At 69.8% G+C, this 56,429-nt stretch carries 51 protein-coding genes, 1 tRNA gene and 2 riboswitches (1 of these 54 running past the window's edge); of the genes, 18 read left to right on the forward strand and 34 right to left on the reverse strand.

The annotated features are described in order from the left end of the window. On the reverse strand, window positions 1-269 hold a 269-nt coding region (locus tag PIQ37_RS19260), incomplete at its 3' end, for a hypothetical protein (RefSeq protein WP_342074702.1). Between PIQ37_RS19260 and PIQ37_RS19265 the strand changes: the two genes are divergently transcribed. The 4 genes from PIQ37_RS19265 (at window position 268) to PIQ37_RS19280 (ending at window position 4,796) form a co-directional block, all read left to right on the forward strand. Then, window positions 268-957, forward strand: coding sequence for an ABC transporter ATP-binding protein (locus PIQ37_RS19265; RefSeq protein ID WP_017908954.1), 690 nt, complete (start codon window positions 268-270; stop codon window positions 955-957). The genes PIQ37_RS19260 and PIQ37_RS19265 overlap by 2 nt on opposite strands. Window positions 958-970: 13 nt before the next feature. After that, window positions 971-2,128: an ABC transporter permease gene (locus PIQ37_RS19270; RefSeq protein WP_342074703.1), complete on the forward strand. Its 1,158-nt coding sequence runs from the start codon at window positions 971-973 to the stop codon at window positions 2,126-2,128. 64 nt (window positions 2,129-2,192) lie between these two features. Then, window positions 2,193-3,503 (forward strand): ABC transporter permease, encoded by a 1,311-nt coding sequence (locus tag PIQ37_RS19275; RefSeq protein ID WP_342074704.1) that lies wholly within the window; start codon window positions 2,193-2,195, stop codon window positions 3,501-3,503. A gap of 150 nt (window positions 3,504-3,653) precedes the next feature. Then, complete coding sequence (locus PIQ37_RS19280) at window positions 3,654-4,796, forward strand: alpha/beta fold hydrolase (protein ID WP_043093604.1); 1,143 nt, start codon at window positions 3,654-3,656, stop codon at window positions 4,794-4,796. Between the two features lie 72 nt (window positions 4,797-4,868). On the opposite strand, the gene rarD is transcribed toward PIQ37_RS19280, so the two are convergent. Continuing rightward, the gene (gene rarD / locus PIQ37_RS19285; protein WP_342074705.1) at window positions 4,869-5,786 is read right to left on the reverse strand and encodes an EamA family transporter RarD; all 918 of its coding nucleotides are present in this window, start codon (window positions 5,784-5,786) and stop codon (window positions 4,869-4,871) included. Then, window positions 5,783-6,679, reverse strand: a complete 897-nt coding sequence (yedA, locus tag PIQ37_RS19290) for a drug/metabolite exporter YedA (RefSeq protein ID WP_267082224.1) — start codon at window positions 6,677-6,679, stop codon at window positions 5,783-5,785. The genes rarD and yedA overlap by 4 nt, the downstream gene beginning before the upstream one ends. Before the next feature lie 122 nt (window positions 6,680-6,801). Here yedA and PIQ37_RS19295 point away from each other — a divergent pair, with 122 nt between their 5' ends. Together PIQ37_RS19295 and PIQ37_RS19300 are read left to right on the forward strand one after the other, a co-directional pair. Then, window positions 6,802-7,215 carry a Rap1a/Tai family immunity protein gene (locus PIQ37_RS19295; protein ID WP_342074706.1) on the forward strand — a complete coding sequence of 138 codons (414 nt, stop codon included), beginning with the start codon at window positions 6,802-6,804 and terminating at the stop codon, window positions 7,213-7,215. 473 nt (window positions 7,216-7,688) lie between these two features. Beyond that, window positions 7,689-8,297 carry a hypothetical protein gene (locus PIQ37_RS19300; protein ID WP_342074707.1) on the forward strand — a complete coding sequence of 203 codons (609 nt, stop codon included), beginning with the start codon at window positions 7,689-7,691 and terminating at the stop codon, window positions 8,295-8,297. Between the two features lie 321 nt (window positions 8,298-8,618). On the opposite strand, the gene PIQ37_RS19305 is transcribed toward PIQ37_RS19300, so the two are convergent. The 3 genes from PIQ37_RS19305 to PIQ37_RS19315 form a co-directional block, all read right to left on the reverse strand. Further along, window positions 8,619-8,786, reverse strand: a complete 168-nt coding sequence (locus PIQ37_RS19305) for a peptidase (protein WP_407137034.1) — start codon at window positions 8,784-8,786, stop codon at window positions 8,619-8,621. Window positions 8,787-8,893: 107 nt separating this feature from the next. Continuing rightward, a complete protein-coding gene (locus tag PIQ37_RS19310) occupies window positions 8,894-9,826 on the reverse strand; it encodes an MBL fold metallo-hydrolase (protein ID WP_342074708.1) in 933 nt (310 codons plus the stop codon). Window positions 9,827-10,252: 426 nt separating this feature from the next. Then, window positions 10,253-11,545: a tryptophan--tRNA ligase gene (locus PIQ37_RS19315; protein WP_342074709.1), complete on the reverse strand. Its 1,293-nt coding sequence runs from the start codon at window positions 11,543-11,545 to the stop codon at window positions 10,253-10,255. A gap of 108 nt (window positions 11,546-11,653) precedes the next feature. On the opposite strand from PIQ37_RS19315, the gene PIQ37_RS19320 reads away from it, so the two are divergent. Next, window positions 11,654-12,589, forward strand: a complete 936-nt coding sequence (locus tag PIQ37_RS19320; RefSeq protein WP_407137029.1) for a hypothetical protein — start codon at window positions 11,654-11,656, stop codon at window positions 12,587-12,589. A gap of 70 nt (window positions 12,590-12,659) precedes the next feature. On the opposite strand, the gene PIQ37_RS19325 is transcribed toward PIQ37_RS19320, so the two are convergent. From PIQ37_RS19325 to rocF, 4 genes are all read right to left on the reverse strand, one after another. Further along, the gene (locus tag PIQ37_RS19325) at window positions 12,660-12,875 is read right to left on the reverse strand and encodes a CsbD family protein (RefSeq protein WP_010341025.1); all 216 of its coding nucleotides are present in this window, start codon (window positions 12,873-12,875) and stop codon (window positions 12,660-12,662) included. A 186-nt stretch (window positions 12,876-13,061) separates the two neighbouring features. Next, entirely contained in the window at window positions 13,062-13,196 is a 135-nt protein-coding gene (locus PIQ37_RS19330) for an entericidin A/B family lipoprotein (protein WP_160966335.1), read from the reverse strand. 103 nt (window positions 13,197-13,299) lie between these two features. Then, the gene (locus PIQ37_RS19335) at window positions 13,300-13,452 is read right to left on the reverse strand and encodes an entericidin A/B family lipoprotein (RefSeq protein WP_010341023.1); all 153 of its coding nucleotides are present in this window, start codon (window positions 13,450-13,452) and stop codon (window positions 13,300-13,302) included. 142 nt (window positions 13,453-13,594) lie between these two features. Next, window positions 13,595-14,518 (reverse strand): arginase, encoded by a 924-nt coding sequence (gene rocF / locus PIQ37_RS19340; protein WP_342074711.1) that lies wholly within the window; start codon window positions 14,516-14,518, stop codon window positions 13,595-13,597. Window positions 14,519-14,927: 409 nt separating this feature from the next. On the opposite strand from rocF, the gene PIQ37_RS19345 reads away from it, so the two are divergent. Then, on the forward strand, window positions 14,928-15,281 hold the full coding sequence (locus PIQ37_RS19345) for a hypothetical protein (protein ID WP_342074712.1): 354 nt from the start codon (window positions 14,928-14,930) through the stop codon (window positions 15,279-15,281). A 235-nt stretch (window positions 15,282-15,516) separates the two neighbouring features. On the opposite strand, the gene PIQ37_RS19350 is transcribed toward PIQ37_RS19345, so the two are convergent. The 4 genes from PIQ37_RS19350 to birA form a co-directional block, all read right to left on the reverse strand. Then, window positions 15,517-15,592 (reverse strand) — tRNA-Thr (locus tag PIQ37_RS19350). Between the two features lie 102 nt (window positions 15,593-15,694). Further along, complete coding sequence (locus tag PIQ37_RS19355; protein ID WP_342074713.1) at window positions 15,695-16,534, reverse strand: SPOR domain-containing protein; 840 nt, start codon at window positions 16,532-16,534, stop codon at window positions 15,695-15,697. 127 nt (window positions 16,535-16,661) lie between these two features. Next, window positions 16,662-17,405: a type III pantothenate kinase gene (locus PIQ37_RS19360; protein WP_342074714.1), complete on the reverse strand. Its 744-nt coding sequence runs from the start codon at window positions 17,403-17,405 to the stop codon at window positions 16,662-16,664. Beyond that, window positions 17,402-18,367 (reverse strand): bifunctional biotin--[acetyl-CoA-carboxylase] ligase/biotin operon repressor BirA, encoded by a 966-nt coding sequence (gene birA / locus PIQ37_RS19365; protein WP_342074744.1) that lies wholly within the window; start codon window positions 18,365-18,367, stop codon window positions 17,402-17,404. The genes PIQ37_RS19360 and birA overlap by 4 nt, the downstream gene beginning before the upstream one ends. A 155-nt stretch (window positions 18,368-18,522) precedes the next feature. Between birA and PIQ37_RS19370 the strand changes: the two genes are divergently transcribed. Together PIQ37_RS19370 and PIQ37_RS19375 are read left to right on the forward strand one after the other, a co-directional pair. Next, window positions 18,523-18,807: a hypothetical protein gene (locus PIQ37_RS19370; protein ID WP_342074715.1), complete on the forward strand. Its 285-nt coding sequence runs from the start codon at window positions 18,523-18,525 to the stop codon at window positions 18,805-18,807. Next, the gene (locus PIQ37_RS19375; protein WP_342074716.1) at window positions 18,774-19,562 is read left to right on the forward strand and encodes a M90 family metallopeptidase; all 789 of its coding nucleotides are present in this window, start codon (window positions 18,774-18,776) and stop codon (window positions 19,560-19,562) included. Before PIQ37_RS19370 ends, PIQ37_RS19375 begins: the two co-directional genes overlap by 34 nt. A gap of 481 nt (window positions 19,563-20,043) precedes the next feature. Here the strand turns inward: PIQ37_RS19375 and PIQ37_RS19380 are convergent, their stop codons facing one another. The 7 genes from PIQ37_RS19380 to PIQ37_RS19410 form a co-directional block, all read right to left on the reverse strand. After that, window positions 20,044-21,234, reverse strand: coding sequence for a DUF1501 domain-containing protein (locus PIQ37_RS19380; RefSeq protein ID WP_342074717.1), 1,191 nt, complete (start codon window positions 21,232-21,234; stop codon window positions 20,044-20,046). Window positions 21,235-21,263: 29 nt separating this feature from the next. Next, window positions 21,264-22,847, reverse strand: coding sequence for a DUF1800 domain-containing protein (locus tag PIQ37_RS19385; protein WP_342074718.1), 1,584 nt, complete (start codon window positions 22,845-22,847; stop codon window positions 21,264-21,266). Window positions 22,848-23,062: 215 nt separating this feature from the next. Further along, entirely contained in the window at window positions 23,063-24,433 is a 1,371-nt protein-coding gene (locus tag PIQ37_RS19390) for an ATP-binding protein (RefSeq protein WP_342074745.1), read from the reverse strand. Between the two features lie 81 nt (window positions 24,434-24,514). Beyond that, window positions 24,515-25,198 carry a response regulator transcription factor gene (locus PIQ37_RS19395; protein ID WP_003469280.1) on the reverse strand — a complete coding sequence of 228 codons (684 nt, stop codon included), beginning with the start codon at window positions 25,196-25,198 and terminating at the stop codon, window positions 24,515-24,517. 73 nt (window positions 25,199-25,271) lie between these two features. After that, on the reverse strand, window positions 25,272-25,655 hold the full coding sequence (locus PIQ37_RS19400; RefSeq protein WP_053069679.1) for a hypothetical protein: 384 nt from the start codon (window positions 25,653-25,655) through the stop codon (window positions 25,272-25,274). Window positions 25,656-26,069: 414 nt separating this feature from the next. Beyond that, window positions 26,070-27,089, reverse strand: coding sequence for a tRNA dihydrouridine(20/20a) synthase DusA (gene dusA, locus PIQ37_RS19405; RefSeq protein ID WP_342074719.1), 1,020 nt, complete (start codon window positions 27,087-27,089; stop codon window positions 26,070-26,072). Window positions 27,090-27,242: 153 nt separating this feature from the next. Next, a complete protein-coding gene (locus tag PIQ37_RS19410) occupies window positions 27,243-28,211 on the reverse strand; it encodes a hypothetical protein (RefSeq protein ID WP_342074720.1) in 969 nt (322 codons plus the stop codon). 297 nt (window positions 28,212-28,508) lie between these two features. Next, a riboswitch (cobalamin riboswitch) is annotated at window positions 28,509-28,762 on the forward strand. A gap of 211 nt (window positions 28,763-28,973) precedes the next feature. On the opposite strand from PIQ37_RS19410, the gene metE reads away from it, so the two are divergent. Both metE and PIQ37_RS19420 read left to right on the forward strand, forming a co-directional pair. Further along, entirely contained in the window at window positions 28,974-31,265 is a 2,292-nt protein-coding gene (gene metE, locus PIQ37_RS19415; protein ID WP_342074721.1) for a 5-methyltetrahydropteroyltriglutamate--homocysteine S-methyltransferase, read from the forward strand. Between the two features lie 239 nt (window positions 31,266-31,504). Then, a complete protein-coding gene (locus PIQ37_RS19420) occupies window positions 31,505-33,505 on the forward strand; it encodes a choice-of-anchor X domain-containing protein (protein WP_342074722.1) in 2,001 nt (666 codons plus the stop codon). 284 nt (window positions 33,506-33,789) lie between these two features. Here PIQ37_RS19420 and purU read toward each other — a convergent pair whose 3' ends face one another. From purU to PIQ37_RS19445, 5 genes are all read right to left on the reverse strand, one after another. Further along, a complete protein-coding gene (purU, locus tag PIQ37_RS19425) occupies window positions 33,790-34,641 on the reverse strand; it encodes a formyltetrahydrofolate deformylase (protein WP_017911840.1) in 852 nt (283 codons plus the stop codon). An 848-nt stretch (window positions 34,642-35,489) separates the two neighbouring features. Then, on the reverse strand, window positions 35,490-35,930 hold the full coding sequence (locus PIQ37_RS19430; protein WP_017908683.1) for an XVIPCD domain-containing protein: 441 nt from the start codon (window positions 35,928-35,930) through the stop codon (window positions 35,490-35,492). Between the two features lie 121 nt (window positions 35,931-36,051). Continuing rightward, window positions 36,052-36,930 (reverse strand): NAD(P)-dependent oxidoreductase, encoded by an 879-nt coding sequence (locus tag PIQ37_RS19435; protein ID WP_152181580.1) that lies wholly within the window; start codon window positions 36,928-36,930, stop codon window positions 36,052-36,054. 60 nt (window positions 36,931-36,990) lie between these two features. After that, on the reverse strand, window positions 36,991-38,088 hold the full coding sequence (locus PIQ37_RS19440) for an NADH:flavin oxidoreductase/NADH oxidase (RefSeq protein WP_342074723.1): 1,098 nt from the start codon (window positions 38,086-38,088) through the stop codon (window positions 36,991-36,993). 87 nt (window positions 38,089-38,175) lie between these two features. Further along, a complete protein-coding gene (locus tag PIQ37_RS19445) occupies window positions 38,176-39,057 on the reverse strand; it encodes an NAD-dependent protein deacetylase (protein WP_342074724.1) in 882 nt (293 codons plus the stop codon). Between the two features lie 242 nt (window positions 39,058-39,299). On the opposite strand from PIQ37_RS19445, the gene PIQ37_RS19450 reads away from it, so the two are divergent. Continuing rightward, window positions 39,300-40,040 (forward strand): response regulator transcription factor, encoded by a 741-nt coding sequence (locus tag PIQ37_RS19450; RefSeq protein WP_043084845.1) that lies wholly within the window; start codon window positions 39,300-39,302, stop codon window positions 40,038-40,040. Here the strand turns inward: PIQ37_RS19450 and PIQ37_RS19455 are convergent. Next, window positions 40,021-41,421, reverse strand: a complete 1,401-nt coding sequence (locus PIQ37_RS19455) for a sensor histidine kinase (protein WP_053069678.1) — start codon at window positions 41,419-41,421, stop codon at window positions 40,021-40,023. The genes PIQ37_RS19450 and PIQ37_RS19455 overlap by 20 nt on opposite strands. Window positions 41,422-41,556: 135 nt before the next feature. Between PIQ37_RS19455 and PIQ37_RS19460 the strand changes: the two genes are divergently transcribed. Both PIQ37_RS19460 and PIQ37_RS19465 read left to right on the forward strand, forming a co-directional pair. Next, window positions 41,557-43,911 (forward strand): YadA family autotransporter adhesin, encoded by a 2,355-nt coding sequence (locus tag PIQ37_RS19460; protein ID WP_342074725.1) that lies wholly within the window; start codon window positions 41,557-41,559, stop codon window positions 43,909-43,911. A 66-nt stretch (window positions 43,912-43,977) separates the two neighbouring features. Then, a complete protein-coding gene (locus tag PIQ37_RS19465) occupies window positions 43,978-45,933 on the forward strand; it encodes a S8 family serine peptidase (protein ID WP_342074726.1) in 1,956 nt (651 codons plus the stop codon). A gap of 37 nt (window positions 45,934-45,970) precedes the next feature. On the opposite strand, the gene PIQ37_RS19470 is transcribed toward PIQ37_RS19465, so the two are convergent. Next, the gene (locus tag PIQ37_RS19470; protein WP_342074727.1) at window positions 45,971-46,351 is read right to left on the reverse strand and encodes a VOC family protein; all 381 of its coding nucleotides are present in this window, start codon (window positions 46,349-46,351) and stop codon (window positions 45,971-45,973) included. Between the two features lie 25 nt (window positions 46,352-46,376). Further along, window positions 46,377-47,630: an MFS transporter gene (locus PIQ37_RS19475; RefSeq protein ID WP_342074728.1), complete on the reverse strand. Its 1,254-nt coding sequence runs from the start codon at window positions 47,628-47,630 to the stop codon at window positions 46,377-46,379. Between the two features lie 99 nt (window positions 47,631-47,729). Here PIQ37_RS19475 and PIQ37_RS19480 point away from each other — a divergent pair, with 99 nt between their 5' ends. Beyond that, window positions 47,730-48,635: a LysR family transcriptional regulator gene (locus PIQ37_RS19480; RefSeq protein WP_342074729.1), complete on the forward strand. Its 906-nt coding sequence runs from the start codon at window positions 47,730-47,732 to the stop codon at window positions 48,633-48,635. Between the two features lie 1,018 nt (window positions 48,636-49,653). Here PIQ37_RS19480 and PIQ37_RS19485 read toward each other — a convergent pair. From PIQ37_RS19485 to PIQ37_RS19505, 5 genes are all read right to left on the reverse strand, one after another. Beyond that, on the reverse strand, window positions 49,654-49,986 hold the full coding sequence (locus PIQ37_RS19485; RefSeq protein ID WP_342074730.1) for a thioredoxin family protein: 333 nt from the start codon (window positions 49,984-49,986) through the stop codon (window positions 49,654-49,656). A gap of 88 nt (window positions 49,987-50,074) precedes the next feature. Next, window positions 50,075-50,635, reverse strand: coding sequence for a flavodoxin (locus tag PIQ37_RS19490; RefSeq protein ID WP_342074746.1), 561 nt, complete (start codon window positions 50,633-50,635; stop codon window positions 50,075-50,077). Window positions 50,636-50,722: 87 nt separating this feature from the next. Then, on the reverse strand, window positions 50,723-51,763 hold the full coding sequence (locus tag PIQ37_RS19495) for a ribonucleotide-diphosphate reductase subunit beta (protein WP_010340146.1): 1,041 nt from the start codon (window positions 51,761-51,763) through the stop codon (window positions 50,723-50,725). 108 nt (window positions 51,764-51,871) lie between these two features. Next, window positions 51,872-54,286, reverse strand: a complete 2,415-nt coding sequence (locus PIQ37_RS19500; protein ID WP_342074731.1) for a ribonucleoside-diphosphate reductase subunit alpha — start codon at window positions 54,284-54,286, stop codon at window positions 51,872-51,874. Window positions 54,287-54,466: 180 nt separating this feature from the next. Continuing rightward, window positions 54,467-54,685, reverse strand: a riboswitch (cobalamin riboswitch). A gap of 185 nt (window positions 54,686-54,870) precedes the next feature. Then, a complete protein-coding gene (locus tag PIQ37_RS19505) occupies window positions 54,871-55,398 on the reverse strand; it encodes a hypothetical protein (protein ID WP_342074732.1) in 528 nt (175 codons plus the stop codon). Window positions 55,399-55,576: 178 nt separating this feature from the next. On the opposite strand from PIQ37_RS19505, the gene ompR reads away from it, so the two are divergent. Further along, window positions 55,577-56,305, forward strand: a complete 729-nt coding sequence (gene ompR / locus PIQ37_RS19510) for an osmolarity response regulator transcription factor OmpR (RefSeq protein ID WP_342074733.1) — start codon at window positions 55,577-55,579, stop codon at window positions 56,303-56,305. Continuing rightward, window positions 56,302-56,429 carry the beginning of an ATP-binding protein gene (locus tag PIQ37_RS19515; protein WP_342074734.1) on the forward strand. Its footprint extends 1,141 nt past the window's final position, so the window shows 128 of its 1,269 coding nt (coding positions 1-128); its start codon is at window positions 56,302-56,304; its stop codon lies off the right edge, out of view. The genes ompR and PIQ37_RS19515 overlap by 4 nt, the downstream gene beginning before the upstream one ends.

Below are 56,429 nucleotides of genomic sequence, written 5' to 3' on the forward strand. Positions count from 1 at the left end.
CGCGGACGGCGTACATCCATGTACGCCGCCCTTCGGGTTTTTCCCCGCGCTGGCCGCCGCTTCGGAAGGGAACCCGGCAAGTCAAAAGCAAGAACAAGAACAAGAACAAGAACAACAGCAACAGCAACAGCAGAAACAACAGCAACAAGTGCACCTGCACCTGCACCTGCACCTGCACCTGCAACAGCAACAGCAACAGCAACGGCAATCCCCTCGCCCATCGGCGATCGCATCGCCTCCACCTTGTCCACCGCCAGGAACACCACCATGTCCACCCTCGTCACCCTGCGCAACGTCACCAAGACCTACCAGCGCGGCCCCGAGAAAGTCCAGGTCCTGCACGGCATCGACCTGGATATCGCCCGCGGCGACTTCGTCGCCCTGATGGGTCCGTCCGGCTCCGGCAAGACCACCCTGCTCAACCTGATCGGCGGGCTGGATTCGCCCAGCGGCGGCGAGATCGAGATCGAAGGCCAGCGCATCGACCGCATGAGCGGCGGGCAGCTCGCCACCTGGCGCAGCCACCACGTCGGCTTCGTGTTCCAGTTCTACAACCTGATGCCGATGCTCACCGCGCAGAAGAACGTCGAACTGCCGCTGCTGCTGACCTCGCTCAGCGCCGCCCAGCGTAAGCGCAACGCCGAAATCGCGCTGACCCTGGTCGGCCTGGCCGAGCGCCGCAACCACAAGCCCAGCGAACTGTCCGGCGGCCAGCAGCAGCGCGTGGCCATCGCCCGCGCCATCGTCTCCGATCCCACCTTCCTGATCTGCGACGAACCCACCGGCGACCTGGACCGGCGCTCGGCCGAGGACGTGCTGGGCCTGCTGCAGGAACTCAACCGCAGCCACGGCAAGACCATCGTCATGGTCACCCACGATCCCAAGGCCGCCGAGTACGCCACCCATACCGTGCACCTGGACAAGGGCGAGCTGGCCGACGCGCCGGCCGCGCACTGAGCGAGGCGATGCCATGAAGTATTTTTCGTTGATCTGGGCGCAACTGTTCCGCAGCAAGACGCGGACAGTGCTGACCCTGTTCTCGGTGATCGTCGCGTTCCTGCTGTTCGGCCTGCTCGACTCGGTGCGCGTCGCGTTCACCGCCGGCGGCTCGGTGGAGGGCGTCAACCGCCTGGTCGTGGCCTCGCGCCTGTCGATCACCCAGTCGCTGCCGGTGCGCCTGGAAGCGCAGATCCGCAGCGTGCCGGGCGTGCGCGACGTGACCTATGCGATGTGGTTCGGCGGCATCTACAAGGATCCCAAGGATTTCTTCCCCAACTTCTCGGTGGCGCCGAACTTCTTCGACGTGTACAGCGAATACGAGATGCCGCCGGAGCAGCTCAAGGCCTTCCGCGACACCCGCACCGGTGCGGCGGTGGGCGAAGCGCTGGCGAAGAAGAACGGCTGGAAGGTCGGCGACGTGATCCCGCTGCAGGCCACCATCTTCCCGCGCGGCGGCAGCAACGACTGGCCGCTGGAACTGAAGGCGATCTTCCGCGCCAAGGACCGCGCCAACGTGCAGGCGGAAAACCAGTTGATGATGAACTGGAAGTACTTCGACGAGAGCAACGACTACATCAAGGGCAAGGTCAGCTGGTACACGGTGCGGCTGGACAACCCCGAACACGCCTCGCGGGTGGCGCAGGCGATCGATGCGCTGTCGGCCAACTCCGACCACGAGACCAAGTCGCAGACCGAGTCGGCGTTTCAGCAGGCCTTCGTCAAGCAGTTCGCCGACATCGGCCTGATCGTCACCTCGATCATGGGCGCGGTGTTCTTCACCCTGGTGCTGCTGACCGGCAACACCATGGCGCAGGCCGTGCGCGAACGCATCCCGGAACTGGCCACGCTCAAGACCCTGGGCTTCCAGGACCGCACGGTGCTGACCCTGGTGATCGTGGAGTCGGTGCTGCTGATCGTGCTCGGCGGCCTGCTCGGCATGGCACTGGCGGCGGCGGCGATCCCGGTGCTGGCCAGCGCCAGCCGCGGCGCGCTGCCGGTGCACGCGGTGCCGCTGCAGACCTGGCTGATCGGCGCGGCACTGATGCTGGTCATCGGCGTGGTGGTCGGCCTGCTGCCGGCGCTGCGCGCGCAGCGGCTGAAGATCGTCGACGCCCTGGCCGGGCGCTGAGCCCGCCCCTTCTCTCCAGCACAGCGAGGCCACGGACGGCAACGCAGACCCGAGGAACAACGCAATGAAGATGCAATGGTTATGGAATGTCCTGGCGATCGCGGCGCTGGCGCTCGGCCTGGGAATCTGGATCGCCCTGCCCTGGTTCCTGGTGCTGGCGCTGGTGGCGGTGCTCGCCGTGCTGCTGCTGGTCACGCGCAGCGGCCGGCTGTCGCTGGCCGCTGCGCGCATCGGCATCGCCAGCCTGCCGCAGCGCTGGGGCGCCAGTTCGGTGATCGTGGTCGGCATCGCCGGCGTGGTCGGCGTGCTGGTGGCGATGCTGGCGATGGGCCAGGGCTTCCAGGCGACCCTGGACAGCACCGGCGACGACACCACCGCCATCGTCCTGCGCGGCGGCTCGCAGGCCGAGACCAACTCGGTCATCACCCGCGACCAGGTGCCCTTGATCGCCAGCCTGGCCGGCGTGGCGCGCGGCACCGACAACCGCCCACTGGTCTCGCCGGAGTTGTCGCAGGTGGTGAACCTGCAGTCCAAGTCCGACGGCACCGACGTCAACGCGCAGTTCCGCGGCGTCGGCGAGCAGGGCTGGGCGGTGCACGACAAGGTCAAGATTTTGCAGGGCCGTCGCTTCAAGCCGGGCCTGCGCGAGATCGTGGTCGGCAAGGGCGCGCAATCGCAGTTCCGCGGCCTGCAGCTCGGCCAGACCCTGACCCTGGGCAACCAGGCCTGGACCGTGGTCGGCGTGTTCGCCAGCGGCGACGCGCACGACTCGGAGCTGTGGACCGACACCCAGACCCTGGCCACCACCTACAACCGCAGCGCCTACCAGTCGATCAGCGTGCGCACCCAGGGCCAGGACGGCTTCCGCCAGTTCAAGGCGGCGATGGACGCCGACCCGCGGCTGAAGCTGGACGTGTTCACCACCCGCGAGTACTACCGCAAGCAGGGCGGCAACCTCAGCAAGGTGCTGGAAGTGCTGGGCACCTTCATCGGCACCATCATGGCGATCGGCGCGGTGTTCGGCGCGCTCAACACCATGTACGCGGCGGTCGCCACCCGTGCCCGCGAGATCGCCACGATGCGCGCGCTGGGCTTCCGCGGGTTGCCGGTGGTGGTGGCGGTGATGCTGGAGACCATGCTGCTGGCGCTGCTCGGCGGGGTGCTGGGCGGGCTGATCGCCTGGGCGATCTTCAACGGCTACAGCGTCTCCACCCTGGGCAGCAACTTCAGCCAGGTGGTGTTCCAGTTCAAGGTGTCGCCGCCGCTGCTGTGGACCGGGCTGAAGTGGGCGCTGGGCATCGGCCTGGTCGGCGGCCTGTTCCCGGCGCTGCGCGCGGCGCGGCTGCCGATCACCACCGCCCTGCGCGCGCTGTAGCGCCAGGGCTGAACGCGCCGGGCCGGGACACGTGTCCCGGCCCGGCCCAATGGCGGCTGACGCGTCATCGTTCCGTCATCGAAACGCGGTAGAACGGCCGCCGCCGAGGCGCTAGCCTGCGCGGCCATTTGGTTCCACGCCGCCACGCCCATGTCCTCGCGCCTGCGCCTGCTGCTCGTCCTCTGCGCCAGCCTGTGGTTGAGCGCCTGCTCCTCCACCTCGCTCAGCGACCGCCTGGTCGCGCCGGGCGGCGTGTCGCCGCTGATGGACGAGGAGCGCATCCAGAGCCTGCTGGCGACCCTGCCCAACCGCAGCGGCCACGTGGTGGTGCCGGGCGGCATCCCGATCTTCTGGCGCGCCATCGACCCGGGCGACTACCACATGCGCTATCGCTACGAGCACGCCGGCCGCGACGCCAGCGGCCACGAGCATGCCGACTTCGCCATGGACGTGGGCACCCCGGCGCCTGCCTCGCACATGGCCCCGCGCGGCACCGTGGTGCTGCTGCACGGCTGGATGATGGACGGCGACTCGCTGCTGCCGTGGTCGCTGGACCTGGCCCAGGCCGGCTACCGCAGCATCAGCATCGACCTGCGCAACCACGGCCGCTCCGGTGGCGGCCCGGCCGGCTACGGCACCCGCGAGTCCGACGACGTGGTCGCGGTGATCCGCGCCCTGCGCGCCAGCGGCGAGGTGCAGGGCCCGGTGTACCTGTTCGGCGTGTCCTACGGCGCGGCCACCGCCCTGTTCGCCGCGCAGAAGCTCGGCGACCAGGTCGACGGCGTGGTCGCGATGGAGTCCTTCGCCAACGCCGGCCGCGGCATCCGCGACATGATCCCGCACATGCTCGCCAGCCGCCCGCGCGGCTGGATGGCCAGCGCGGCGATGGACCTGGCACGCTGGCGCTACGGCGGGCAGAACCTGGACGCGGTGATCGCCAACGCCAACCAGCGCCTGGCGCTGAACCTGGACCAGGTCGACGTCACCGCCGCCGCCCGCGCCGCACCGGCCTGCGTGCTGCTGCTGCACGGCAGCGCCGACCAGCACATCCCGGTGACGCACGGCCGCCTGCTGGCGCTGGACGCGCCGCGCGCGCACTACCTGGAGATGCCCGGCGAGAACCACCTGAGCCTGCCGATGCGGCTGGACCTGCTGGCGCCGACCGTGGAGGACTGGTTCGCCGACCTGCAGTCGCCGAGCCACGGCGGCCGCTGCCCGCAGCCGCTGCCGCCGCGTGCGGACCCCGAGCTGCAGTTGACCGGTGGGCCGGCCGCGAGCGGTAGCCGCGGATGAGTCGGGATTAGGGAGTCGGGATTGGGGATTCGTAACAGCGGCTGTCCTGCTGCTCTTGCCAATCCCGAATCCCTACTCCCCAATCTCCGCTCGCCGCCACACGCCGGACCGCCAAAGACTTTCGCCGGCGAACAACAGCAATCCGATCCAGATCGCGGCGAAGCCGATCGCCTTGCCGGCGTCGAACGGCTCGCGGAAGAACCACACGCCCAGCAGCAACTGCAGGCTCGGCGCGATGTACTGCAGCAGCCCCACCAGCGACAGCGGGATGCGCCGCACGCCGTAGGCGAAACCGATCAGCGGCACCGCGGTGACCACGCCGCCGAATGCCAACAGCAGGTCGTTGCGCCAGCCCCACGCGCCGGCGAAGCCACCGCCGTGGCCGGCCTCGCCCCACAGCACGAAGCCCAGCGCCGGCAGGAACAGGTACAGGCTCTCCACGCCCAGCCCGGCCACCGCATCCACCTGCACCAGCTTGCGCAGCAGGCCGTACAGCCCGAACGAGCCGGCCAGGCCCAGCGCGATCCACGGCAGCGTGCCGGCGTCGACGGTCAGCCAGGCCACGCCAAGCGCGGCGCAGGCCACCGCCAGCCACTGCAGCGGGCGCAGCCGCTCATGCAGCACCAGCACGCCGAGCAGCACGTTGACCAGCGGATTGATGAAGTAGCCCAGGCTGGTCTCGATCACATGGCCGGCATTGACCGCCCAGATATACAGGCCCCAGTTGAAGGCGATCGCCAGGCTGCTCAGCGCCAGCGTGGCCAGCGCGCGCGGCTGCGCGGCGATGCGCCGCCACCACTGCAGGCGTGCGCTGTACACCAGCCAGGCCACCACCAGCAGCGTGCTCCAGACGATGCGGTGGGCGATGATGTGCGGCGACGGCACCGCCTGCAGCAGGTGCCAGTACACCGGCACCACGCCCCACAGCGCGAAGGTCGCCGCGGTGATCCACAGGCCGCGCCGGGCCTCCTGCGCGGCGACCGTTGTCATCGCCGGGTCCTCGCCACGGTGATCACCACCACGCCGGCCAGGATCACCGCCATCGCACCGAAATCGCTGGCGCTGAAGCGTTCGCTGCCGAGCCAGCTGCCCAGCGCCACCGCGATCACCGGATTGACGTAGGCATAGCTGCCGGCCAGCGCCGGGCGCACGTTCTGCAGCAGCCACACGTAGGCGGTGAAGGCGACGATCGAGCCGAACACGCACAGGTAGGCCACCGCCAGCATCCCCTGCGCGCTCGGCAGCGTGTGCAGGCGTTCGCCGCTGAGCAGGCCGATCGCCACCAGCATGACTCCGCCGCACAGCATCTGCCCGGCGGCGGCCATGAACGGCATCGGCAGATCGCGCCCGCGCGACCAGACCGAGCCGAACGCCCAGCCAACCGGCGCGATCAACAGCAGCACCAGGCCCAGCGGGCTGGCATTGAGACTGCTGCCGGCGTTGAGCCACACCACGCCGGCGAAGCCGACCACGATCCCCAGCCATTCGCCGCGGCTGGCATGATGGCCGCGCAGCGTGCCGAACAGCGCCATCCACAGCGGCACCGAGGCCACCGCCACCGCCGCCAGCCCCGAGGACACCTGACGCTCGGCCAGCACCACCAGGCCGTTGCCGCAGACCAGCATGAGCGCGCCGAGCATGGCCAGCGGCCGCCACTGCGCGCGCGTGGGCGCGGCCACCCCGCGCCAGCGCAGCACCGCGTACAGCACGCTGCCGGCGATCACGAAGCGCGTGCCGGAGACCACGCTCAACGGCGGCGCGCCGCCCTCCAGGGCGAAGCGGATCGCCAGATAGGTCGAGCCCCAGACGACATAGACCAGGAACAGGGCGAGAACGACGAAGCCGCCGCGCGCAGGCGCAGCGGCGACAGGAGCAGAAGGCATCGGACGGCGCCAGAGACAGCAGGGGCGCTATTCTAGAGCACCTGGTCTGCGCGCAAGCCCTCTCGCCCGCGCGCGGCGCGTTGCCGCGGCGTACAGACCACTCGTCGAGAAAGGAGTCGTGGATGACATCACACCGCACCTGGCTCGCGCTGCCCTTGCTGGCGGCGCTCGGCAGCAACAGCGCGGCACGCCCGCCTGCCGGACCCTGGGACTTGAACGGACATCAGTTGCTGGAAGCCCCGCTGGACGGCTCGCTGGCAGACGACCTGGGCCCACAGCAACCGCAGGAACTGCGGGTCATGGTGTCTTCGCGCACGGCGGCCGCCTACATGCTCGGCATCGCGGCCGGCAGCGAGGGAACGCGATGGTGCCGACCGGCCAGCCAGTCCGGTCCACCGGATGTGCAGGCCCTGGCCGCCGATCTCGGCGCGCTGCCCGACGCGCGCCTGGACGAGCGCGCCAGCGACCTGGTCGTGCAGGCCTTGGCCAAACGGTATCCCTGCAAACCGGCCAAGCCACGCCGCCCATCGCATTGAGGGCGCCGCCTGCCTCAAGGTCGCGTCGGCGCGACGAGGCAGTGATGAGCCGTTGGCGCGACGACGCGTCGGGCGCCGCACGGGCATCCACACTGTCACCGCAGCCACCGCCAGCGGCACCTGGCGCTCCACCGTCATCACCAGGCCGCGGTGCTGCAGGTCCGCATGGGCGCGCCAACAACCAGACCAGCAGCGCGCAGGAGATGAAGGATCTCAACCAAGTCGCGTCAGCTGCCGCCACTGTGCATGGCCGACCCGTGCCGCACTCTGGCGGAATAAACGAGATCGGCCTCGCGCAAGGAGTGTGCTGCTCCATGCAGTTCTGACCCCTGAAGTTTCCACCGATCAGCCGACGTCCATGACAGCGCAACTGCAGCCCGTTCCGGCGCTCCGCAGCCCCCGAAAAACCTAAGAGACGGTTCAGCCGCACGGGCGTATCTGTACGCACACACACCTGCTCGCTGCGCACCGCCATGGCCATCGATACCGCACTGTCGCCGCTCGGCACCGTCACTCCCTACGGCGCGTCGCCCTATGGCTTTTCCGCAGCGAGTGCCTCCAGCGGTTCGGCTCAAGCCGGCAACCCGATCGTGGCCAGCGACGACCCGGCAGCGGTGCAGCAGGCGGTGGAATTGTCCGGCGAGGCCTCGGTGATCTTCAGCCTCGGCGGCCTCGCGGGAACCACCCCGGCCAACACCGGCCTGACCTACAACGCGGCCGGGCTGTTCAACAGCATCGTCAGTGCCGGCCCGACCGATGCGGCCTCGGCTTCGTCTGCCGGCAGCTCCAACTCGACGACCGGCACGTCGACTTCGTCCACCGGCACGTCGACCTCGACCGGCACCGCGCCGTATCCCACCCTCGACCAGGCCACGCAGACGTACGACCAGGGCCTGCTCGGCACCATCACCGCGCCGCCGTCGACCCCGGGCCTGTACAACGCCTCCGGCGTCTTCAGCAGCCAGGGCCTGACCCCGCAGCTGTCGTCGCTGCTGCAGTCCAATCCCAGCCTCAGCGGCACGGTCACCGGCGACCTGCTCAACCAGGGCATCGTCGGCGGGTTGATCGACACCACTGCCTGAGCAACGCTGCATGGTCGCCTTGCGACGCCCTCATGCGTCTGGCCCGGTAGAACCTGTTTCCGTGCACTTCTAGTGCGCGCTTTTCGCTGCCTTGCCGAACACCGCAGTGTTCTCTCGTAGGAGCGGCTTCAGCCGCGACAGGCATTACCGGTGACACCCCGTCGCGGCTGAAGCCGCTCCTACACGTGGCCTTGCGCCGCCAGCGAAGACCCCTTTCTCCCGCGAAACCCAACGCAACCGCGCGTGTCGCCGGCCAACGGCTCCGGCACTGCGCAGCCAACGTGCGGTGACGGCACTCGTATGTCGCTCGACCGGCGTCGCTCAGCCAGGCATCGCCGGACCACAGGCCTCGGCCGGATCGCTGTTCGCCGGCAAGGCATGCCGCTCCAAGGCATCGGCTTCGCCGCCCGCATCGCCGGCCAGCGCATCGTTGGCCGCCTGTGCCGCACCTCCCATGAACAGGGAAGCGGACAGCAGCAACATGCGCATCGGGTTCACGGTCACGACCTGGCAACAAGCGGGCCGCACAGTGTAGAGAATGGCGTCGTGCCGAGACAGCACGGCGACGCCTTCGCGTGCGCGAAACCGGCCGCCGTTCAGCGCGCGGGACGATCCAGCCAGCAGGCCAGGCCCTGCGCATTGAGTTCGATGTCCATGTGCAGCACGCGCTCCACGCCGGCATCGTCCAGCGGACAGCCATGCAGCCGCGCCCGCTCCAGATACAGCGCGGTCAGCGCCGCGACCAGGCAGCGATGGCGGTCGGAACGGCCGTCGCAGCCGCGCGCGATCGCCACCATCGCTTCCAGTTGCTCCAGCAGTTCCGCCGCCAGCGTCTCGGCGCCCCCCACCGGGCCGTAGTGGGTCAGATACAGCGTCTGCGGCGCGTAGCCGAGCATGCGCTGGATCGAGGCCTGCATCGCTTCCGGCTCGAACTGCACCGGCGACGAGGTCGGGATCGCGAACGCGCCGCGCGCGCTGTCCAGCTCGCGGTAGGACAGGCCGAAGGTGTCGCCGCTGAACCAGCTGCGGCTGCGTGCGTCCCACACGCACAGGTGATGGCGGGCATGCCCCGGGGTGTCGATGCACAACAGCTCGCGCCCGGCCAGCGACAGGCGATGGCCGTCCTCGGCCACCACCACGCGCTCCGCCGGCACCGGCACGATGCTGCCGTAGCTGCGCGCCATCTCCGCCTCGCCGTACACCGCGGTGGCGCCGGCGATCAGCCGCGCCGGATCGATCATGTGCGGCGCACCGCGCGGATGCACCAGCAGGCGCGCGTTCGGCAGGTGCTGCAGCAGCGCACCCGCACCGCCGGCATGGTCCAGGTGCACGTGGGTAAGGATCAGCCAGTCCACGTCGGCAGGCGCCAGACCGGCGTGCGCCAGGGCGTCCAGCAGCACCGGCACGGCATGGCTGGTGCCGCAGTCGACGAAGGCGCCGCGCCCGTTCTCCACGATCAGGTAGGCGGCATCGAACTGCGCGCGCTGGAAGCCGGTATCGACGAGATGGATGCTGGGATCGCGTGGCATGGCGCAGAAGCGTGGCTGGGCGAGGCTCCATTCTAGGCGGTATGGAGAGCCCTGCCAGTGCCGGGCGGCAAGGACCGGATGAGGACGAATAACGGAAACGCCGGAGACCCGACAGCCCATTGCGGGAGGGACTTCAGTCCCGACTGCCTGCGGCCGGCAAACACACGTGCTTCGGATGTCGCAATGGAACGCGTCATTGGTCTGTAGGAGTCGACCGTCATGCAGCCGCGACAGGCGAAGCCGAACGCCGCCTGACACCCTCCGTCGTCGGGACTGAAGTCCCTCCCACAATCCAATCCTCCGACAAGACTAGTGCCGCCCTGTCGGAGCCGCTTCAGCCGCGACAGGCATTCCTAGGCGACAGGCATTCCGAGGAATGCCTGTCGCGGCTGAAGCCGCTCCTACGACGGACCGCCGTGCGAGCGCTCAGCCCGCCTCGCGCAGCCGCGCCAGCGCCGCCAGCACCGTCTCGGCCGGTGCTTCCAGGGTTACCGGCGCCGCCTGCAGCGCGTCGGCCTGCGCGGCCTGCTTGAGCGCGGCGATGATCTGCCCGGCATCGCGCGGCGAGGCGAAGCCGCCGCTCTGCAACAGCAGCACGCCCTCGCCATCGAGCAGCTTGAAGTAGAACTGGCCATCGGCTTCGCGGTACTGCTTGAAGCTCGGCAGCGCCTGCTTGGCGGTCGCCGCTTCGGTGGCGCCATCGGCCTGCGCCGACAGGTCGCGCAGGCCCACCGCGTGCCGCAGCTCGGCCAGGAACGGGATCGCATAGCGTTCGCGCAGGCGCTGCGCGTTGTCGCGCAGGATCGCCTCGATGTCCTGCGGACGCGCCATCAGCGCCTCGTAGCGCACCCGCATCGGCGCGATCTCGGCATCGATGCGTTCGAACAGCTGCTGCTTGGCCTCGCCCCAGCCAATGCCGGCGGCGAACGCCTGCGCGAACGCGGCCGTCTCCTCGGCGCTGGCGAAGGCCTGGTACAGCTGGAACAGCGCCGAACCCTCGGTCTCCTTCGGCTCGCCGGGCGCGCGCGAATCGGTGACGATGGCGAACACCCGCTTCTTCAGCTCCTCGCGCGGGGCGAACAGCGGAATGGTGTTGTCGTAGCTCTTGCTCATCTTGCGCCCGTCCAGCCCGGGCAGCGTCGCCACCTGCTCGTCGATCAGCGCGTCGGGCAGGACGAAGTGCTCGCGGCCGTAGACGTGGTTGAAGCGTTGCGCGAAATCGCGCGCCATCTCGATGTGCTGGATCTGGTCGCGGCCCACCGGCACCTGCTGCGCCTTGAACAGCAGGATGTCGGCGGCCATCAGCACCGGATACATGAACAAGCCGGCGGTGACCCCGGCATCGTCGTCCTCGCCGTCGGCGCGGTTCTTGTCCACCGCGGCCTTGTAGGCGTGCGCGCGATTGAGGATGCCCTTGCCGGCGACGCAGGTCAGGAACCAGGTCAGCTCGTTGGTCTCCGGCACGTCCGACTGGCGGTAGAACCACACCTGCGCCGGATCCAGCCCCGCCGCCAGCCAGGTCGCCGCGATCTCCAGGGTCGAGCGCTGGGTCCGCGCCGGGTCCTGCGCCTTGATCAGGCTGTGCAGGTCGGCCAGGAAGAAGAAACTCTCGATGCCGGGACGCCGGCTGGCCTGCAGCGCGGGACGGATGGCGCCGACGTAGTTGCCCAGGTGCGGCGTGCCGGAGGTGGTGATGCCGGTGAGAACGCGGGTGGTCATGCGGAATGGACGGTCAGGGGGAAACCCAGCGAGTTTACCCGCTGCGCGGCAACCCCGTTCCGGCGCGTGGTGCGTTCAATCCGGCGTCCCCGTCCTGGAGTCGCCACGATGCACGTTCCCGCTCCTTCCCTGCCCCGCCGTTCCCGTTCCCTCGCCGTGCTCGCTTTCGCGCTGCTGTGCATCGGCGGGCTGTGCGGCTTTCGTCCATGGCCTTCGCCGCCGACATCGGCGCCGGCGGTGCAGCTCCAGGTGATCGATCGCGATGCCGGCGACGACCCGCTGCCCGCGCATGCCTGGCGCGGCGAGCGCTGGATCGCCGCCACGCCCGGCCACCGCTACGCGCTGCGCCTGACCAACCTGACCGGCGCGCGGGTGCTGGTGGTGCTGTCGGTGGACGGCGTCAACGCGGTCAGTGGCCAGACCGCGGCCAGCGACCAGCGCGGCTATGTGCTGGCGCCCTGGCAACAAACCGAGATCGCCGGGTGGCGCAAATCGTCCGAGGACGTGGCGCAGTTCGTGTTCACCGACCTGGAGGACAGCTATGCCGCACGCACCGGGCGCCCGCGCAACGTCGGCGTGATCGGCATGGCGGTGTTCGATGAAGCGCGGGCCGTGTCCGATGCCTTCTTGCGCGAAGCGGAGGTGGCCGGCGAGACAGCGCGCGCGGCAACGCCCGGCGTCCCGGCACCAGACGCGACGCCTGCACCGGCAGCGGCCGCCGACATCCCGCAACGCAGTGCGGCCGCGCCCCTCGCGGCGGCACCGTCCGCGGACGCACGGGCGTATGCGCACGAAGGCACCTCCGCTGCCCGCGTGCAGCAGCGCCTGGGCACCGGCCACGGCGCGCGCGAATGGTCGCCTTCGCGCGTCACCGAATTCGAGCGCGCCAGCGACGTGCCGATGCAACGGACCGAGCTGCGCTACGACAGTCGCGCACGGCTGATCGCACGCGGCGTGCTGCCGCGGAACCTGCCGCCGCGGCGCGTGGCGATCGCGCCAAGCGCGTTTCCCGGCGACTACGTGCCCGATCCGCCGGCGCGCTGAGCGTCCCGCGCACCCAAAAAGCACGGGCCGCAAGGCGGCCCGTGTCGACGACGCTGCGGCGGCGTGCGCCTCAGTCGTGGTATTCCTTGCCCAGGCTGTCGCGGAACGCGTGCACTTCCTTCTCGGCGCGATCGCGCGCCCAGCCGTAGCGCTCCTGCAGCTTGCCGGCCAGGTACTGGGTGTTGCCCTCGGCGACGTCGAAGTCGTCGTCGGTGAGGTCGCCCCACTGCGCCTTGATCTTGCCCTTGAGCTGGGTCCACTTGCCGGCAATGATGTCTTTGTTCATGGCATCTCTCGTGATGTGTAAGCGGCGCCGTACGCCGCCCGCGCAGCATCGCGCGGCCCGCGTCGTGGACCGATCAATGCAGCGTCAGCAACGCATGAGCATCGTGAACCGTTACGCCGTGGGTCGGCAGCCGCGCAAAAAAAACGGGCCGGCAAGCCGACCCGTTTCTGGTCACCGAGACGAGGCTCAGTTCTTGGCGGCGTCTTCGACCTTCTCGCCCGCCTTCTGCACGTCCTTGCCGGCACCGGCAACGGTGTTGCAACCGGCCAGCAGGCCCACCGAGAACATCGCCAGCAGCATCCACGCAAACGTACGCTTCATAGGTTCACTCCTTCATGGTCATGGAACGCGGCCACCGGGGCCGCGCGAAACTCGCGGATCGGTCGTTCGCGGGGCGCGCCGCCGCCGTGATCGACCGATGCGCTCAGCACTTGCCCGCGCTGCAATCCTGCGCCTTGTCTTCCACCTTCTCGCCCGCCTTCTGCATGTCCTTGCCGGCGCCGGCAACGGTGTTGCAGCCGGTCAGCACGCCAGCGCAGAACAGGGTCAGCATCAACAGGGTGGTCAGTCGCTTCATCGTGGTGGTCCTCGGCAATCGCAGGTGGTCGGGGTGGGCGGCGATAGGCGTCGCCGCGCTACCGTCTGGCGGTGAATCTGCCGTCACGACTGTGGATTTCACGTGAATGAACCGGCGACCCATTCAGGGTGACCCCGCGTCCTCAGTCCCGCATCAGGGTCGATTTGCCGAACAGGCTTTCCACCAGGTCCACGGCCAGCTCCGCGGTCAGGTTGCGGTGGTCCAGCACCGGATTCAGTTCCACGATGTCCAGCGAGGCCATGCGCCCGCTGTCGGCGATCATCTCCATCACCAGCTGCGCCTCGCGGTAGTTGGGGCCACCGGGCACGGTGGTGCCGACACCCGGGGCGATGCTGGGGTCGAGGAAGTCCACGTCGAAGCTGACGTGCAGATGGGTGTCGGCGTCGAGCCCGTCCAGCGCCGCTTCCATGGTCCGCTTCATGCCCATCTCGTCGATGTAGCGCATGTCGTACACGTCGACGCGGTGCTGCTTGATCAGCCGCTTCTCGTCCGGGTCGACCGAGCGGATGCCGATCTGCCGCACCTGCTCCGGGCGCAGCGCCGGCGCGCTGCCGCCGAGCTCGGTCAGCGCCTGCGGCCCCAGCCCGCACAGGCAGGCCACCGGCATGCCGTGCACGTTGCCCGACGGCGTGACCTCGCTGGTGTTGAAGTCCGAATGCGCGTCCAGCCACAGCACGCGCAGCTTGCGGCCCTGCTCGCGGCAGTACCGCGCCACCGCGGTGATCGAACCGATGCCCAGGCAATGGTCGCCGCCGAGCACGATCGGCATGCGCCCGGCGCACAGCTCGGCGTAGCTGGCCTCCATCAGCGCGCGGTTCCAGGCCACCACCTCATCCAGGTGGCGATAGCCGTCGACCGGCGCCTGCCAGGGATTGCGCGGGCCGTCGATGTTGCCGATGTCGCGCACCTCGGCGCCACGATTGGCCAGCGCCTCGTGCAGGCCGGCGATGCGCAGCGCTTCCGGCCCCATGCGCGCACCACGATGCCCCGCACCGATGTCGGTGGGCACGCCGATCAGGGACACCGGCAGAAAGGACGACTTCATGCGCATACGCTCCAGCCAAAAAAGTGACCCAGTCTAGCGGGACCGGCATGTCACGACTCGCCGCGTCGCAGCAGGCGGGGCGCGCGTGCACAAGTTGCAGCCGTGTTGAATGGTGGCGTGCGACGAAAAGAAGGACATCGGCGGCTGTGGCTGATGCGAGAAGTCGGGACCCGCGCCTGGAGGGGCAACGCATCAATGCGCGCGCTGTCGACGCAGGCATCCAAGGACCGGCGACACCGTATCGCGCGTGCTGCGTCGCTCGCGCTTCGCCAATAAGGGCCGGCGCGCTCCCTCGGATCATCCGACGAAAAAAGCTCGCAGCAAGTCGGCGCGACGCTTGTCAACGACGTATGGTTGGACGTCGACGACACCGGCTGGATAAGCTTCGCCGCCGCTTCTGGAGATCACCTTGGATAAGCCGTTGATCGTGACCTTGGAGGCCGCACTCGCCGGGTTCACGTTCCTTCCCTGGTTCGCGTGGGCGCACAACAGCCTGAACCCCGTACTGATCCTGCACGCGGACCACGTGGAGTACCGCGTTCTTCGCACGCGCACTCGTCCGTACCGTCAAATCGCCAGGGTGGACTATCGGAAGGCATGGGGAACCGAGAACGTCGTGCTGGAGTTCCAGGGAGCGAAGACGACCTTCATCGCGAACACCGGGCTGCTCCGGCGCACCAGAGAGGCCATCGCCTTCTTGCAGCGGCAGGGTTGTCCGCTTTCCGCGCGCGCACAGTCCTTGCCCATGCCGCGAACCGCATAGCGCAGCTCGCGACGACACGCGGCGATCCAACCGCGCTTCGGTTGAGCGGTTGTTGCCTCGCGAGTGTGCTGCTTAGTGCTTGCCATCCGCCACGTCACCGCCCTGCTCGCGTGACGCGCAGTTGCTCCCTGCTCGACTGGATGTGCGTGAGGGCACGCGACAGAAAGCAAAAACCCGCTGTTTCAGCGGGTTGATGGCGCAGCGCGGACATCTGCGGATGCCGGCGGATCGAAGATGGTGCCGCTTATCCGAATCGAACGGATGACCTACTGTTTACAAGACAGTTGCTCTACCGACTGAGCTAAAGCGGCAAGATGGACGACGCCCGCGGGCGGGCCCGGGGCAGTCTACCTGCTGGCGCGGGCCTCGACACGCCCTACGGCGCAGCGCCGTGCACGGGCAGGCGCGGCATTCTAGCGCAGCGTGGCGCAGTCCACGGTGCGCTGGCGTGCGGCGCCGAGCTGGCGGCGCAGGGTCGCGGCCTGCGCCGCGGAGTCGGCGCGCAGGTCCAGCCACCAGCGCGACTGGCCGCTGCCGCCGCTGGGGATCAGGTCGGCGTTGAAGCCGGCACGGGCCAGTTCCTGGCGGCGGCGCTCGGCGCCTTCGCGGCTGCGGTACTGGCCCAGGGCGATGGCGTTGCCGGCATCGCCCTGGCGCAACGGGTAATAGTCGCGGATGCCGGCGGCGACGATGCGCTCGGTGGCCTGTTTGAGGCCGTCCTCGCCGCCGATGGTCGGCAGGATCACGCGGAAGCTGGTGGCGTCGCCATCGGCGGCCTCGCGCAGGCGCGGACGCAGCGCTCCCGGGGCCAGCGCGGCGACGGCGGCCTGCGCCGCGTCGCGGTCCGGGTACGGTCCTACGCTCAGGCACACCGCCGCGTCGGCGGCCGGCGTTGCTGCTAGCTCGGCCTGGGCCTGGGCCTGTGCGGGAACGGGCGCAGGGGCGGCGGCAGGTGGAGTGGGCGCGATTTCGGGCGCGACGCTCGTGGGAGCCGCTGGTGCGCTGGCCGGTGCCTGGACGGAGTCGGCTGGATCGGCGGCGACGGCGCTGTCCTGCGCATCGGCAGGCGCGGCAGCCGGCGTGGGCGGCGCAGCAGCCGGCGCCGGCGCTTCATTGACCAGTTGCAGCGTCGCCACCCCGGCCGGCACGGCCGGCATCGGCACGGCTGGCGGGGTCGGCGGCTGCATCGCCCACCACACCGCCACGCCGAGGTTGAGGATGGTCAGGACGACGAGCAGGGCGCGAACGAGCATGGCCGGATTCTAGAGCGTGCGATGCACGTTGGGAGAGACAGTGACGTCTGCGCGGAACGTGGTCACCTCGGCGCGACGTCCGCTTCCGTCACACCGCGCCGCATCGCGGCCGCCTGCGCCGGCCCGCTCAGGCGGCACCGGCACCGGCCACGGCGTGCGCCTGCGCCCACAGCGCCAGTCCGTCCAGGACCAAGGCGGGGCGCTGCTCGGCTGGCGGCAGTGCGTGCAACAGCGGGGGCACGCCACCGCCGTGCAGCAGCAGCCGCGGTCGGCGTCCGAGCAAGGCCTCGCCCTGCTGCAGGCTGCGTTCGATCAGCGCCACCGCCGCGCCGTCGCAGCCGGAGGCCAGCGCGTCGGCGGTGTCGGCGGCGAACTCGTGGTAGTCGCCGCCCTCGGCCGGCAGCTGCGCCGCCTTCTGCTGCAGCGCCTGGCGCATCACCGTTGGCGACGGCGCGATGCGGCCGCCGCGATGCAGGCCGTCACGATCGAGCAGGTCCACGGTCAGCGCCGTTCCCACGCCCACCACCAGCACATCGCCGCCGCCATGCGCGGCGAGCAGGGCCAGGAACCGGTCCACGCCGAAGGCCTGCGGTCGCGCATAGGCGATCCGCACGCCGGCGCACGCGGCCTCGGTGCGCACCACCTGCACCTGCGCGAAGCGGCTGCGCAGCGCCTCCAGCACGGTGGCGGTCAGGGCCGGCGCGGCGACGCTGGCAACGTAGGCGGTGCCACCCTGCGGCAGCGCCGCGACCGCCGCCGCGTCCATCGCCTCGGCGCCATGCGGCCAGGCCTGCACCGCGCCCACCTGCCCGTGTTCCAGCGCGGCGAACTTGAAGCGCGAATTGCCCAGGTCGAACAGCCAGTCGCTCATGCCGGCCTCACGCTGACGTCGCCCGCATGCACCGGCTGCTCGCCGTCGGCGAACGCCACCCGCAGCGCGCCGTCCTCGGCCAGCCCCAGGGCGGTGCCTTCGCGCACCTGGCCGCCGTCGTCGATGCGCACGGCGCGTCCGGCCAGCAGATCCAGCGCGGCGTAGCGCGGCAGGAACGGCGCCAGTCCCTCCGCATCGAACAGCGCCAGCGCCGGCAGCAGCTGCGACAGCACCGCCGCGGCGATCGCGTTGCGCGACACCGCGCCATCGGCCAGCCGGGTCAGGTCGGTCCACGGCTGGTCGATGTCCGCCGCGCTGGCCGCCGGCATCGCCACGTTCAGGCCCAGGCCGATCACCGCCCGCGCCGGTCCGGCGAACTCGCCGCCGCCTTCCACCAGCAGGCCGCCCAGCTTGCGCCCGTCGGCCAGCAGGTCGTTCGGCCACTTCAGCCCGACCGTGGCGAATCCGGCCGCACGCAGGGCTTCGGCCACGGCCACGCCGGCCGCCAGGCTCAAGCCGCCCAGCCGGCCCAGCCCACCTTGGAAGCTGCGCGCCACCGACAGGTACAGATGCGCCGCCAGCGGCGACGCCCAGACCCGGCCACGGCGGCCACGGCCGCCGGTCTGGCGCTCGGCCAGCAGGACCTCGCAGCCCCGCGCCGGCGCCGGCCGCTGCAGCAGGGTGGTGTTGCTGGAGACCAGGCTCCAGGCGATCTCCAGCCCGGCCAGCTCGGCGCCCGCCGGTCCGCTCAGTCCGGCCCGGATCGCCGCGGCGTCGAGCAGTTCCAGCGGCCGTGCCAGGCCATAGCCCTCGCCGGCCCGGCCCTCGATCTCCACCCCGGCCGCGCGCAGCGCCTGAATGCGCTTCCACACGGCCGCCCGGGTCAGCCCGCAGGCGCGCGCCAGGGCATCGCCGGACAGGGGCCCCTTGCTGAGCCTGGCCAACAGTTCGCGCTCGTCCAACGCCGGTTCCATCGCCTCGTTTCGCCCCTGGGCGTGCAGTGGCGCGCCCTTGTGAACCGAAAAGTATGCGGCAACGCCCCCCGGGCGCCCAGGGCCGGGGCCCTGCATTGGGTGAAAACCGCGTTAGAATCGGGATTCACCGCCGCTCGCCCTGGATGCCGACGATGCGCCGTTCCCTGCCCTGCCTGCTCCTGTTGCTGCTGCCACTCGCCGCCGCCCACGCGTCCAACGTGCTGGCGGAGAAGCCGCACACCGACTGCACCTACGGCGACGCGGCCGATGCCGACAGCTCGCCGACGCGCCCGCCCGCGGCGATGCATGCGCCCGCCTCCACCGGCAAGCCGGCCTCGACCACCACGGGCGGCGGCAGCGACAGCGACCTGGTGCCGCGCATGCGCATGCCGAAGTGGCACAGCTTCCTGCCGGGGATGTTCCGCTGATCCCACGCTGGCTGCGCGGGCTGTGGTCGAAACCCGCCGCCATCGATGACGCCACCTGGCAGGCCGTGCGCCGCGACTGCGCCTGGGTCGCCGCTCTGGATGCGCCGCGCGAACAGCGCCTGCGTGCGCTGGCCAGCGAATTCCTGCATCGCAAGACCATCTCGCCGCTGGGCGGCCTGCAGCTGGATGCCCGGCAGTGCAGCCTGCTCGCCGCACTGTGCTGCCTGCCGCTGCTGGAGTACGGCAGCGAGGGCATGCGCGGCTGGTCGCAATTGCTGGTCTACCCGGACGCGTTCCGCGTGCAGCGCAGCCATGTCGACGCGGCCGGCGTGCTGCACGAGTGGGAAGACGAACTGATCGGCGAATCCTGGGACAGCGGCCCGTTGATCCTGTCCTGGGCCGACGTGCAGGCCGACCTGGACGATCCGCGTGCCGGCTACTGCGTGGCGGTGCACGAAATGGCGCACAAGCTCGACGTGCTCGACGGCGCCCTGGACGGCACACCGCTGCTGCCGCGCACGTGGCAGCGGCAATGGGCCGACGATTTCCAGCGCAGCTACGACACCTTCTGCGCGCGCGTGGAGCGCGGCAGCGCCAGCGAGATCGACGCCTACGCCGCGGAAGCGCCGGAAGAGTTCTTCGCCGTGGTCAGCGAATATCACTTCTCCGCGCCGCAGCGGCTGGAGCGCGAAATGCCCGAGGTCGCCGCGCATTTGGCTCGGTTCTACGGGCCGTCGCCGTTCGCTGCGGCCTGAACCGCGCACGCCTCTGGCGGCACTGTGTCAGTGACAGGGAATGGTCTCCGCCGCAATGAAGTACGGGATACGGCAAGCGGAGCGCGGAAGGCGTCGGGACTGAAGTCCCTCCCACAGTGCACCCGTCATGCCGACCGCGCGCGCGCACGTGAGCAACGTCAGGGCACCTCCAACAATGCGTTATTACCGCGCTCTGGCGTGGTACATCGTCGCGATTGTAGGAGCGGCTTCAGCCGCGATAGGCGTTACCGGGAATGCTCATCGCGGCTGAAGCCGCTCCTACACCTTGGCGCCCGTCGTTGTTGGAGTTGCCCTGAAGCCACAACGAACGACGTTCGGAATTTCACCCGTTCGAAAGGGGACGGCTAAACACCTGCCATGCGCGCACGGATTTGGCGCACGTCCCTTGCAAGAGCGGACTCCAGTCACCTGGACGCCTCCACTCATAACAGCGCATGACGCAGCGATCCGTGGCAAGGCCTCAGACCAACTTCAAATCCCGCGCATGCGCCTGCGGGAACACCTTCTGCAGTTGCGTCGGCGACAGGCCCCACATGCGGCCGAGCAGGCCGGCGAACATGTCGCGGTAGTTGGTCAGCACCGGGTAGTCGCGGTCCTGGAACAGCTTGTCCTTGCTCACCGCGACCTGCTCACCGGCGATGCGGCCGCCGTTGACCCCGCCGCCCAGCACCCAGTACGTGGTGCCGTGGCCGTGGTCGGTGCCCTTGTCGCCGTTCTCGCGGAAGGTGCGGCCGAACTCGGACAGCACCACCACCACGGTGTTGCGCCACTCCGGCCCCAGCGCCTCGGCATAGGCCGACAGCCCCTCGGACAGGTTGGCCAGGTTGTTGGCCAGCGCGCCGTCGGTGCTGCCCTGGTTGACGTGCGTGTCCCAGCCGCCGACGTCGACGAAGCCGAGCCGGTAGCGCTCGCGCATCAGCGTGGCGATGCGGCGGGTCTCGTCGGCGAAGGTGCGTGCACTGGCGGCGCCGCGGTTGGCCTGCTGCATCTCGTCGCGCAAGGCCTGCGAGACCTGCTGGCGCAGCGCCAGGCCGTCGTGCGCGGCGCTGGCCAACTGGGTGCCGTGGTACATGCCGGCGAGGATGTCGGCCTGGCGCTGGTCGAAGGCCGGGGTCGGATTGCGCTTGAGCGAGAGATTGGGAATGTCGCCGCCGCCCTGGAAGCTCAGCGGCAGCGAATCGGTGAAGGCGATCGACGGCGTGCCGGTGGCCACCTGCGACAGCCGCGCCAGGAAGCCGGTGCGGTAGTCGCTGCGCTGCCCGGCCGGCTGTCCGGCCTCGATGCTGTCCTGGGTCTCGAAGTGGCTGCGCGACAGGTCGTCGGTGCCGGCGAAGGGCACGAACGCCAGCTGCTTGTCGTTCCACAGCGGCATCAGCATGTCGCGCAGTCGCGGGTTCAGGCCCCACTGCGTGTCCAGCGCGATGGCGCTGTTCGGATTGGCCGGATCCGGCCTGGCGATGGCCAGGCTCGGCCGCGAGGCGTAGTAGAAATCGCTCGCGTACGGGACCAGCAGGTTGTTGCAGTCGTAGCCGCCGCGCAGGAACACCACCAACAGGCGCGGCGATGGCGCGGGCGCGGCGAACAGGCGCCCAGCGAACGGCAGGCTGGCCGCGGCGGCGGCGGACGCGAGCAGGAAGCGGCGACGGTGCATGGCGGATCTCCGTGCGGCGAAGGCCGCGGTCAGCGGTAATTGAAATCGGGCGAGGCCAGCAGGTAGCCGTTCCACTCCTGCTGCGAGCGCGCCTGCGCCAGCGCCTGGCGCGTGGCGTCGCTCAGTTGCGGCTCGATCGCGTGGTAGTACAGCGGCGTACTCAGTTGCGGGAAGCCGCCGCGCTGCTGCCCATCGACGGTGAACAGCTGGGTGTTGCCGTTGCCGATCGCACGCGCGATCTCGAAGCGCTGCGCCATCTGTCCGGAGCTGTTCCAGGCACTGGACTGCAGCGACCAGCCATCGGGCGTGATCCGCCCGAAGCTCGGCTCGCCCATCTGGTTCAACCAGCCCAGCAACGGCTGCGGATTGACGATGGTCTGCCCGTCGTAGGCCAGGCGCAGCGCCGAGACCAGGAAGCGGTACGGATCCTTGAACTTGTGCGGCGCGCCGGCCGCCATCTCCGGTGCGGTGAACATCACCTGCAGTACCGCGGCGATGTCGCCATCACTGCGCTGGAAGGTGCGCGCCATCTTCTCCACCAGCGCCGGCGGCGGATCATCTGCGACGAAATACTCGGCCAACTGCCGCGAGATGAAGTGCGCGCATGCCGGCTGGCGCACGATCAACTGCACCGCGCGCTCGACCTCGTCGAAGCCGCCGCCGGCGATGCGCTGGCCGAGCAAGGTCTTGTCGCCGGGTTCGTGCCGCGCCGGGTTGAACTCGAACGCGCCGCGGCGCACATACTGCCCCTGCAGCGCCGGCGGCAGCTTCGGCGGGCCGTCGCGGTCGACCGGCGCGATGCCGACGCCGGTGAGGATCAGCGCCAGTTGCTGCACGTCCTTCTGCGTGTAGCCAGCATCGACGCCGAGGGTATGCAGTTCCATCAACTCGCGCGCGTAGTTCTCGTTGACCTTGCCTTTGGCGTTCTGCGCGTTGTCCAGGTACTCCAGCATCGCCGGACTCTCCAGCGTCGCCATCACCAGGTCGGAGAACTTGCCCAGCGCGTGCGGACGGATCGCGTTGTCGGCGTAGTCGGCCACGGTCCAGTGCAGCCGGCCCTTGTCGGCGAACACGCTGAAATGGTTGAGCCAGAACCACACCATCTGCTCGCGCAGCTGATCCGGCGCGTAGATGGAACGCAGCAGTTGCGCCTGGCGTGCCTGGTTCAGCAGCAGATCGCCGCGCTGCTGCGCCGCCTTCTTCGCCGCGACCTTGGCATCGCCATCCGGCATCGCCTTGATCGCCTGCTGTGCGGCGGCCTGCTGCTTGAGCAGTTCCTGGACAGGCGTGTGCAGTGCGGCGTAGCCGTCCAGTTGCGCGCGCACCGGCGCCGGCAGGGCGGCATCGCCACCGTCGGCCTGCAGTTGCTCACGCAGGAAGCGCTTGCGGCCATCGCGCTCGAACTGCGCCACGCTGGCGCTGTCCAGGCCGGTGGTCATCGACTGCAGCCAGCGCGCGTCGTCGCGCTTGAGCACCTTGTCGGTGGCAGCGATGGCGCCGACGGTGAACAGCACCAGCAGCAACGACAGCAGCAGCCGCTGAGTACTGCGTAGCGCGCGCCGGCCGCGCACGCGCAGACGCGTGGCTGCAGGACGATGCCGGGATGCGGACATGCGGGGCTCCTGGACGAAAAGCGGCGTGAAGACCGGCGCAGTATCGCCAGCTGCGCGCCGGTCGCGTTAAGCCTCTGTCGGAAACCTCCCGGTCATTTGCACGGGATTCACCTGCTGCTGCACTGCAGCGGCGCCGGCGGCGGCTCGATTGGCGCGGGCAGTCGCTGCACAGCGAGATGCCGGTCCCAGACCGGCACAGGAGCGCGCGGTTGGGCTTACAACCCCGGCGGCAGGGTGACCAGGAAGCGGGCGCCGCCCAGCTCCTCGGAACGGCTGACCTGCAGCTCGCCGCGGTAGCCCTTGACCAGGTCCTGCACGATCGCCAGACCGATGCCGTGGCCATGCACGCGCTCGTCGCCGCGCACGCCGCGCTGCAGAATGTGGGCGACCTCTTCCGGTGCGATGCCCGGACCGTCGTCCTCCACCGCGATGATCAGGCCGGCGCGGCGACTGCCGGCGGCCGGCTCCGGGCGCACGCTCAGCAGCACCCGTCGGCGCGCCCACTTGAAGGCGTTCTCCAGCAGGTTGCCGAGCAGTTCCTGCAGGTCGCCGGGCTCCCCGTGGAAACGCGCGCTCGGCTCGATATCGAACTCGCACAGCACGCCCTTGGTCGCATAGACCTTCTCGAGGCCGCGCACGATCTCCTCGGCGTTGGGCTCGATCGGCAACGGCGCGGCGAACAGCTTGTGGCCGCTGGAGGCGGCGCGCGCCAGCTGGTAGGACACCAGGTTGTTCATGCGCCGCAGCTGCACGTCCAGCTCTTCGCGCAGCTCCGGCCCCTGCGCGCCGCTGTCGAGCTGGGTGCGCAATACCGCCAGCGGGGTCTTCAGGCTGTGCGCCAGGTCGGCCAGGGTGTTGCGCTGGCGGTCCAGGTTCTCGCGCTCGCTCTCGATGAAGGCGTTGATGCTGTCGGTCAGCGGCTCCAGCTCGCGCGGATGGCGATCGCCCATGCGCATGGCTTCGCCGCGCTGCACCTTGGTCAGTTCGTTGATCACCCGGCGCAGCGGGCGCAGGCTCCATTGCAGGATGAAGGCCTGCAGTACCAGCAGGATCAGGCCGGCGCCGCCGAGGTTGAACCACACCCGGCCGCGGAACACGCGCAGCTGCGCGCCCAGCGCGCGGGTGTCCTCCATGATGTAGATGGTGACCGGAGTTTCCTTGTCGCGGCGCACGTAGGCCAGGCCGATGCCGTAGCGGTAGACCTCGCCTTCGCTGCCGTCGATCTGGGTCATCGACCAGGGCCCGTCGAAGGTTTCCTGGCGCGGTTCGAGCATGCCCCCGCGCGGCGGCAGCGGGCCTTCGCTGGACATCGAGATCCAGCGCTCGTTGGGCATCACGATCTGCGCGTACAGGCCGCTGCCGGGCCGGTCGAAATGCGGGTCCGGCGGCGGCTTGTCGTTGTTGATGTACAGCGAACCGTCGCGGGCGACGTCGATGTTGTTGGCGTACGCGGTGGCGTAGCTCTTCAGGCGCTCGCGCAGGTTGCTCAGCGCGGTGTCGGCGAACGCCTGGTCCAGCGCGTAACCCGCGGCGGCAAGGAACGCCAGCAAACTGAGGCTGGCGGCGAGCAGCTGGCGCGCCTGCAACGAACGCGGGCGCCAGCGCTTGTACCACCTGGGTCGTGCCGCCACGCGGTCGCTTCCTCGGTGTGCTCGCGGCGCCTGCGATCAGCCTTCGGTGCGCGGAATCGCGAACCGGTAGCCGCGACCGCGCACGGTCTCGATCGGCTTCAACTCGCCGTCCGGGTCCAGCTTCTTGCGCAGGCGGCCGATGAAGACTTCCAGCACATTGGAGTCGCGGTCGAAATCCTGCTGATAGATGTGCTCGGTCAGGTCGGCCTTGGAGACCAGTTCGCCGGCATGCATCATCAGATACTCGAGCACCTTGTACTCGTAGCTGGTCAGGTCGACGTTGCTGCCGCTGACGCTGACGGTCTGCGCCGCCAGGTCCAGCGCGACCGGACCGCATTCCAGGGTCGGCTTGCTCCAGCCGGCGGCGCGGCGCAGCAGCGCATTGACGCGCGCCAGCAGCTCTTCGACGTGGAACGGCTTGACCAGGTAGTCGTCGGCGCCCTGCTTGAGGCCTTCGACCTTGTCCTGCCAGCTGGAACGCGCGGTCAGGATCAGCACCGGGAACTTCTTGCCTTCGTCGCGCAGCGCCTTGATCAACTCCATGCCCGACATCTTCGGCAGGCCGAGATCGATGATGCCCACGTCGAAGGGCACCTCGCGGCCCATGTACAGGCCTTCCTCGCCGTCCTGCGCCGCATCCACCGCAAAGCCTTCGCGCTTCAGGCGAGCGGCCAGGGTCTCTCGCAGCGGAGCTTCGTCTTCGACCAGAAGGATACGCATGAACTCTCCCTAGTAACTTACAGGTGGCCGGTGGCCGGGGCGGTGTGTGGAACCTGAACCGAACTATCCGGACTCACGGGTGATCGTCGCGTGGTGGCTCGGGAGGCTCGCCCGACCGCGGCGCCCGCGGCGGCGCCGCACGGCCAGGCTGCGGATCGTCCATGTAGCGTACCCGCCCACGGCCGTCCATGTACTTGACGCGGTTGATGTCACGCCCATCGAACGGCACGCGCTCGGCACCGAGGATCTGCCCGCCGGTGGAGCGCTGCACCCGGCGCACCGCGTCGGACAGCGAGCTGCCGGCGTAGTCGCGGTTGCGGCCCGCGTCGCGCTCCGGCGGTGCCATCGCACCCGGCATCGGCGGCTGCTGCGCACGGCCATGCCCAGCCGCGACCGACGCCAGCGCGAGCGCGAAGACAGCGGCAAAGCGGTAGTGGCGGGAAGCGGGAGAAGTCACGACGGGCATCCTAACGGACTGATCGGAAACGTTCAAAACTTGTGAAGCACGACACCTCGCGGAAACGAAGACGACCTCGAGAAATCGAGGCAAATTCTTGATTTTTCGGGGTGAATCCGGTCTGAACTTTTCCGGACGCCCCCGGTAGCATTCAGTCAAATGAACCTGTCGAAGGCCGATGCAAGGGCCGCGCCAGGGGTCTGGAGAGGCCCTTCGGCAGGTGCTTCGCGGCGTCTCCGCAGGACCAGAGACTAGCTCCAGGAACCTGAACGGAATCCCTGAACGACGCGCGGAAGGCGGCGGCGTGGCAGTCGTCGATCGAGACGCCGCATGGATCGGCGCCCGCTTGGCGGTGAGAGCGATCAGGTCATCGAGGCGAAAGGTGCCCCGCACCACGCGGCTGCGCCCCGCGGATCACGCTGCCGCGCGTGCCGCCCCGTCGGTGACCGCCAGCGCCCGCTCCAGCAGCGCCCAGTCCGCGCCCGGCCGGTGCGCGCCTTCGCTGAGCACCTGGCGGAAAGCGCGACCGCTGGGCTGGCCGTGGAACAGGCCGAGCAGGTGCCGGGTGATGTGCTTGAGCGCCAGGCCCTCGGCCAGGCGGGCTTCGACGTAGGGACGCAGCGCCCGCAACAGCTCCGCACGCGGGCGCAATGCGGCACCAGTGAGGGACGCGTCCAGCCGGTGCAGGACGTAGGGGTCGTGGTAGGCGGCGCGGCCCAGCATCACCCCGTCCACCGCCTGCAACTGCGCCTGCGCCGTCTCCACCGCGGCCAGGCCGCCGTTGAGCACCACCTGCAGCTGCGGCCGCTCGCGCTTGAGCCGGTGCGCCCAGTCGTAGCGCAGCGGCGGCACCTCGCGGTTTTCCTTCGGCGACATGCCCTGCAGCCAGGCATTGCGCGCATGCACCACGAACAGCCCGCAGCCGGCGGCTGCGACCTGGTCGACGAAGGCCAGGAACACCGCGTAGTCGTCGTCCTGGTCCACGCCCAACCGGCACTTCACCGTCACCGGGATGTCCACTGCCGCGACCATCGCCGCCACGCACTCGGCGACCAGCGCCGGCTCGCGCATCAGGCAGGCACCGAAGCGCCCGGCCTGCACCCGGTCGGACGGGCAGCCGCAATTGAGGTTGATCTCGTCGTAGCCCCAGTCCTGGCCGATCCGCGCCGCCTGCGCCAGCAGCGCCGGCTCGCTGCCGCCGAGCTGCAACGCCAGCGGATGCTCGGACGCATCGAAATCCAGCAACCGCGCGCGATCGCCCAGCACCACCGCGTTGGCGTGCACCATCTCGGTGTAGAGCCGCGCCGACGGCGCCAGCAGCCGGTGGAAGACCCGGCAATGGCGGTCGGTCCAGTCCATCATCGGGGCAACGGACAGGCGCAGCGAGGCGGCGTAGCGCGCGGGGAGATCGGCGGCGGGGAGCGGAAGCGTCATCGGCACGGCGGACGGGCGCCGCCGGCTATCCACCGCAGCGCCAAGTCATTGGCTTAGGGATCAATAGCTTACACGTTCGCCATGAACGCTGCCGGTGCCACTGTGCGCAGGGCGAAAGCGCAGCCGGATCGACTGCGCTTTTCGCCGCGCCTGCTACTTGCGCAGGTAGAGCGTCTTGTCGCCGAAATCGATCACCGCACCGGCCTTGGTCAGAAAATCCGCTCCCAGCATGCCGCCGAGGGCCTCGCCGTCCGGCCGCGTCTCGCTCGCATAGGCGTAGACATCCTCGATGTCCGCATCGTCCACCGGCTTTGACGACCAGGTACCGATGCGTACGACGAGCGGCCGCTCGGTGCGATAGCGGTAGAGCTGCGCACCTTTCGGACCGTCCATCTCCCCTCCGACCGCGCCCTTTTTCACGCCGGCCTGGTGCGCGAACGCCTCGTCGATGACGACATTGCCGACAGTGCTGACGACCATTGCCCGCTCCACCCGTCCGAGCGTCGCTCTAACGACATAGCGCTGCTCCTTCTCGTCGAACTGCATGGGCAGCGCCACGTAGCCATCGCCCAGCAGCCCCGCGCGCAGACGCGCAATCTGCGCCGCGTCTGGATTTACCAGAACACGCTTGGCCGGATACTCCAGGACCACGCGGTTAGCACGGATCCAGCCAATGCCCAGCATGCCCACGTCGGCGTCGGGTTCCGGCGTCTCGAAGACCGCAACCGGCACGTTCGTCACGGTGGCGTTGCCGATCGTGAGCCGATCCAGGACGCCCTTGTCCAGACCCAGCGCACTGACCTTGCCGGGCGCCTCGATGCCGAACGCGCCATGATGGCGTAGGTCACTGACACCGACTTGGGCGGCGATGCGGTGGATGACTTGCACATACAGCGACGCGTTCGCGTGCACCATCATCTTGCTGGGGTGGCCATTCAACTGCACTTCGATGATAGGGCGCGTGGCTTCGCCGATTGTCGCGGTGGAAAAAGGCACCGTCGCGGAAGTGGCCGCACTAGGACCCGGCGGGCCGACCGGATCGGCGGACACGGCACCTGCAGCAAGTGCGAGCCCGAGCAGTAAGGCGCGCAACGACGAACGAAACGGCGGGATTCTGGACATCCAGGTTGACCTTGGTGAAGGGAATGGCGGGGTAACGCAAACCACCGGCAAGCCTTGCGGCGTCTGCGTCAGGTGACGCGTTCGAGTCTATCCGGGAAACACGGCCCGCGAGCGACAATGTGGTTGCCGTCGCAAACCGCACGTGCTTTCCGCCACCCCGCGCCATCACTCGGCGAGGCGGCAGGAAATGCCAAGCCGGCTTGAGCCACATCCCTCGCCCGGATCGTGCGCTGCCTGCCGCCACCTGGCGGACGAACGGGCGCGCGCCAACGCCCTTGACCGCCCGCCGCATCCGGCCTATCGTGCGCTCGCCGAAGGTATTCATCGCTTCATTCGGATGAAGGGATGAATTTAAACGGGAATCCGGTGACGGCCGGCGCCGCAAGCGCCTGCCCATTCCGGAGCTGCCCCGCAGCGGTGAATGGAAACGACCTCCGTCAATGGCACTGGGCCGGCGCATGCCGGCCTGGGAAGCGACGGACAGTAGGTGCGCAGCCGGCACGGTGCGCGTGTCCATCAGCCCGAATACCGGCCCCGGCCGGAGGACCGTGCGTCCTCCGATTCGACCTGGCGCCTCCGCGGGGAGGCGGCCGGACCGCGACCCGGCCTTGCGCCGCGCCGCGTCGTCCGCCTGCCCGCGCGGTACCGGTTCGCCCGCGGGGGCGAAGGTCGCTGGCGTGGCGGGCGGTCCGTGCGAACGGGACGCGCGGCGCGCGGTTCCTTCGTTCCTCAATGCCCTTGAACGCAATGAGGAAACGCAACATGACGATCGTGACCAACCTGGGCTTCCCGCGCATCGGTGCGCGGCGCGAGCTCAAGCAGGCGCTGGAACGCTACTGGCGCCGCGACATCGACGGCGCGCAACTGCAGGACACCGCACGCGAGCTGCGCCTGCGCCACTGGCAGCTGCAACGCGAGGCCGGGGTGGATGTGCCGCCCAGCAACGACTTCAGCCTGTACGACGCGATGCTCGACACCGCGTTCCTGTTCGATGCGATTCCGCAGCGCTACCGCGCGCTGGCCGATGCCGATCCGTTGGCCGGCTACTTCGCGATGGCGCGCGGCACCCAGGAAAACGGCCTGGATCTGCACGCGCTGGAAATGACCAAGTGGTTCGACACCAACTACCACTACCTGGTGCCGGAGCTGGCGCGGCGCCAGCACTTCCGCCTGCGTGGCGACAAGCCGGTGGTGGAGTTCCTGGAAGCCAAGGCGCAGGGCATCCAGACCCGGCCGGTGCTGATCGGGCCGGTGACCTTCCTGGCGCTGTCCAAGACCGTGGACGGCAGTGACCGCTGGGCGCTGCTGGACAGCCTGCTGCCGGTGTACGCCGAACTGCTGCAGCGCCTGCATGCGGCCGGTGCCGGCTGGGTGCAGCTGGACGAGCCGGCGCTGGTGCTCGACCTGGACGAGGCCGCACGCGCCGCCTATCGCCGCGCCTATGATTTCCTTGCGCAGGCGCCGCGGCCGAAGCTGCTGCTGACCAGCTACTTCGGCGAGCTGGGCGACAACCTGGAACTGGCGATGGCGCTGCCGGTGGACGGCGTGCACGTGGACCTGGTGCGCGGCGTGGCGCAACTGGACGCGGTGCTGCAGGCACTGCCGGCCGGGCGCGTGCTCTCGGCGGGCCTGGTCAACGGCCGCAACGTGTGGCGCACGCCGCTGGACAACGCGCTGACCCTGGCCCGCTATGCCGCCGGCCATGTCGGCCGCGAGCGGCTGTGGCTGGCGCCATCGTGCTCGCTGCTGCACGTGCCGGTGGATCTGCAGCAGGAGACCAAGCTGGACCGCGAACTGGTCGGCTGGCTGGCCTTCGCCAGGCAGAAGCTGCAGGAGCTGCGCACCCTGGCCGATGCGCTGGACGACCAGCCGCAGGCGCAGGCGGGGCTGGACGCTGCGCGCGATGCGCTGGCCAGCCGTCGCGCCTCCGCGCGCGTGCATCGCGCCGAGGTGGCGCGGCGGGTAGAGGCGCTGACCGACGACGCCGGACGCCGGCAGTCGCCGTATGCGCAGCGCCGCCAGGCACAGCAGGCGGCGTTGCGGCTGCCGCTGTATCCGACCACCACGATTGGTTCGTTCCCGCAGACCGAGCAGGTGCGGCAGGCGCGCGCGCAGCACAAGGCCGGCAAGCTCGACGATGCCGCCTACGACGCGTTCCTGGCCGCCGAAACCGAGCGCTGCGTGCGTGCGCAGGAGCAGCTGGGCCTGGACGTGCTGGTGCATGGCGAGTTCGAGCGCAACGACATGGTCGAGTACTTCGGCGAGCAGCTCGACGGCTTCGCCTTCACCCGGCACGGCTGGGTGCAGAGCTACGGCTCGCGTTGCGTCAAGCCGCCGATCATCTACGGCGACGTGCAGCGCCCGGCGCCGATGACGCTGCGCTGGACCACCTACGCGCAGTCGCTGACCGAGCGGCCGATGAAGGGCATGCTGACCGGGCCGGTGACGGTGCTGCAGTGGTCGTTCGTGCGCGACGACCAGGAACGCGCGCAGACCTGCCGGCAGATCGCGCTGGCGCTGCGCGACGAAGTGCGCGACCTGGAGGCGGCCGGCATCGGCGTGATCCAGATCGACGAGCCGGCGATCCGCGAAGGCCTGCCGCTGCGCCGCGCCGACTGGCAGGCGTATCTGGACTGGGCGGTGCAGAGCTTCCGCATCGCCGCGGCCGGGGTGCGCGATGCCACGCAGATCCACACCCACATGTGCTACTCGGAGTTCAACGACATCATCGAGGCGGTGGCGGCGATGGACGCGGACGTGATCTCGATCGAGACCTCGCGCTCGCGCATGGAACTACTCGATGCCTTCGTGCGCTTCCGCTACCCGAACGCGATCGGGCCAGGCGTGTACGACATCCACTCGCCGCGCGTGCCGAGCACGCAGGAGATGGTGGCGTTGCTGGAGAAGGCGCGTGCGGTGCTGGATCCGCAGCAACTGTGGGTCAACCCGGATTGCGGGCTGAAGACCCGCGGCTGGGCGGAAACGCGCAGCGCCCTGGAAGCGATGGTCGCCGCGGCGCGGCAGTTGCGCGCGCAGCAGGCGCAGGCGGCGTGACATGGCGTTGCCCGGCGCCGCGCGCGCCGGGCAACGCAGCGCTTCAGGCATGTCCGGCATCCCAGTTCGGCGTGCATTGCTGCATTGCGTCTTTGTCCGGCAATGTGCGCTGGCTATAACCGCAGGCGAACGCGTGGCGAGGGGGCGCTGCGTCCTCGCCGACGTGCTGCCGGCGGCGCATCTGCGCCGCGGTCTTCGGTATGCGCGTGGGCTCTCAGCACCGCCAGGGAGAGCGCGTCATGCCGAAGCTGTCGAAACTGTCCGCCGTCTGCGTCCTGTATCTCGTCGTCCCCGCTGCCGCGCTGCACGCGGCCGAACTGATTCCCAAACAACTGGCCGGCCCGCCGGAGGAGTTCGCGCAGATGCGCGCGCCCGCCCCGGCGGAAGCGGCGATCCTGTCCAAGAGCGCGTTGCTGCCGGTGGAGTTCTCCGCCGCACGCAGCAATGGCCCGGCGCAATGGCACACCACCCTGCCGGTGGAGAACGGCAAGCTGCGCTTCGTGGTGCTGTCCGGCGAACACGATTGGCAGCCGCGGCTGAGCGCACCGGCCACGGCCAGCGCACGCATGGGCACCACCGCCGCGACGCCGCTGCTAGCACCCAGCGCCAAGGCCACCCAACTGGGCGCCGGCGGCGCAGCACTGCCGGCCCGCGAATACCGTGTGGACAGCGCCGCCAATGGCGACTGGACCCTGACCCTGCAGGCCGACGGCAGCAGCGCGGCGCAGCGTGGCTACGTGCTGATGGAAGGCGATCCGCGCACGCAACTGGCGTCCTATCCCAGCGACCGCGCGCAACTGCAGCGCGGCCAGCGCATCGGTCTGACCGCCCTGCTCGGCGGCATCGATGCCCAAGGCGGTGTGTCGCTGGCGCGCAGCGCCGGCAGCGGCCGCATCGACACCGCGCAGCTGCGCGTGATCGCGCCGGACGGCTCCGTCAGCCGGTGGCCGATGGCCGACGACGGCCGCCACGGCGACGGCGCCGCGGGCGATGGCGTGTATGCCGGCGACTTCCCGGCGACCGCCACCGGCACCTACATCGCGCAGGTGGTGGTGCACGGCCACGACGCCGGCGGCCAGGCCTTCGTGCGCACCAGCGAGCACGTGCTGCCGGTGCTGGACACCACCTTGCGCATCAACGCCGATGCGGTCGCCGCCAGCGCCCAGCCCGGCACCCGCCTCACCCTGCCGATCCCGGTGCGCATCGGCGGCGGCCAGGCGCCGGCGCACTACCGCGTGCTCGGCGAACTGTGGGGCACCGGTCGCGACGGCAGCGCGGTGCCGGTGGCCTGGCTCGGCGGCATGCTCGCGCCGCAGGACGGACGCCTGCCGCTGAGCGTGGACGAACGCTGGATCGCCCGCGCCGGCGCGCGTGCGCCGTTCACCCTGCGCAACCTGCGCGTGGAGGATCCGGACAACTTCGTGCCGCTGGCCACGCGCGCGACGCTGCCGCTGACCCTGCCGGCACTGCGCCGCAGCAGCGTGGCACGCAGCACTGGCGCGATCGACGAGAGCATGCGCATGGGCGAGCGCCCGGCGCAGCTGAGCGCAGCCACCTCCACCGACATGCAGGCGCAGGCCACCGGCAAGCGCCTGGTGCTGGTGCACGGTTATTGCTCGGGCGGGGTGTGGCCGGTGGCGCAGTTCAGCAACGCCTCCGCGTTCCTGGACGTCAACCAGAACCGCAGCAACGATCAGTTCGCGCAGCGCCTGGCACAGTTCGGCAGCCAGTGGAATTCGTTCGGCACGGTGGCGCACAGCCAGGGCGGCATGGCCGCACTGCACCTGTACGTTTACTACTGGAGCGGCCTGGACAACGCCAGCGGCGGGCGGGTGATGCAGTCGGTGGGCACGCCCTACCAGGGCACCAACCTGGCCGGCATCCTGGCCACGGTGGGCTCGTGGTTCGGCGTGGGCTGCGGCACCAACAACGACCTCACCTACGACGGCGCCAAGGCCTGGCTGGCCGGCATCCCCAACTCGGCGCGGGCGCTGGTGAACTACTACACCACCTCCTTCGCCAAGACCAACTGGTACACCAACGACTACTGCAATGCGGCCTCGGACCTGGTGCTGAGCGACCCGGAGGACGGCACCGTGGAGCAGGTCAACGGCCAGCTGCCCGGCGGCGTCAACCGCGGCCACACCACCGGCCAGTGCCACACCACCGGCATGCGCGATCCGGCGCAGTACCTGGACGCCAGCCGCAACGCGACGATGAACGCCAACGCGGCGCGTTGAGGGCTGGGAATGGGGAATCGGGAATGGGGAGTCGGCAGAGCAAACGCCGCGCTGCGGCTGCTGATGGTCCCCTTCCCTATTCCCGGCCCCATTCCCTGCTTCATCGGAAATGCCACCGTGCAGTGACTGGAGAGCGGCGATGATCGTCGATGCTGACGGTCGGCGCCGCGACCATGGATTAGGGCAAGCGGGTGCTTAGACGCTGTTGCTGTTGCTGTTGCTGTTGCTGTTGCTGTTGCTGTTGCTGCTCCCCACTCCCGATTCCCGAATCCCCACTCCCGGCCTCACCGAAATACGACCGTGCGATGGCCGTTGAGCAGGATGCGATGCTCGACGTGGCGGCGCACGGCGCGGGCCAGCACTTGCGACTCGGTATCGCTGCCCAGGCGCACCAGTTCGCGCGGGGTCATGGCGTGGTCCACGCGGGCCACGTCCTGCTCGATGATCGGACCTTCGTCCAGGTCGCCGGTGACGTAGTGCGCGGTGGCGCCGATGATCTTGACCCCGCGCGCGTGCGCCTGGTGGTACGGCTGCGCGCCCTTGAAGCTGGGCAGGAAGCTGTGGTGGATGTTGATCGCGCGTCCGGCCAGCGCCGCGCACAGCGTCGGCGACAGGATCTGCATGTACCGGGCCAGCACCACCAGGTCGATGCGTTCGCGTTCGACCAGCGCCAGCAGCTGCGCCTCCTGTTCGGCGCGGTTGGCGGCACTCACCGGCAGGTGGTGGAACGGCACGCCGTAGGACCCGGCCAGCGCGGCGAAGTCGGGATGGTTGGAGGCCACGGCGGCGATATCCACCCGCAACTGCCGGCTGTGCGCGCGGAACAGCAGGTCGTTGAGGCAATGGCCCTGCTTGCTGACCAGCACCAGCAGGCGCGCACGGCGGCGCGCGTCGTGCAGTTGCCAGTCCATCGCGTAGTCGGCGGCCAGGGGCTCCAATTGCAGCTTCACCGCGGCGACGATGCCGTCGGCGGGTACGTCGAAGTGCACGCGCAGGAAGAAACGGCCGCTTTCCTCGTCGCCGAACTGCTGCGCATCGAGGATGTTGCAGCCGTGCTCGAACAGCAGGCCGCTGACGCGGAAGACGATGCCGGTACGGTCCGGGCAGGAGAGGGTCAGGATGTAGTCGGGGCGCATCCGGCGATGATAGGGGAAAGGCGGGGATTCGGGATTCGGGATTCGGGATTCGGGATTCGGGAATCGGGAATCGGGAATCGGGAATCGGGACAGTCCGCCTCTGGAACGTGGTGAGGCAACTGTCATGCAGCGACGGCGGACGAAGTCCGCTGTGCATCCGATCTTGCACGGCGTCGGGACTGAAGTCCCTCCAACAGTGCAGTCCCTGACCGTGCCGGTGCTGCAGTGTGGGCGCGGCCTCAACCAGGACGGTGAGAAGAGGCCACGCCATCCAGCCGGAGCCGGCTTTTCCTTCTCCCTCCGGGAGAAGGTGCCCCGAAGGGGCGGATGAGGGTTCGGGCGGAGCCTCTTGCAGTCGAAACACCGCATGCGCTGCGTGCCCGTACCCTCACCCCAACCCCTCTCCCGGGGGGAGAGGGGCTAAGAGCCATCCAGCCGAGGCCGGCTTCTCCTTCCCCCCTCGGGACCATGGCCCCCTTTTTGGGGGAAGGTGCCCCGAAGGGGCGGATGAGGGTTCGGGCGCAGCCTCGTGCAGTCGAAACACCGCGTGCGCTGCGCGTCCGGACCCTCACCCCAACCCCTCTCCCGGAGGGAGAGGGGCCAAGAGCCATCCAGCCGAGGCCGGCTTCTCCTTCTCCCCTCGAGACCATGGCCCCTTTTTGGGGGAAGGTGCCCCGAAGGGGCGGATGAGGGTCGGGCGAAGCCTCGTGCAGTCGAAACACCGCGTGCGCTGCGCGCTCGTACCCTCACCCCAACCCCTCTCCCGGGGGGAGAGGGGCTCGCCATGCTTGCACTGAAGCCCGGTCGCAGCTGACGTCGCACCCGGGACGTTGCTCACTCGCCTGCACTCACTCCGGGCGCAGGCGCAGCGCCAGGCGGCGGTTGACCTTTTCCAGGCGCGCCAGCGAATCCTCCACTGACATGCCGACCGCTTCGTGGGTGGTGATGTGCGCGCGCAGGTGCGCCGGATCGTCCAGGTCGCCGCGCACCAGGAATACGTTCTCGCCATCCTCCACGTCGCCGATCTCGCGGCTGAGCACCACGTGGTCGACCTGGTCGAAACCGTATTCCTTGGCCAGCGGCAGCAGCCGCGCCACCATGCGCTCGCTGATCGCGTCCGGCGCGCGGCCGCAGGCGGCGTCCAGCGCGTGCACGCCCTCGCGGATCTGCGCGTACAGGAGATGGTCCGGATGCTCCGGGTGATCGGGCCCGGGCACGGGCTCGCGCACCACCGCGCGCGGCGGCTGGATCGGGGCTCTGTCGCCGGGATCGGACGAATTCGGACTCATGGCATCCTCCTGTGATGCGCCAGCAAATCGCCGCACCTTAGCGGCAAGCGCGCGCCAGGCTCAAGCGGGTGCGCAGTGTGCGGCATGCGCCGCCAAGGTCCGCTGAAGATCCGTCGGCGCTTCAGGCCTGGCCGGCGCGGCGCGCGGCGACCTTGGCCAGTGCCGCCCAGTCGAGGTCGCCGTCGCCGTGCGCGATCGCCTCGATGAAGGCATCGCGCAGCACCGCCGCCAGCGGCATCGGCACGTGCCGGGTCTCGCCGGCGTTCAGCGCCAGGCGCACGTCCTTCAGGCCCAGCGTGGCCTTGAAGCCGGCCGGGCTGTAGCGCTGTTCGGCGATCATGCCGCCGTAGGTCTGGTAGGCCGGTGCGGCGAACACGGTGCTGGTGAGCATGTCGAGGAAATCGGCCGCCTCCACGCCATGCCCGCGCACCAGTGCCGACGCCTCGGCCATGGTGCCGATGGCGCTGGCCAGGCACAGGTTGGCGGCGAGCTTGACCGCGTTGGCCTGTTCCGGCGCGGTACCGAAGTACCAGGTCTTGCGCCCGATGACGTCGAGCAAGGGCTGCACCCGCGCCAGCGCCGCGGCGTCGCCGGCGGCAAGCAGATTGAGCTGGCCGGCCGCGGCCACCTCCACCCGCCCCAGCACCGGCATCGCCAGGTAGGCGACGCCGCGCTCGGCATGCAGCGCGTGCAGTTCGCGCGCCAGCGCCACCGAAATCGTGGCCATGTTGACGTGCACGCTGCCGGCGGTGAGCGCGTCCAGGGCGCCGCGATCGAGCAGGGTCTCGCGCACCGCGGTGTCGTCGGCCAGCATCGAGAACAGCACCGGCCCGCGCACCGCATCGGCTGGTTGCGCAGCCTGCTGCGCGCCGGCCTCGAGCAGGGGCTGCGCCGCCGCGGCGCTGCGGTTCCACACCGTCAACGCATGGCCGGCGCGCAGCAGGTTGAGCGCGATCGGCTGGCCCATCGTGCCCAGGCCGAGAAATCCAATCGTCGTCATTGCATGCTCCCTGGAGGAATCGAAATGGAGGCCGCCATCGGTACGCGCGGCGCGTGCCGGTCAGGCGTCGAACACGCCGCGCGCCGCATGCGGCTCGCAACGCAGGTATTGCGGCGACGGGCGCAGCCGCGCGCCCAGCGCGGCGGCCGCGTGCCACGGCCAGCGCGGATCGTAGAGGATGCCGCGGGCCAGCGCGATGGCATCGGCACGGTCCTCGGCGAGGATGGCCTCGGCCTGCTGCGGCTCGGTGATCAGGCCCACTGCGATCACCGGCATGCGCACCGCGCGGTGCAGCGCCTCGGCCAGCGGCACCTGGTAGCCGGGCGCCACCGGAATGCGCTGGCGCCGATCGAGCCCGCCGCTGGACACGTGCAGATAATCGCAGCCCTGCGCCTGCAGCGCCTGCGCCAGCACCTCGCTCTGCGCCAGATCCCAGCCGCCATCGACCCAGTCGGTGGCGGAGATGCGCACGCCCACCGCGATGCCAGGCGCCACGGCGGCGCGTACCGCTGCATGCACGCGCAGCAGCAGGCGCATGCGGTTCTCCAGGCTGCCACCGTAGGCATCGGTGCGCTGGTTGCTCAGCGGCGACAGGAACTGGTGCAGCAGGTAGCCGTGTGCGGCGTGCAGTTCGATCAGCTCGAAGCCGAGTCGCTCGGCGCGCCGCGCCGACGCCACGAACGCCTCGACGATGGCGTCGATGCCGGCCAGGTCCAGCGCCTGCGGCGGCGGGCCGTCGGCGGCGAATGCCTGCGCCGACGGCGCCACCGTCTGCCAGCCGTTCGGCTGCTCGGGCGCGATCGCGCCGCCGCCGTCCCAGGGCTTGCGCGTGGACGCCTTGCGTCCGGCATGCGCGAGCTGGATGCCCAGCGGCATCGGCGACCAGCGCCGCACCGAACGCAACACCGTGGCCAGCGCCGCCTCGGTGGCGTCGTCCCACAGGCCCAGGTCGGCGTAGCTGATGCGCCCGCGCGGCTCCACCGCGGTCGCCTCCAGGATCAGCAGCCCGGCGCCGGACTGCGCCAGTTGCCCGAGATGCTGCGTGTGCCAGTCGCTGGCACGGCCGTCCTCGGCGGAGTACTGGCACATCGGTGCGATCACGATGCGGTTGGACAACGACAGCGGCCCCAGCGCGAGGGGCGAGAACAAGTGACTCACGATACGGATCCGTGGAAACGCCGCGCGCGGCGCGGCAAGCGACCATTGCACTCCTGCCATGCGGCGCGATCAACCACTGCCGATGGATCAGTTCGTGCCGGGATTCGGAACGCGCGCCGCCGCCGGCAGCAGGAAGGACAGCGCCTGCGCGCACGGCTGCTCCAGCTTCAGGCTCAGCAGGTCGTCGCCACGGGTGCGGCCCAGGTTGACCGCGGCGATCGGCAGGCAGGCCTTGGCCGCGGCCTGCACGAAGCGGAAGCCGGAATAGACCATCAGCGACGAACCCACCACCAGCACCGCGTCGGCGCGCTGCAGATGCGCGAAGGCGCTGGCCACACGCTCGCGCGGCACGTTCTCGCCGAAGAACACCACGTCCGGCTTCAGTACGCCAGCGCAGTGCGTGCAGGCCGGCACCACGAAGCTGGCGAAATCCTCGCCCTCCAGGTCGGCATCGCCGTCGGGCGCCGGCGCGGCCTGCAACGTCGCCCACTGCGGGTTGTGCTGCAGCAGGTGTTGCTGGAACGCCTCGCGCGGCATGCGCCGCTCGCAGCCCATGCAGCGCACCACGTCCAGGCGCCCGTGCAGGTCGATGGTGGCGCGGCTGCCGGCGGCCTGGTGCAGGCCATCCACGTTCTGGGTCAGCAGCACTTCGACCTGGCCGCGCGCTTCCAGCTGCGCCAGCGCGGCGTGGGTGGGATTGGGCCGGGCATGGCCGAAGCGCGGCCAGCCGAGCAGGCTGCGCGCCCAGTAGCGTTGCCGCGTCGCCAGTTCGCCCATGAACGCCTGGTAGGTCACCGGCTGCGCACGCTTCCAGTCGCCGGCGGCGTCGCGATAGTCGGGAATGCCCGAGTCGGTGCTGCAGCCGGCACCGGTCAGCACGAACAGGCGCCGATGGCGGTCGACGAACGCTTCCAGCGCGGACGCCGCCGGCGGTGCGGACGCGGCGTGATCCTGCAGCAACTGCGACATCGTGAAGGTCCCGGAGGTGGTGGAGGCGCACGCGACGACGGCGTGTCGGCTCCTATCTAGGGGGTGGGCGGCAGCAACGCAAGCCCTGGCCGCCACGGCCGCTGAAGCGTTGCCGCGCGCATTGAAAGCCCGCTGGAAACTGGCTACTGTCCAGGTCGCGGCAGGATGCTCGGCGTTCACGGCACCCTGCAGGCCGCACGCCGCCTCCGTGAGGAATGCCGTCCCTTCGCCGATTCCGTCTCGTGAGCCGCGTTTCCGATCCCACCCCGTCCCCGCTCGCCGCTGCCGCCAACGCCCCACTGCGGGTGGCGTTGCTGGAGGACGACGATGTGCTGCGCGACCGCGTGTTGCTGCCGGGCCTGCAGCGGCACGGCTTCGAGGTCACGCCGCTGCGCACCGCGCAGGCGCTGTGGGCGGCGCTGGAGGCGCAGCGTTTCGACCTGATCGTGCTCGACATCGGCCTGCCCGACAGCGACGGCTTCACTCTGACCCAGCAACTGCAGGAACGTCGCCCCGGCATGGGCATCGTCATCCTCAGCGGCCGCGGCGAGCAGCCGGATCTGGTGCGCGGGCTGGTCCAGGGCGCGGATGCGTACCTGATCAAGCCGGTGCAGATCGAGATCCTCGCCGCCACCTTGTTCAGCGTGGCCCGGCGCATGCTGCGGCCGAGCGCGCCGGCCAGCGAGGAATGGCAGCTGCAGGACGACGGCTGGTGCCTGTTCGCGCCGGACGGGCAGGCGGTGCCGTTGACCGCCTCCGAACGCAAGGTGCTGCAAAGCCTGTGGCAGGCGCGCGGACGCCTGGTCAGCCGCGATGCGTTGATCGGCATGCTCGGCGGCAATGCCGGGCTGGAGATCGATCCGCACCGGCTGGACGCGTTGTTGCATCGGCTGCGGCAGAAAGTGCAGGAGCGCACCGGCAGCGCGCTGCCATTGCGCGCGGTGCGCGGCGAAGGCTATCTGCTCATGCCGCAGGAGCGCTGAGCCCGGCCAGCGGCAGGCGCAGCACGAAGCAGGTGCCGGCGCCGGGCGCGCTGCGCACCTGCAGGCTGCCATGCGCCTGTTGCGCCATTTCGAACGCCACCGCCAGACCCAGCCCGGTGCCCTGCCCGGCCGGCTTGGTGGTGAAGAACGGCTCGAAGATCTGCCGTTGCACGGCCTCGCTCATGCCCACGCCGGTGTCGGCGATGGCGATGGCGACGGCCTCGCCATCGCGGCGCAGTTGCAGCGAAAAGCAGCCGCCGCCGGGCATCGCATCGCGTGCGTTGGCAGCGAAGTTGAGCAGCGCCAGATCGAAGCGGCTGCGATCCAGGAACACCGGCGCCGCTTCGGTGGCCAGATCCAGGCGCACCTGTACCGCGGCACCGAACAGTTGTCGCAGCATCGGCTGCAGGCTGCGCAGCGCTTCGCCGGCATCGAAGCGCTCGGGCACGCTCGCCTCGCGGCGACTGAAGCTGAGCAGCTTGCGACTGACCGCCACGCCGCGATGCGCGGCCAGGGCCACGCCTTCCAGTGCATCGGCCAGCACCAGCGCATCGCGCGGCGGGTGATAGTCCAGTTCGTGCACGCAATGGCGTTGCTCGGTGTAGCCGAGGATCGCACTGAGGATGTTGTTGAAGTCGTGCGACACGCCGCTGGCCAGCTGCTCCACCAGCTCGATCTTCTGCAGATGCAGCAGGCGTTGCTGCGCCAGGGTGCGTTCGCGCATCTCCACGCGCAGGCGCGCGGCGCTGCGCCGCGCACGCCACAGGCTCTCGCGCAGCGCGGCGACGGTGCGATCCAGCACCAGGGTGATCATCAGGTAGCTCAACGCCAGCGAGGGCAGGTTCTGGAACGGGCTGCGGGTGCCGCGCGGGTCCTGGCCCCAGGGGCTTTCCATGCCCAGCCAGAAGATCAGCGGGATGCACAGGTACACCAGCCACAGCGCGCGGCGCCCGATCACCAGCGCGGCCAGGGTCAGCATCATCATCGGGTACGGATCGAAGGCCTGCAGCTGGTAGCCGAACGCCAGGTTGGCGGCGACCGCCGAGCACAGCACCACCGCGATGAACGCGGCGGCGGCCTGTTTCAGCAGGCCGCGGCGGATCATCCAGACCCCGCCCCAGGCCGCGGCGGCGATCGCCGCATCGGTGCCGACGTCCACCGCCAACTGCATCGTGCTCATCTCGATGCGCGGTGCGGTCAGCAGGTGGTAGAGCTTGTTGAGCGGGATCTCGCTGCCCAGGAACACGAACAGCACCTGCAGCGCGGGCGCGTTGCGCCGGTCCAGCGGATCGGCGATCGGCACCCGGCGCAGCCACAGCGAGAGGCGCCGCCACAGCCGCGCGGCAAGCGCGACCGGCGCAGAGTGCGCACCCCATCTCACCCAGGCTCCCATGACGGTGAGTCTACCGTGAGGGAGACGTGAATTTGCGTGCATTGAAGGGGGCTGGGCTTGCGGCCTTAATCGGGCCTGACTCGTTGTCGGGACGACGCTCCCGGCCCCAGCCCGGAATCGACCATGCCTCTTCTGCCCAATGCCCTGCGCGCCGCCGTGCGCCCGCTGTCGTCGTCCTCGTCCATCCTGCCGCAGGCCTCTGACGGTCTGTTGACCGCCGCGTTGCTGCTCGCGCTGAGCCTGCCCTCGAGCGCCTTCGCGGTCACTGCCACGGCACCGACCGCGGCGACCCAGCCGCCCTCGCAGGCGCCGCAGGGCGACGCCACCCCCACCGAGACGGACAGCGCCGACGCCGACGCGGCGCCGCAGGACGCCACCACCCAGGACGTGCAGCCCGGCACCCAGAACACCACCCACTACTTCCTGGCCGAAGGCTTGAACGACGGCAGCGACTACGCCAGCGCCGCCGGCCTGCGCGCGGTGGCGATGGGTGCACGCGCCGACGCCTCCGGCGCCTTCGCCATCGCGATCGGCCACCACACCGTCGCCTCCGACAGCGCCGCCATCGCCATGGGCGACGGCGCGGTCGCCAGCGGCACCTCGGCGATCGCGATCGGCGGCAGCTTCTTCGGCAGCACCTACGGCGACTCGGCCGGCGCGCAGAGTACCGGCTTCGGTTCCCTGGCCCTGGGCACGGCCGCCACCGCAACCGCTGACAGTGCCAGCGCGCTGGGCTGGAACACCAGCGCCAGTGGCTCCGGCGCCACCGCAGTGGGTGCCACCGCATCGGCCAGCGCCAACTACGCCACCGCCAGCGGCTCCTCGTCCAGCGCCAGCGCCGAGCAGGCCAGCGCGTTCGGCTATGCCGCCAATGCCAGCGGCACCGGCGCCGTCGCCAACGGCGGCTACAGCGTCGCCTCCGGCTTCTTCGGCGTGGCGATGGGCTACACCGCCACCGCCAGTGGCGACGGCGGCATCGCGATCGGCGACAGCGCCTCGGCGGCCGGCCAGCAGAGCGTGGCGATCGGCGCCAGCAATGCGGGCGTGCCGGCGCAATCCAACGGACTGGGCGCGGTCACCGTCGGCGCCGGCGCCTGGGCGCTGTCCGACTACGGCACCGCGCTGGGCTTCGACAGCCATGCCGACGCGGACTACAGCATGGCGCTGGGCGCCTCCGCGCTGGCGACCAGCACCAATGCGCTGGCGGTGGGCGCCACCGCCTTCGCCGACGGGCAGGACGCCAGCGCCTTCGGCGCCATCGCCAGCGCCAATGCCGCCGGCGCCACCGCGCTCGGCAGCGGCGCCTCCGCACTGACCGCGGGCAGCGTCGCACTGGGCTACAACAGCGCCGCCACCGGCGCCAACAGCGTGGCCATCGGCGCCGGTTCGATGGCCGACCGCGACAACGCAGTCGCCTTCGGCAACGACGGTGCGCTGCGCCAGCTCACCTACATCGCCGCCGGCACCGCCGACACCGATGCGGTCAACGTGCTGCAGTTGCGCAGCATCGCCAGCGCGCTCGGTGCCGGCAGCGCGGTCGGCGGCGATGGCAGCTTCAGCGGCGGCAGCTACCTGATCCAGGGGCGCAGCTACGGCACGGTCGGCTCGGCGCTGTCGGCGCTGGATGGTGCGTTGTCGGCGCTGGACACCCGGGTCGGCAGTGGCGCTGGCGGCGTGGCGGTGGGCGGCGGCGGCACCGGCGGCCCCAGCGTCGGTGCCGGCACCAACGCAGTGGCGGTGGGCGCCCAGGCCACCGCCAACGGCCAGAACGGCACGGCGATCGGGTCCAATGCCCTGGCCTACGGCCCCAACGACACGGCGCTGGGCGGCAACGCGCAGGTCAACGCCGACGGCAGTACCGCGGTCGGCGCCAACGCCAGCATCAGCGCCAATGCCACCAACGCGGTGGCGGTCGGCGAAAGCGCCACGGTCGCGGCCGCCTCCGGCACCGCCGTCGGCCAGGGCGCGTCGGTCTCGGCGAACAATGCCGTGGCGATCGGCCGCGGCTCCTCCGCCACGCGCGCCAATACCGTCTCGGTCGGCAGCGCCGGCAACGAACGCCAGATCAGCAACGTCGCCGCCGGCAGCGCGGCCACCGATGCGGTCAACGTCGCGCAGATGCAGGCCGGCGACAGCGCCACCCTGAGCAGCGCCAACGCCTACACCGACAGCCGCATGACCGGCTGGGACGACAACCTGACCAAGCTGCGCACCGACACCGACCAGCGCTTCCAGCACCTGGACCGGCGTATCGACCGGATGGGCGCGGTCAGCGCCGCCTATGCCGGCATGGCGGTCAACACCTCCGGCCTGGCCGGGGCCAACCGCATCGGCGTCGGCGTCGGCTCGCAGGGCGGCGAAAGCGCGCTGGCGGTGGGCTACCAGCGCGCGATCGGCAACCGCGCCAGCGTCTCGCTCGGCGGCGCCTTCTCCGGCAGCGAGAAGAGCGTGTCCGCCGGTGCCGGCTTCAGTTGGTGACACGGCCGCAGGTGCCGCCCCTTCCTTGATTTCCACGCCTTCGTCGATCTTCGCAGAGACACCGCCATGACCCACGCCACCCCGCTTTCCCGCAACCTGCTCGCCCTGTCGCTGGGCCTGGCCCTCGCCGGCACCGCGCAGGCGCAGACCGCCCCGCGCTTCTCGGTGCTGGCCCAGGCCATGCCCGGGCAATCCACCGTCTACGACGGCCTGATCGTGACCTACCGCGACGGCAGCAGCGCCGTCCGCGACCCGCGCGCCGCCAGCGCCACGCTGAACCAGATCATGGCCGCGCGCAGCACCGCCAGCAGCTGGACCAGCACCTACCGGCAGACCGCCCCGGCCTTGAACCGGGTGCGTCGCCTCGCCGTCGGCGCCGACCTGGTGCGGCCCAGCCGCGCGCTGACGCCATCGCAGCTGCAGACGCTGATCGCCAGCCTGAAGGCCGACCCCGCTATCGCGCACGTGGAGCCCAACCTGGTGCTCAAGCCGGTACGCAGCGCCGCGCAGGCCACGGCCAGCGCGGCGAGCGCACCGAACGATCCCGGCTACGCCGTGCAGTGGCACCTGCGCACGCCCGATGGCCACCTGGAAACGCTGGCGCCGGAAACCACCGGCTATCCCAACCGTGGCGGCATCGATCTGTTGCCGGCCTGGCAGTACGGCACCGGCCAGGGCGTGGTGGTGGCGGTGATCGATACCGGCATCACCGCGCACCCGGACCTGGACACCTCGCTGGCCAGCGCCGGCTACGACTTCATCAGCGATGCGCTGATGTCCGGCCGCGCCAGCAACGGGCGCGTCGCGGGCGGCTGGGACACCGGTGACTGGACCACCGACGACAAGTACCTGGTCGCCAACGGCGGCTGTGCGCAACCGCAGGAACAGACCGACAGTTCCTGGCACGGCACCCACGTCGCCGGCACCATCGCCATGCGCACCAACAACGGCATCGGCATGGCCGGGATCGCGCCGGACGCGAAGATCCTGCCGATCCGCGCGCTCGGCCATTGCGGCGGCACCACCGCCGACATCGCCGATGCCATCGTCTGGGCCTCCGGCGGCCACGTCGACGGCGTGCCGGACAACACCAACCCGGCCGAGGTGATCAACATGAGCCTGGGCGGCGGCGGCGCCTGCGCGCAGGATTCGGTCACCGCCAATGCCATCGCCAGCGCGATCGCGCGCGGCAGCGTGGTGGTGGTGGCCGCGGGCAACGACAACGCCGACGCCGCGGGCTATTCGCCGGCCAGTTGCCCGGGCGTCATCAACGTCGCCGCCACCGGCATCACCGGCGGTCGCGCCTACTACTCCAACTTCGGCAACACCATCACCCTGTCCGCGCCCGGCGGCGGCGTGTACGCCAACGATGCGGCCAGCGGCGCGGGATCGGTGCGCACCGGCCTGGTCTGGTCCACCCTCAACAACGGTACCCATGGTCCGGACCAGCCGGCCTACGCCGGCTACGCGGGCACATCCATGGCCTCGCCGCACGTGGCCGGCGTGGTCGCCCTGGCGATCAGCGCGGCGATCAACGCCGGCCGGCCGGTGCCGACGACCGCGCAGATGCGCGACATCCTGACCCAGACCTCCAACGTGTTCCCGGTGAAGCCGATGCTGCGCATCGGCGCCGGCATCCTCAATGCCGGCAAGGCGGTCGCGCGCGCCGCCGGCGCCAGCGACGGCGGCGAGGAGGCCACCGCCACGCCCATCGCGCGCGGCACGCAGAGCCGGCTGTCCGCCGCTGCGGGCCAGGGGCCGCTGTACCGCCTGGATGTCCCGGCCAACGCGCGCAACCTGCAACTGCGCACCCTGGGCGGTAGCGGCCAGCTGCGGCTGTATGTACGTGCGGTGCGCGCACCCAGCGCCGACGGCAACGATGCCGACTACAGCTCGGTGCGCAACGGCACCACGCAGAACGTGCAGATGGCGCTGCCGGCGACCGGCAGCTACTTCTTCCGCCTGGTCGGCGGCAGCGGCGGCTACGCCAACGTGACCCTGTCGGTGAGCTACACGGAGTGACCGAACGCCACGGGCGCTGCCGCGGCGGCGCCCGTGTTCACGACGGGTTGGCGACCTCGATCAGGTTGCCGTCCGGATCACGGAAGTACAGCGACAGGATCGGTCCGCGGGCGCCGGTGCGTTGCACCGGCCCGTCCTCGATCGGCACGGCGGCAGCGCGCAGTTCCTCGGCCACCTGCGCCAGCGGCGTGGCGGTGAGAAAGCACAGGTCGGCCGAGCCCGGCGTCGGCACCCGCGCCTTCGGGTCGAACTCGTGGCCATGCCGATGCAGGTTGATCTTCTGCTCGCCGAACGCCAGCGCCGTGCGGCCTTCGCCGAAGGTCACCACGCGCATGCCCAGCACCCGCGCATAGAACGCGCACGTCGCCTCGATGTCGGCGACGGTGAGGACCAGATGGTCGAGATGGTCGATCTGCATTGCGGAATGCTCGCTGGAGGGCGGCTCACTCGCCGCGCGGCGGATGCGGCCCGAAGCGGCCGTAGGGGCGGCTGTCGTCGGCGCCGCGGCGCAGCACCTGCGCGGCGACCAGGCCGATGCCCAGCAACACCAGACAGCAGGCGACCAGTGCGTTCCAGCCGCCGTGCTGCCACGCCGCGCCGCTGAGCGAGCCGATCACGCTGGCGCCGGCGTAGTACGCCAACAGGTACAGCGAGGCGGCATGCCCCTTGAACTGCCCGCCCAGGCGCCCGACCCAGGCGCTGGCCGCCGAATGCGCGACGAAGAAGCCGATGGTCAGCAGCACGATGCCGGCGATCACCGGCGCCAGCGCATGCGCCAGGGTCAGCGCCACGCCCAGCGCCGCGGTGGCGATGCCGGCCAGCACCACCGGGCCGCGACCGAACCGGTCCGAGGCGGCGCCGGCGACCGAGGACGACACGATGCCGAACACGTAGGCGCTGAAGATCATGCCGAGCTGGCTCTGGCTCAGCCCGAACTCCGGCCCGCCCAGGCGGAAGCCGGCGTAGTTGTAGACGCTGACGAACACGCCCATCGCCAGGAACGGGATCGCGAACAGCCAGGGCAGGTGGCGATCGCGCAGATGCCCGCCCCAGGCGCGCAGGTGGAAGCGCAGGTTCACTCCCTGGCGGCGCACGAAGTGCCGCGATGGCGGCAGCAGCAGCACGAAGCCGACCGCGGCCAGCAGATCCACCGCACTCAGCGTGGCCAGCGCGATGCGCCAGTCGAAGTGGTCGGTGAGCATGCTCATGCCGATCCGGCCGACCATGCCGCCGAAGGCATTGCCGGCCACGTACAGCCCGGTCGCCGCGCCGAGCCGGCTCGCCGGCAGTTCCTCGGCCAGGTACACCATCGCCACCGCCGGTACGCCGCCCAGGGCGATGCCCGACAGCGCGCGCACCACCACCAGGGATCCCCAGTGCGGCAGACACGACGCCAGCAGGTTGAGCAGCGCGGCCAGCGCGATCGACACAAACATCAACCCGCGCCGGCCCAGCGTCTCCGACACCGCGCCAGCGCAGAAGATCGCGATCGCCAGGCCGCCGGTGGCCAGCGACAGCGGCAGCGAACTGGCCGCCGCGCTGAGCCCGAACTCGTGGGCGAATTCGGGCAGCAGCGGCTGCACGCTGTACAGCAGCGAGAAGGTGGCGAAGCCGGCCAGGAACAGCGCCAGGCGGATGCGCAACAGCGGCGCATCGTCCACGGCGTGCACCGGCGGGCATTGGCTGGAGGCGTTCACGGTGTGGGTCGCGGCGGGAAACGGATGGCCAGTATTCGCCTGCCGCCACCCGGCGTCCAATATATGATTTACCCACTCTCCATATGTTCTGGATATGACATGGAACTGCGCCACCTGCGCTATTTCCTGGCCGTGGCCGAGGCCGGGCACTTCACCCGCGCCGCCGCGCAGTTGGGCATCCAGCAACCGCCGCTGAGCCAGCAGATCCGCGCGCTGGAGGAGGAACTAGGCACGCCGTTGTTCGTGCGCACGCCGCGCGGCGCCGAGCTCACCGATGCCGGCCGCGCCTTCCGCACCGAAGCCCGGCGCGTGCTCGTCGACTTGGAACGCGCCGGCGATGCCGCGCGCCGCGCCGCACGCGGCGAGAGCGGCGTGCTGCGGCTCGGCTTCACCGCCTCGGCCGCGTTCAACCCGATCGTGCCGACCCTGGTGCGCGGCTTCCGCCGCGGCTGGCCGGCGGTGACACTGGCGCTGGAGGAGACCAATACCGCCGGCCTGCTTGCGGCGCTGCTGCAGGGGCGGCTGGATGCGGCCTTCATCCGCTACAGCGTGGCCACGCCCTCGGAACTGCAATTGCTCAAGCTGCCCGACGAACCGATGAAGATCGCGGTGCCGGCGGCGCACCGGCTGGCCAAGCGCCGCCGCGCGCCGCTGTCGGCGCTGGCCGGCGAACCCTTCATCCTGTTCCCGCGCAGCTTCGGCACCAGCCTGTACGACGAGATCCTCGACGCCTGCCGCCAGGCCGGCTTCGAACTGAAGATCGAACAGGAAGCGCCGCAGATGTCCTCCATCGTCAACCTGGTGGCCGCCGAACTGGGCGTGTCGGTGGTCCCGGCCTCGACCGCACAGGTGCAGTTGCCCGGCGTGCGCTACCTGGACATCGAAGGCCGCGTGCCGATGGCGCGCCTGGCCCTGGCCGCGCTGCCGGCCACCGCGCAGGCGATGCCGATCGTGCGGCATCTGTGGCAGTTGGCGCAGGGGCATGTGGCGGGCAGGCGTGGGTAGGGGGGGCTGCAGTGCATGGCTGCGCTCTCTTGGCAGAAATGTAGGAGCGGCTTTAGCCGCGAGCTTTTTCCCGGTAGACGAGAGCAAAGGCTTTCGCCCTTTCGGGCGAGTTACTTTTCTTTGCTCGCGCAAAGAAAAGGTAACCAAAAGAAAGCGCGCCCTGCCTTGCGCCCTCCGCGCTGCGCGCTCCGGGTCCGCGGATGCACCGGGGATTCGCGGAAGGGGCATCCTGCCCCTGCCGCGAACGGCGCACATCCATGTGCGCCGCCCTACGGGTTTTTCCCCGGTCCATCCGCCGCTGCGGAAGGGAACCCAGTAAGTCAAAAGCCAACGCAACATCAATAGCAAAAGCAGAAGCTATTGCGGATACAGCGCATACATACATCATTGCAATGGTGATACGCCTGACCTTGGTGCACGCCGGCACAGCCACCTGTATGCCACGCACAACTGCGCCTGTAGCTTCTTCGAAAACCAGCGTCGTTTTGCGCGTCCAACATGATCGACAAGCAACGTGGGCCGCCACGAGCAGCGCATTCGCTTGCGAACGCTGAAATGATGCGGGCGTGCGCTGCAGCGGCAGTCGCTTCGGCGGTTGCTGTTGTTTCGGCTGTTGCTGTTGCTGTTGCTTCGGCTTTTGACTTACCGGGTTCCCTTCCGCAGCGGCGGCCAGCGCGGGGAAAAACCCCGAAGGGGCGGCGCACAGGGACGTGCGCCGTCCGCGGCAGGGGCAGGATGCCCCTTCCGCGGATCCCCGTGATGGACGCGGACCCGGAGCGCGTTAGCGCGGAGGGCGCGTAGGCAGGGTGTGCTTTCTTTTGGTTACTTTTCTTTGCACAAGCAAAGAAAAGTGACTCGCCGCAAGGCGAAAGCCTTGCTTTCGCTTGAGATTTTCTTGTCGGACGAAACAAAGAACCGTAGGAGCGGCTTCAGCCGCGACAGACACTATGGGAAAGCCCGTCGCGGCTGAAGCCGCTCCTACGAGATACGAGATATGAGATACGAGGAACGCGAGCGCTCAACCCAGATGCGTGCGCACCGCTTCGTCGATCTTGGCCGGCGGCACGAAGCCGGGCACCCGCGCCACTTCCTCGCCCTGGCGGAACAGCATCAGCGTCGGCGTCTGGCGCAGGCCCTGGGCGCGGAAGAACTCCTCGCCCACGTCTTCCATCTTCACCTTGAGCAGGGTCACGCCCTGCGCGCTCTCGCCCTCGGCGAAACGCTCCAGCGACTTGTCGAGCATGCGGCAGCCGGGGCAGTTGTCCTTGTTGAAATCGGCCAGCACGCGCGGGTGCGCGGCGAGCGCATCGGCGAACTGTTTGGCACTGGAAACGGTGATGGTGGTGAGCATGGAACGAAACCTTGTCTGATGTCGGAAGAAGCCCGGCGTGCGATGGGGACGCCGGCGATGCCAGGAAAACGGATGAACAACGACGGCGTCAGCCGCCGCCATGCAGCGGCAACACCCTCGCAGCGAAGCCCGCCGCGCCCGCGGAAGCGGGCTCGGCAGCGGCCACCGGTACATCGCCTGCCGATGACGCGCGCGCCGCGCGCAACGCCAGCACCTGCGCGCACCACGCGTCGATCGCCGCGTTGTCGCGGTCGCCATGCGGCATCTGCTCGATCTCCAGTCGCGGATAAGCGCTGTCGAAGAACCGCGCGATGCGCTTGACCGCCCCGCAGTAGTACTCCAGTCCCCACTGCGTCTCGCCGGTACCGAACGCTGCCACCTCGATCGTCTTGCCGGTCGCCTCGACCAGCTCGGCGATGTAACGCTTCATCTCCGACGGCGTGCGCCCTGCGTTGTCGCTCCAACTGCCGAGCAGATGCAGGTCGAAATCCGCCGCGCGCGCGGCGTCGCCGAGCGCACCCTGCAGCGTCTGCAGATCGGTGTGGATCCAGGTCACTTCATGCCCCGCCGCCTCGCACTGCGCATGCACGCGGCGGGCCACGTCGCGGGTATTGCCGCTGAGCGAAGCGTAGGCGAGCAGGATTTTCATGAGGCGGGGATTCGGGATTAGGGATTCGTCAGAGCGCGGAGACTTGCCTTTACCAATCCCCATTCCCGAATCCCCAATCCCGGCTCTTCAGAGATCGTCGAAGCCGTTGTCCGAGTTGGTCTTCTTGTAGCTGGCGTTGCGCATCTCGAAGAAGTCGGTCTTGGTCTCGGTGAAGTTGTCGGCGTAGGCCTTGATCCACGGCATCACGTTGTCGCTGGCGCCGCTGTACAGCTTCTCGATGCCGAGCATGCCGGACATCTTGTTGGCGCGGTACTTCACGTACTGGATCATCTCGTCCACGTCGATGCCCTCGATGCCGTCGAGCACTTCCGAGGACCACTCGGTCTCCAGGCGGATCGCGTGCTCGAAGGCCTGATGCACGTAGTCGGTCAGTTCGTTGGTCTGCAGCTCGGCGTTCTCGCCGATGATGGCGCGGATCAGCTCGCTGATGAACTTGGTGTGGGCCAGTTCGTCGCGGTTGATGAAGCTGATGATCTTGCCGGTGCCGGTCATGCGGTTCTGCCGCACCAGGTTGTAGAAATACGCGAAGCCGGAATAGAAGTTGATGCCTTCCAGGATCGAGGACTGAATCAGCGAGCGCAGCAGGGTCTCTGCGGTCTTCTCGCGCATGAAGTCGTCGTAGGCCTGCATGATCGGCTGGTTGCGCGCGATGATGGTCGGATGCGTGCGGGCGATCTCGAACACGCGGTTCTGGTCGGCCAGGCCGGCGATCGAGGCCAGCACATACGAGTAGCTCTCGTTGTGGATCACTTCCTGCTGGCCGATGATCGCGGCGTTGGCGTGCGCGGCCGGGTCGGTGATGTATTCGGCGACGTTGTAGATGAAGCGCGTCTGCGGCGAATCCAGCGTGGCCAGCAGGCCGATGATCGAGTCGTAGGCGTTCTTCTCGCGCGCCGACAGCTCCCCGTACTGCTTGGCATCGCCCTTCATGTCCACTTCGTCGGGGATCCAGAAGTTGGTCGACAGTTCCTTGTACGCCCGGTAGAAGGACGGGTACGGGATGTCGTTCCAGTTGAGGATGCCGCTGGTGGTGCCGTTGATGATGCCGGTGGAGCGGTTGGGGTGCAGCGGTTCGAGGATCTTGATGCGGTCGAGCGCGATGGCCATGGATGTGCTTCGGTAGTCGGGTGAACGGCGCCGGCGGGCGGCGCGGGAATACGGGACGCGCGCGGCAGGTCAAGCCTGCCGCGCGGCGCGGGCGTCAGACGCCGGCGATCAGCTTGAGCACCACTCGCACTCGCTGATGTCGATGTCGTTGGAACGCACGTAGTAGGTGGTCTTCAGGCCTTCCTTCCACGCGGTCATGTGCAGGTCCAGCAGGGTGCTGGCGCGGATGCCGCTGGGCACGTAGAAGTTGAAGCTGATCGACTGGTCGACGTGGCGCTGGCGGCGCGCGTTCTGGCGCACGCTGGCGAACTGGTCGACCTTGTAGGCGCCCTTCTCGTAGTACGGATAGGTGTCCACGGTCAGCCCCGGCGCCACGACCGGACGGCGGAAGTCCTTCTTCTCTTCGTAGTAGAACGCGCTGTAGATCGGGTCGATCGACGCGGTGGAGCCCGCGATCTGCGCGGTGCTCATGTTCGGCGCCACCGCCACCATCCAGGCGTTGCGCACGCCGTGCACGCTCACCTGCGCGGCCAGTTCCTGCCATTCGGCGCTGTCGTAGCCGCGCTTGCTGAAGTACTCGCCGTTCTGCCAGTCGCTGCCCTTGAACACCTTGTACGCGCCCTTCTCCTTGGCCAGCGCCAGGCTCGCCTGGATGGTCAGGTAGTTGATGCGCTCGTACAGCGAATCGCTGTACGCCTCGGCGTCCGGCGAATTCCAGTCGATGCCCTTCTGCGCCAGCAGGTGGTGCCAGCCGAAGGTGCCCAGGCCGATCGCGCGGTACTTCTGGTTGGTGATGGTGGCCTGCGGCACCGGCAGCTCGTTGAGGTCGATGACGTTGTCGAGCATGCGCACCTGGACGCGGATCAGCCGCTCCAGGATGTCCGGCGACAGCAGGTCCGGCTGCGCGGTGACCGCGCGGCCCAGGTTCACCGAGGACAGGTTGCACACGACGAAGTCGCCGGCCTGCTTGGTGGTGACGATCTGGTCGCCGCTGATCATCTCCTGGATGACCCGCGTCGGGCTCATGTTCTGCAGGATCTCGGTGCACAGGTTGCTGGAATACACCATGCCCTGGTGCTTGTTCGGGTTCATGCGATTGACTTCGTCGCGATAGAACATGAACGGGTTGCCGGTCTCCAACTGGCTGACCATGATCCGCTTGAACATGTCGATGGCCTTGACCACCTTGCGGCCGATGCGCTCGTCGGCCACCACTTCCTCGTACTTGGCGCGGAAGGTGCCTTCGCCGCGCTTCTCGTCGAAGAAGTCCTGCAGGTACCAGCCCTTGACCTCCTTCACCTCGTGCGGGTCGAACAGGTACCACTCGCCGCGGCGCTCCACCGCTTCCATGAAGATGTCCGGCACGCACACCGCGGTGAACACGTCGTGCGCGCGCAGGCGCTGGTCGCCGTTGTTCAGGCGCAGGTCCAGGAACGCCTCGATGTCGCGGTGCCAGATGTCCAGGTACACGGCGATGGCGCCCTTGCGCTGGCCGAGCTGATCCACCGACACGGCGGTGTTGTTGAGCTGCTTGATCCACGGCACCACGCCGCCGCTGGAGTTCTTCACCCCGCGGATCGCCGAGCCGGACGAACGCACGTAGCCCAGGTAGGCGCCGACGCCGCCGCCGTGCTTGGACACGCGCGCCACGTCGGTGTTGGAGTCGTAGATGCCCTGCAGGCTGTCGTCGACGGTGTCGATGAAGCAGCTCGACAGCTGCCCGCCGATCTTGCCGGCATTGGCCAGGGTCGGCGTGGCCACGGTCATATACAGGTTGGACAGCGCCCAGTAGGCCTCGCCGACCAGCTGCATGCGGCGCTCGCGCGGCTTCTCGTCCTGCATCAGGTACAGGGCGATGGTCAGCCAGCGCTCCTGCGGCAGCTCGTAGACCTTGCGCGAGTTGTCGGTGGCCAGGTAGCGCGTGGCCAGCAGGTACAGGCCGTTGTAGGCGAACAGCTTGTCGCGCTCCGGATCGATCATGCGGCCGGCTTCGGCCAGTTCGTCCTTGGAGTAGTTCTTGAGGATGTCGATCGAGTACACGCCGCGGTCGGCCAGACTTTCCTGCAGGCCGACGTAGGAACCGTACTTCTCGCCGGCATCGTAGAAACGGTTCTTGCTGGCGCGCTTGTACAGGCGGTCCAGGTACAGGCGCGCGGCGAAGTACTCCCACTCCGGCGTGGCGATGTCCACGCGCGACTCGGCCTCGCGGATCAGGTAGTCGACCATGTCGTCGGCCGACAGGCTTTCCTTCTTCTCGATGAAGGCGAAGGCCTTGCGCTCGTAGTCGCTCACGTCCAGCTGCGGGAACTCGGCGTGGATCCGGTCCAGGGTGCGCTGCAGGCGCGAGCGGTCGAAGGCCATGCGGCGGTTGCCGCCGTCCTTGACGATCCAGGTCACGGCGCGCTGGTCGTTGCTCGGCTCGCTGCTGGCCGGCTGCTCCGGCTGGGCAGTGGCGGCAGCGGCCGTGGGGTCGACGGCGGCGTCGACGGACGCGGTGGCCGGCAGGCTGTGGGTCTGGCTCATGAAGGTCTCCAAGCGTGGTGCACGCGGCCGCCCGACCCTCGCAGGCAGCGGTCCGACCGGGTCGCAGGTGGGCAGGCGGTGTCGCGAAGACTGCAAACGGCGCAGGCACCGGGCCTGCGGGCGGTCATCGCTGCACCGACCCTCTCCCCCCGGAGAGCGCGCGGTCGGCGCCGCGCGGTGTGCTTCGCGCGGCTGTCGGCAGGTCTTCGGGCTGATGGGCAACGGCCGTGGCCGGTTCCTAGCCCGTCGCTTCCCAAGGCGGGCGCCTCAGTGCGGATGACGGGTTCGTTCCCAATTACCGCTGCGGGGCAGCGCCGGAGTTGGCGTTGGCACGCCGCACCGGCTTCCCTTTTGATCCCGCGGCTTGGGGCCGCCGGAACCGACCACCCCAAGATAGTGGGGTCGGCCGACGACGTCAACGCTAAATGTAGGTGGAATTACGAAAACCTAAGCCTGGCAACGGTTTGCCGATGGCAGCCGATTCCGGCCCCGCCGCGGCAGCCATTCTTGGCCGTGACGGGGCCGTGAAGCCGACCGCGGACAGGGGCCTTCCTGCCCTCGAACATCCCGACCCGCACCCTCGCCTACGGCCGGCACGACACCACGGTGCCGCTCGCATCCGTGCAGGTGCCGGTGTGGACGACGCTGCCGTCCTGCACGCTGGTGCTGCCCTGGTAGCTGCCCTGCGTGCCATCGACGCTGCTCTGGCGGCTGCCGCTGAGCGTGCCGTCGGCGGCCCGGGCCAGGCTGCCGCTGCTGCTCGCGCTGGCACCGTCGGCGCGCTGGACGCTGGCACTGCCCTGGCGGCTGGCGCTGCCGTCGGCGTTGCGCTCGGCGCTGCCCTGGCGCGTGGCGCTGCCGCCGGCGGCGGTCGTGCGGGTAGCGGCGCTGCGCGCGCTGGCGTTGCCCTGGCCATCGGCCTGCCATTGGCGGGCGCGCTGCACGCTGCCGCGGGCGCCGCTGGCGCTGGCCTGCACGGCGGCGTGGCGGGCGCCCTCGGCGCCGCCGGCGGTGCGCGTGCGGGTGTGTTCGCGTGCCGGTGCACTGGGCGCGACCAGGACGCCGGCGGCCAGGGCCAGCAGCAAGGGAGTGATGCGACGGGACAGCGACATGGCGTTCTCCGGTGACGGCAGCGGCGTGCTGCCGAGCGTCACCGTAGCCATGGCGCCGGCGCCGCGGGCGCCGCATCGGCCAGCAAATGTTGCCGAACGCCGCGGCGGAAACATCCGCTTACAGTTGCGCCGCGGCGGCCGTTGCCGCGGGGCCGCGGCGCAGCCGATAGTGGCGTCCATGGACGATGCCGCGCCCGCTCCCCGCCTGCTGCTGGTCGACGACGACGACCGCCTGCGCGCCCTGCTGTGCCGCTACCTGGAGAGCCAGGGCTTCGCGGTCAAGGCGGTGGCCGACGGCGTGCAACTGCAGCAGGCGCTGGCGCGCGGCCACTACGACCTGGTGGTGCTGGACCTGATGCTGCCCGGCGAGAACGGCCTGGAGATCTGCCGGCGCCTGCGCGGCCAGGGCGACGCCACCCCGATCGTGATGCTGACCGCCAAGGGCGACGAGATCGACCGCATCGTCGGCCTGGAGATCGGCGCCGACGACTACCTGCCCAAGCCGGTCAACCCGCGCGAACTGCTGGCGCGGATCCGGGCGGTGCTGCGGCGTTCCTGCCCGGGCGGGGCCGGCGCGCCGCAACCGGAGGGCGGCGAGATCGGCTTCGGCCGCTTCCGCCTGCATCTGGGCCGGCGCGAGCTGCGCCGCGACGGCGAACCGCTGAAGCTGACCACCGCCGAGTTCGCGGTGCTGTCGGTGCTGCTGCGGCACCCGCAGCAGCCGCTGAGCCGCGACCGCCTGTCCAGCCTGGCGCACGGCCGCGAACACGAGCCGCTGGGGCGCAGCATCGACGTGATCGTCGCGCGGCTGCGCAAGCTGCTGGAGGACGACGTGCGCACGCCGCGGCTGATCCAGACGGTGTGGGGCGTGGGCTATGTGTACGTGCCGCCGGAGCCGCAGGCATGAGCGCGCCCGCCTCCCGCGCCAGCGGCTGGCCGCGCAGCCTGTTCGGGCAACTGGCGCTGGTGATCGCGCTGGTGCTGGCCGGCGCCGGCCTGCTGGCGCTGCTGCTCGGCCGCGAACTGGCATT

Source organism: Xanthomonas protegens, from assembly GCF_038442435.1.
Lineage (GTDB): Bacteria > Pseudomonadota > Gammaproteobacteria > Xanthomonadales > Xanthomonadaceae > Xanthomonas_A > Xanthomonas_A sontii.

Bases quoted from the DNA above. Each gene is read 5' to 3' on its own strand.
- PIQ37_RS19265 (WP_017908954.1), top strand. From the start codon at position 268: ATGTCCACCCTCGTCACCCTGCGCAACGTCACCAAGACCTACCAGCGC.
- PIQ37_RS19270 (WP_342074703.1), top strand. From the start codon at position 971: ATGAAGTATTTTTCGTTGATCTGGGCGCAACTGTTCCGCAGCAAGACG.
- PIQ37_RS19275 (WP_342074704.1), top strand. From the start codon at position 2,193: ATGAAGATGCAATGGTTATGGAATGTCCTGGCGATCGCGGCGCTGGCG.
- PIQ37_RS19280 (WP_043093604.1), top strand. From the start codon at position 3,654: ATGTCCTCGCGCCTGCGCCTGCTGCTCGTCCTCTGCGCCAGCCTGTGG.
- rarD (WP_342074705.1), bottom strand. From the start codon at position 5,786: ATGACAACGGTCGCCGCGCAGGAGGCCCGGCGCGGCCTGTGGATCACC.
- yedA (WP_267082224.1), bottom strand. From the start codon at position 6,679: ATGCCTTCTGCTCCTGTCGCCGCTGCGCCTGCGCGCGGCGGCTTCGTC.
- PIQ37_RS19295 (WP_342074706.1), top strand. From the start codon at position 6,802: ATGACATCACACCGCACCTGGCTCGCGCTGCCCTTGCTGGCGGCGCTC.
- PIQ37_RS19300 (WP_342074707.1), top strand. From the start codon at position 7,689: ATGGCCATCGATACCGCACTGTCGCCGCTCGGCACCGTCACTCCCTAC.
- PIQ37_RS19305 (WP_407137034.1), bottom strand. From the start codon at position 8,786: ATGCGCATGTTGCTGCTGTCCGCTTCCCTGTTCATGGGAGGTGCGGCA.
- PIQ37_RS19310 (WP_342074708.1), bottom strand. From the start codon at position 9,826: ATGCCACGCGATCCCAGCATCCATCTCGTCGATACCGGCTTCCAGCGC.
- PIQ37_RS19315 (WP_342074709.1), bottom strand. From the start codon at position 11,545: ATGACCACCCGCGTTCTCACCGGCATCACCACCTCCGGCACGCCGCAC.
- PIQ37_RS19320 (WP_407137029.1), top strand. From the start codon at position 11,654: ATGCACGTTCCCGCTCCTTCCCTGCCCCGCCGTTCCCGTTCCCTCGCC.
- PIQ37_RS19325 (WP_010341025.1), bottom strand. From the start codon at position 12,875: ATGAACAAAGACATCATTGCCGGCAAGTGGACCCAGCTCAAGGGCAAG.
- PIQ37_RS19330 (WP_160966335.1), bottom strand. From the start codon at position 13,196: ATGAAGCGTACGTTTGCGTGGATGCTGCTGGCGATGTTCTCGGTGGGC.
- PIQ37_RS19335 (WP_010341023.1), bottom strand. From the start codon at position 13,452: ATGAAGCGACTGACCACCCTGTTGATGCTGACCCTGTTCTGCGCTGGC.
- rocF (WP_342074711.1), bottom strand. From the start codon at position 14,518: ATGAAGTCGTCCTTTCTGCCGGTGTCCCTGATCGGCGTGCCCACCGAC.
- PIQ37_RS19355 (WP_342074713.1), bottom strand. From the start codon at position 16,534: ATGCTCGTTCGCGCCCTGCTCGTCGTCCTGACCATCCTCAACCTCGGC.
- PIQ37_RS19360 (WP_342074714.1), bottom strand. From the start codon at position 17,405: ATGAGCGACTGGCTGTTCGACCTGGGCAATTCGCGCTTCAAGTTCGCC.
- PIQ37_RS19370 (WP_342074715.1), top strand. From the start codon at position 18,523: ATGCCGACGATGCGCCGTTCCCTGCCCTGCCTGCTCCTGTTGCTGCTG.
- PIQ37_RS19380 (WP_342074717.1), bottom strand. From the start codon at position 21,234: ATGCACCGTCGCCGCTTCCTGCTCGCGTCCGCCGCCGCCGCGGCCAGC.
- PIQ37_RS19385 (WP_342074718.1), bottom strand. From the start codon at position 22,847: ATGTCCGCATCCCGGCATCGTCCTGCAGCCACGCGTCTGCGCGTGCGC.
- PIQ37_RS19395 (WP_003469280.1), bottom strand. From the start codon at position 25,198: ATGCGTATCCTTCTGGTCGAAGACGAAGCTCCGCTGCGAGAGACCCTG.
- dusA (WP_342074719.1), bottom strand. From the start codon at position 27,089: ATGACGCTTCCGCTCCCCGCCGCCGATCTCCCCGCGCGCTACGCCGCC.
- PIQ37_RS19410 (WP_342074720.1), bottom strand. From the start codon at position 28,211: ATGTCCAGAATCCCGCCGTTTCGTTCGTCGTTGCGCGCCTTACTGCTC.
- metE (WP_342074721.1), top strand. From the start codon at position 28,974: ATGACGATCGTGACCAACCTGGGCTTCCCGCGCATCGGTGCGCGGCGC.
- PIQ37_RS19420 (WP_342074722.1), top strand. From the start codon at position 31,505: ATGCCGAAGCTGTCGAAACTGTCCGCCGTCTGCGTCCTGTATCTCGTC.
- purU (WP_017911840.1), bottom strand. From the start codon at position 34,641: ATGCGCCCCGACTACATCCTGACCCTCTCCTGCCCGGACCGTACCGGC.
- PIQ37_RS19430 (WP_017908683.1), bottom strand. From the start codon at position 35,930: ATGAGTCCGAATTCGTCCGATCCCGGCGACAGAGCCCCGATCCAGCCG.
- PIQ37_RS19435 (WP_152181580.1), bottom strand. From the start codon at position 36,930: ATGACGACGATTGGATTTCTCGGCCTGGGCACGATGGGCCAGCCGATC.
- PIQ37_RS19445 (WP_342074724.1), bottom strand. From the start codon at position 39,057: ATGTCGCAGTTGCTGCAGGATCACGCCGCGTCCGCACCGCCGGCGGCG.
- PIQ37_RS19460 (WP_342074725.1), top strand. From the start codon at position 41,557: ATGCCTCTTCTGCCCAATGCCCTGCGCGCCGCCGTGCGCCCGCTGTCG.
- PIQ37_RS19465 (WP_342074726.1), top strand. From the start codon at position 43,978: ATGACCCACGCCACCCCGCTTTCCCGCAACCTGCTCGCCCTGTCGCTG.
- PIQ37_RS19470 (WP_342074727.1), bottom strand. From the start codon at position 46,351: ATGCAGATCGACCATCTCGACCATCTGGTCCTCACCGTCGCCGACATC.
- PIQ37_RS19480 (WP_342074729.1), top strand. From the start codon at position 47,730: ATGGAACTGCGCCACCTGCGCTATTTCCTGGCCGTGGCCGAGGCCGGG.
- PIQ37_RS19485 (WP_342074730.1), bottom strand. From the start codon at position 49,986: ATGCTCACCACCATCACCGTTTCCAGTGCCAAACAGTTCGCCGATGCG.
- PIQ37_RS19490 (WP_342074746.1), bottom strand. From the start codon at position 50,635: ATGAAAATCCTGCTCGCCTACGCTTCGCTCAGCGGCAATACCCGCGAC.
- PIQ37_RS19495 (WP_010340146.1), bottom strand. From the start codon at position 51,763: ATGGCCATCGCGCTCGACCGCATCAAGATCCTCGAACCGCTGCACCCC.
- PIQ37_RS19500 (WP_342074731.1), bottom strand. From the start codon at position 54,286: ATGAGCCAGACCCACAGCCTGCCGGCCACCGCGTCCGTCGACGCCGCC.
- PIQ37_RS19505 (WP_342074732.1), bottom strand. From the start codon at position 55,398: ATGTCGCTGTCCCGTCGCATCACTCCCTTGCTGCTGGCCCTGGCCGCC.
- ompR (WP_342074733.1), top strand. From the start codon at position 55,577: ATGGACGATGCCGCGCCCGCTCCCCGCCTGCTGCTGGTCGACGACGAC.